Raw genomic sequence first — 55623 nt, forward strand, 5'->3', positions numbered from 1 at the left:
TCTCGGTCTCGGTCTCGGTCTCGGAAACTGCGAACTCCGTATCCTGAGAATCGTCAACCGTTTCGGCGGCGCTTTCGTCAATCACATCCTGTTGAAGCGCTTCAGCGGTGCCTTCAACCGGTTGGGATTCACCGGGGCCAGGCTCAATCACGTCTTCCGGATTTTTCTTGTCAGCCACGCCGGCCTCCCCCTCGATTCCTAAAATACATTCCTGCGAACACGCCGGACACTACTCTGCGCGCCCCTTGCCCTCAAGCCGGGACAGCTGGGCTGCGGCATCAAAGACAGCCTCTGCCATGGCTTGGGCATCAGGTTCCTTACTTACGCGCAACACCTTGCAATTCAAGCTTTTCAATGGTTCTGCAACAGCCTGGCTCAGCGCAATCAGGTGCAAATGCGCAGCATCCCCGCATTGACTGGCAAAATGACTCGCCGTTCTGGGAGAGAAAAGCGGCACGATCACATCCTTCTGCGCAGAAAGCACCGCCTGCGCCTCCTCTGACAAAGCTAGAAGAACCTGATCATACACGGTTTGCGCACGGCAGGGGATACCGCCATCAGTAAGCCGCCGCGCAATCCCGCCCCGCGCATGGGCGCCCCGGAGATGCAACAGCGGTGCTTCCGGCGGCTGTTGCAGCATTCTTTCGACCAATTCATCCGCGCATTGCCCCAGGCTCACCGCCTGCCAGCCGGCCTCTGCCGCAGCCTTGGCCGTGCGCTCACCGACACAAAAAGCCGGCAGGCGGACCGCAGTTTCACGTGAAGCGGCTTCCACCCCGTTAGCCGAAGTGAAGATCACGCCTTTCATACTGCCCAGGCTGATCTGCGCCTGTATTAGCCGGATCTGCATCAGCGGCGCATAGATCACTTGCAGCCCGGCACGGACCTCATGGGGCAGCCCGGCCACAAACCGCTCTGCCGCCGCCAGCGGGCGTGTCATCAGCAAAGGCACCATCGCGGGCTCCCGGGATTGTTTGCAATCCGCTTAGGTGGTAGCCCCGGCGGCAAAGCGATGCAACGGTAAGGCCATGACAAAGACCCTGACAATTCTGGGGCTGGAGAGCAGCTGTGACGATACCGCCGCCGCGGTGGTGCGGCAATCGGAGGGCGCCCAGCCCGAGGTTCTGTCTTCGGTCGTGTTCGGCCAGGCCGAGCTGCACAGTGCCTTTGGCGGCGTGGTGCCTGAGATTGCTGCCCGTGCCCACGCCGAGAAACTAGACATTTGCGTGCTGGATGCTCTGGCTGGCGCCGGGCTGACCTTGAAAGACATTGATGCGATCGCCGTGACGGCCGGCCCCGGGCTGATCGGCGGAGTGATGTCAGGCGTCATGTGCGCCAAGGGGATTGCTGCCGCCACCGGCCTGCCGCTGGTGGGCGTGAACCATCTGGCAGGCCATGCATTGACGCCGCGGCTGACAGACGGGATTGCCTACCCTTACCTGATGCTGCTGGTCTCTGGCGGGCACTGCCAATACTTGCTGGTGCGCGGGCCTGAGGATTTCACCCGCCTCGGTGGCACTATCGACGATGCCCCGGGCGAAGCATTTGACAAGACCGCCCGCCTGCTGGGCCTGCCGCAACCGGGCGGACCCGCCGTGCAGGCAGAGGCTGAAAACGGCGATCCCAAGCGCTACCGCTTTCCCCGCCCCTTGCTGGACCGGCCGGATTGCAACTTGTCCTTTTCAGGCCTGAAAACTGCATTGATGCGGATGCGTGACCAAATCGCGTCGGAAAAAGGCGGCCTTACCCGGCAGAACCGGGCCGATCTGTGCGCCGGTTTCCAGGCCGCTGTAGTCGACACATTGGCCGAAAAAACCCGCCGCGCTATCCGCCTGTATCTGGAAGAGCATCCTGCGCAACCAACCGTGGCCGTTGCCGGCGGCGTTGCAGCCAATACCGCCATTCGTGCCGCATTAGAGACTGTTTGCGCCGAGGCAGGCGCCGCCTTTACCGCACCGCCGCTGCAGCTGTGCACTGATAACGCCGCGATGATCGCCTATGCCGGGCTGGAACGGTTCAAGGCAGGCGCCCGCGACGGGCTGGACCTGACCGCCCGCCCCCGCTGGCCACTGGATCAAAGCAGCCCGGCACTGATCGGATCGGGCCGAAAGGGAGCCAAGGCATGAGCATTTCTGTACTGGGATCCGGCGCCTTCGGCACAGCTTTGGCAATCTCACTGGCAGGCAATGGCCCGGTAACCCTGTGGGCGCGCAACGCGATGAAAGCCCAGGCAATGCAGGACAGCCGCCGCAACGGCACCCGGCTGCCAGGCGTTGAACTGCCCAAGAACCTTTTGATCACATCCAACATCGGGAAAGCCTGCGAGTCCGGTGTCCTGCTGCTGGCGGTACCGATGCAAACGCTGCGCGGCGCCTTGGAACAGCACAAGGATCACTTGACTGGAAAGACACTTGTCGCTTGCTGCAAGGGGATCGAGCTGGACTCTGGCCTCGGCCCGGTGGCGGTCATCCAGGAAGTTCTCCCGAATTCCAGCGCCGCGCTGCTGACGGGGCCGAGCTTTGCCGCGGATATTGCGCGCGGGCTGCCAACCGCTCTAACCCTTGCCTGCAACGACCCAGCGCAGGGCAAGGCACTGCAGGAGCAACTGACTACGGCCAACTTGCGGCTCTACCGCACGACGGACACAATTGGCGCAGAAACCGGCGGCGCTTTGAAAAACGTGATGGCAATTGCCTGCGGAGCGGTCATCGGGGCCGGGCTGGGTGACAGTGCCCGCGCCGCACTGATGACGCGCGGGTATGCTGAAATGCAGCGTATGGCGCTGGCTTGCGGTGCAAAATCTGAAACTCTGGCCGGGCTTTCGGGCTTTGGCGATCTGACATTGACCTGCAGTTCCGACCTGTCCCGAAACTACCGCCTGGGGCTTTCCATTGGCCGGGAGGAGGATTTCGACTCCACCATCACGGTCGAAGGGGCAGCCACCGCGCGGGCGGTCGCGGAGCAGGCGCAGAGGATGAATTTGGACATGCCGGTCACGCTCACGGTAACCAATTTGCTCGATCAGCGCTTGACGATCAGCGAAGCAGCGGCACATTTGCTTAAAAGACCACTAAAAGAGGAATAAAATGCTCATCGCATTGATTGCCCGCGACAAGCCCGGCCACTTGCAGACCCGTCTCGACAACCGCGACGCCCATCTGGCCTATATCAACGACACCGGTGCCGTAGCGCAGGCAGGTCCGCTGTTGGATCAGGATGGCAATATGGCCGGTTCCCTGGTTATTCTGGACGTTGAAGACATGGCTGCAGGCGAGGCATGGGCGGCAAGCGACCCATACAACAAGGCCGGCCTGTTTGAAGCTGTGGAATTGATCACCTGGAAAAAGGTCATCGGCTGATGCGCTACTGGCTGTTCAAATCCGAACCCTCTACCTGGGGCTGGGACAACCAGGTCTCCAAAGGTGATGCGGGTGAAGAATGGGACGGCGTGCGCAACTACCAGGCGCGCAATTTCATGCGCGAAATGAAGATCGGCGACCGCGGTTTTTTCTATCATTCGCAGAAAGAAAAATCCGTGGTCGGCATTGTTGAGGTCTGCGCCGAGGCCCATCCTGACAGCACCACCGAAGACGACCGCTGGGAGTGCGTCGACATCAAAGCGGTGCGGCCTTTTGCTAAGCCGGTTTCATTGGACCAGATTAAGTCCGACCCGCAGCTGGAAGAAATGGTATTGGTCAAGAACTCCCGCCTGTCTGTGCAGCCGGTGAGCGGCGCGGAATGGGCCACCATCTGCGCGCTGGGGGAGACAGATCCCAGCTGATCTGCCAATCTGTTCCTAAATGGCTGAAACCATTGAGGAGAACAGCATGGAATTCATAAGTGTGATCGCGGCGGCTGCGGCAGCATTTGCGCTGGGGGCAGGATATTACGGCGCCCTCGCCAAACCATGGGTCGAGGCCGCTGGTGTTGAATGTGATGAAGACGGAAAACCGAAGGGCGGTCAGAGCCCGATGATTTTTGCGATGGCTTTTCTCTTGCAGCTGATCGTTGTTGGCATGATGCGCCATGTATTCACCCTGTCCGGCATCGAAACCCTGGGCGCGGGCCTGATTGGCGGTGCAGGTGTCGGACTGTTCTTCATCAGCCCCTGGATTGCCTTGAACAACATGTATGGGATGCGGCCGGTGAAGCTGACGCTGATTGATGGCGGCTATGCGACGCTGGCCTGCGCAATTGCTGGCTTGGTGCTGAGCCTGTTCTGAATTGAAAAAGGGAAGGACCTGAGGACAATCAGGACCTTCCCTTCCACCCCGCGTGCTCCACTATCCACCACACGCGTTTGAAAATCTGGTACCTGGCCGTCCTGGCCGGTGTCTTATGTGTAGCTCTTTGAAACACGATTCCGCAAATCAATTACCCTGACAATGCGAGCTAAATCAGCGACGCTGGCAGCCGGGAACAAAATACCGGGCCTCACTGCGGAAACTGTGAAGCCTCTTGACAGATCGCAATCTTATTTAACATTATAGTTAAACAATAGGATCACCAGTCAGGAAAGGCACGCAATGCCTGTAAGCATCCCCAACGAGAGCGCCGCCTACCGCACAGCCCGCAATGAACTGTTGCAAGCTGAGCTCGCTTTGCGCGCGCAAACCGAAAAAGTTGCCGCCCTGCGACGGGCTTTGCCTGCCGGCGGGCGGGTTGCAGAGACTTATGAATTCCGCAACACAAGCGGCGCTTCGGCATCCCTGCTGGACCTGTTCGGCCAGCACAGTGCCCTAGCCGTTTATTCCCTGATGTACGGGCCGGACAGCGAGGCCGCCTGCCCGATGTGTGCAGCGATTCTGGATGGCTGGCGCGGGCAAGTGTCCCATGTGCAAGCGCGCATGGGGTTCGCGGTTGTCGCGCAATCATCGCCGGAACGGCTTGCAGCACTGCGGATCGCAAAGGGCTGGCAGGATCTGCCGCTCTATTCTGCTGCGGGTAGCAGCTATCAGCAGGACTATTTGGGTGAAAGCAGCGAGGGCGCGCAGCTGCCGATGCTGAATGTCTTTACCCGATCAGACGGTGGCATCCGGCATTTCTGGGGATCGGAGATGCTCTTTGAGACCAGCCCCTGGCAGCCGCGCCATGTCGATGCGCTGTGGCCGATGTGGAACCTGTTCGACCTCACCCCTGAGGGGCGCGGCGACCATATGCCCAGCCAGCGCTGACCCGCGGTCCGGCAACAAAAAAAGCGCCGCCGGATTACTCCGGCGGCGCTGATTATTTTGCATTCACAGCCGCTTAGTAGCGGTAATGCTCAGGCTTGAACGGGCCTTCGGGCTTGACGCCGATATAGGCCGCCTGCTCAGAGCTCAGCTGGGTCAGCTTAACGCCGATGCGGCCCAGGTGCAGGCGGGCGACTTTCTCGTCCAGATGCTTGGGCAGAATGTAGACATCGTTGTTGTAATGGTCGCCGCGGGTCCACAGCTCCATCTGGGCCAGCACCTGGTTGGTGAACGAGGCCGACATCACGAAACTTGGATGGCCAGTGGCGTTGCCAAGGTTCAACAGGCGCCCTTCGGACAGCAGGATCATGCGGTTGCCCGAAGGCATCTCGATCATGTCGACCTGTTCTTTGATGTTGGTCCATTTGTGGTTCTTCAGCGCGGCAACCTGGATTTCGTTGTCGAAATGGCCGATGTTGCCGACAATCGCCATGTCCTTCATCTCGCGCATGTGCTCGATGCGGATCACGTCCTTGTTGCCAGTGGTGGTGATGAAGATATCGGCGGAACCGACTTCCTCTTCCAGCAGCACCACTTCAAAACCGTCCATCGCGGCCTGCAGGGCGCAGATCGGGTCCGCTTCGGTGACCTTAACCCGGGCGCCTGCACCGCGCAGGGAGGCGGCAGAGCCCTTGCCCACGTCGCCGTAACCGCAGACCACAGCGACCTTACCGGCCATCATGGTGTCAGTGGCCCGGCGGATGCCGTCAACCAGCGATTCCTTGCAGCCGTATTTGTTGTCGAACTTCGACTTGGTGACCGAGTCATTCACGTTGATCGCCGGGAACGGCAGCTGGCCGTTCTTCTGCAGATCATAGAGACGGTGCACGCCGGTGGTGGTTTCCTCGGACACGCCCAGGATCGCATCGCGGGTCTTGGTGAACCAGCCCGGGGATGCTTCCATGCGCTTCTGGATCTGCACCTTGATGACCGCTTCTTCTTCGGACTGCGGCACGGGAATAATATCCTCGCCCGCTTCGGCACGCGCGCCCAGCAGAACATAAAGGGTGGCATCGCCGCCATCGTCAAGGATCAGGTTGGGGCCTTCCTCGAACATGAAGGATTTATCCAAATAATCCCAATGCTCTTCCAGCGACTGGCCCTTGATCGCAAAGACCGGAATGCCTGCTTCGGCAATCGCCGCGGCAGCGTGGTCCTGGGTCGAGAAGATGTTGCACGACGCCCAGCGCACATCGGCGCCCAGCGCCACCAGCGTCTCAATAAGCACAGCCGTCTGGATGGTCATATGCAACGAGCCGACAATGCGCGCGCCTTTCAGCGGTTTGCTTTCGCCGTATTCCGCGCGCAGGGACATCAGTCCCGGCATTTCGGTTTCGGCGATGTCCAGCTCTTTGCGGCCGAACCCGGCCAGCGCGATGTCCTTGACGATATAATCCCCGGCCATTGCCAGCTCCAATCCAGTTGCAAGTACAGTTGCAGGAGGGCCTAGCACTGCAATTGTTGATATTCAACGAAGATACCCGCAGCCGGAGCTTATGGCCCTGGCTTTTTATGGTGGAGCAGGCTGTTGGGGGGAGCCTGTCAGGCGGCCAATGTCAGCTTGGCGTGCCTGGATCCGGCGTTTTTCCCGAAATGTGGAAGAATGAGGAACCGGTCGCAACAACGCAGCTGACCCCATTCGCATGTGTGACCAGAACCGTAAAAGTTCCGGTTTCATCCGATGACCAGACCTCGATCACAGTGGCCTCAGGACGGCTTTTCTGCAACCCGCCGGCGGTCAGCCGCTCGGAGTATCCGCTTTCCAGCTTTTGGGTCATGACCTCGCGGTCGCCGCAGCTGGCTGCCAAGGCTGGCGGCGCCGTCGCTGCCATACCGAACAACAGAGAAATACCAAGAAGACGCTTAAACATGACAAACTCCTTTCCATTGCGTGTCACGTCACGAAAAGGGGTTGCCGCAGAGAGGGGGCGGTGCCCCTTGTATACCTATAATATTGGGCCGCGCAGTGCCCGTTTCAAACTCACAAGCCATAAACACTCCGTTTTTGCCTGTGTTCAGGCATCCGGCAGCCAAGCCCGGCAAGCATTGCCCGGTTGCCGCGCAACGGTTAGTCAAAGGGGTAAGTGCAGCGACAGGAAACCCTCATGCCCGCAAAACCCGCCCGTGCATGGCAGCGCATGCTGTCCGGCCGCCGCCTGGATCTGCTGGACCCGACACCGGTGGATATCGAGATCGAGGATATAGCCCATGGGCTGGCATTTGTTGCCCGCTGGAATGGTCAAACAATGGGGGATTTTGCCTATTCCGTGGCTGAACATTCGCTGCTGGTTGAGGACCTTTTCACCCGGATGAATCCAAAGGCGCCGGTCAAGTGGCGGCTGGCAGCGCTGCTGCATGATGCGCCGGAATATGTGATCGGGGATATGATCTCTCCGGTCAAAGCTGCGGTGGGGCCGGGATATGGCGAGTTGGACTTGCGGCTGACGGCAGCCATTCACCTGAGGTTTGGTCTGCCCGCTGCCTTGCCCAAGACTGTGAAGGCGCAAATCAAGCGGGCCGACAAGATCAGCGCCTGGATGGAAGCGGTGCAGATCGCCGGTTTTTCAGAGAAAGAGGCCAGCCGCTATTTCGGACGTCCAAAGCCGGAAACCGTCGAGGGTTTCAATATCGTTCTGCGCCCGCCACTGGAAACCCGGGTGGCTTTTTTAGGCCGCCACTCGGAATTGATGAAGCAGCACTGAGCTTTAGCGCGGGCTGCGTTTGGCCAGGATACGCTGCAGGGTGCGGCGGTGCATGTTCAGCCGCCGTGCGGTTTCCGATACATTTCGGTCACACAGCTCATAGATCCGCTGGATATGTTCCCAGCGCACCCGATCAGCGCTCATCGGGTTTTCCGGCGGCGGCGGCAGCACATCCTCGTTGGCCAGCAAAGCGTTCATGATGTCGGTGGCATCGGCCGGCTTGGACAGGTAATCTGTCGCACCGATCTTGACCGCTGCGACAGCCGTGGCGATGGCGCCATAGCCGGTCAGCACCACAACGCGGCTATCCGGGCGTTTTTCCCGCAGCACTTCGACCACATCCAGACCATTGCCGTCTTCCAGCCGCAGATCCACCACCGCAAAGGCCGGCGGGCGGGCCGTTGCAATGGCACTGCCTGCGGCAACCGACCCCGCGGTCTCCACTGAGAAGCCGCGCTTTTCCATTGCCTTGGCCAGACGCCGCAGAAACGGCTCGTCATCATCAACCAGCAGCAGTGTCTTGTCGGGTCCAATATCCTGCAGAGCAGTTTCGGCCATGCCCGGTCCTCCGCGAAGTTTTTGTCTGTTAACGCAAGAATATGTCCGGGCAGGGGGAAAGGTCAAACAGCTATCCTGCCTCAGATTTTTTCGATGAAGCAGGCAGTCTTGTCGGCCATCTGCTCCGCCGTTTCATCGCGGCGGAAGAATTCCACAAAGCCGTCCTCGGGCAGCACCAGATAGGAAAAGGTCGAATGGTCGACGAGGTAGTAATCCTCGTCACCTTCGTTCTTCTTAAAGTAGGTCTTGTACGCCTTGCTGGCGGCCTTCACCTGGTCCAGAGACCCGGTCAGCCCGATCATCTTTTCATGCAGGTTTTCGGCGAAATCGCCAACAGCTTCAGGGGTGTCGCGGTCCGGGTCGATGGAAATGAACACCGGCGTCACGCTGATGCCGCGCTCTGCCAGCACATCGACCGCATCCGCGTTGCGGGCTGAATCCATCGGGCAGACGTCAGGACAGAAGGTGTAGCCGAAGTAGACAATCGACGGCTCGGTGATCACATCCTTATCGGTGACAGTCTCGCCCTTGGCATTGACCAGCTCGAACGCCCCGCCGATGGTATCGGTGCCGCCGGCGATCTGGCTGCTGCGGCACTGTGCGAATTTGTCGCCTCCTGCCCCTCCGCGGGTCATAAACCAGGCACCACCCACAAGGGCAGCAACAAAAGCAACAGCAAGAAGAGCATAGACGCGGGTCATGAGATCACACTTTTCGTAAGGGAAGGGTTGTTGATCGTTTGCGGCGCCAGACCTATCAAGAAATACAGCCGATGCAACTGGCGCACGGCGTCACATCTGCGGGAGCAACGAACCATATGAGCGATCGCATCTTCAGGCTGACAAGCGGCCAGGAACACAGCCACTGGATCCGGCTGCGGACCCTGATCCTGCTGCGATGGGTGGCCATTGCCGGACAGATCACCGCCATTGCGGTGGCGCAGTACCGCTTTAACCTGCAGTTGGAGCTGGGCCTGTGCTATCTGGCAATTGGCATTTCAGCCGCAGGCAATCTTATCGCCATCTTCGCTTTTCCGGAAAACAAACGCCTGACCGAGTTCGAGAACTTCCTGATGGTGCTGTTCGATCTTCTGCAGCTGGCCTTCCTGGTGTATCTGACCGGCGGGCTGAACAACCCCTTTGCCTTGCTGGTGCTGGGGCCGGTGACGATTTCCGCCGCCGTCATGGGGCTGCGCTCCACCCTGATCATCGGTGCCACCGCTGTCATTCTTGTCACCCTGATGGCAGAGTTCCACCTGCCGCTGCGCACCGAACAAGGTTTCATTCTGCGCATTCCCGATGTGTTCATCTTCGGCAACTGGATCGCCATTGTTATCGCCATTCTGTTCATCGGCGCCTATTCCTTCCGGGTCAGCAACGAAATGCGCTCTATGTCGGATGCGCTCAGCGCCACCCAGCTGGCGCTGTCGCGCGAGCAAAAGCTGACCGACCTGGGCGGCGTGGTGGCGGCAGCGGCGCATGAGCTGGGCACACCGCTGGCCACCATAAAACTCGCCAGTGCCGAGCTGATCGAAGAGCTGGACGACCGCCCTGACCTGCGTGAAGATGCCGCGCTGATCCGTGAACAGGCCGACCGTTGCCGCGACATCCTGCGCGGCATGGGCCGGGTCGGCAATGACGATTTGCATTTGCGACAGGCGCCGTTTTCAACCCTGGTGACCGAAGCGGCAGAGCCGCACATGAACCGCGGCAAATCCGTTATCTACCATGAGGAGCCGCTGGAGGGAGGTGACTTCCAGCAGCCAACGGTGATGCGCAAGCCCGAGATCATTCACGGGTTGCGCAACCTGGTACAGAATGCAGTGGATTTCTCCCACTCCACCGTCTGGATAGATGCTGCCTGGAACAACGACCGGATCATTTTGCGGATCTGCGACGACGGCCAGGGATTTCCGCCGCATCTGCTGGGCCGAATTGGCGATCCGTTTGTGCGCCGCCGCCGAGGCGAAAACGAACTGAAGCAGCGGCCCGAGTACGAGGGCATGGGCCTGGGCCTGTTCATCGCCAAAACGCTGCTGCAGCGTACCGGTGCACAGTTGAGATTCGCCAATGGCGCAGACCCTTTCCAAACCCTCAGCCCCTACCGTGAACGGCGCGGCGCCATTGTCGAGGTTGCTTGGCCACGCAAAAAAATCGACGCCATGGCAGACGGCGGCCCTGTCATTGGGAAAAATATACCTTTAGAAATTTAACTATTCACTTTTGGGCAACCAATTAAACTTGATTTAACCATTATTAGGGAACCATGCGGGTAAACGAGAGCTGAACTGGGCAGGACGACATGCAGGACTTCGCTTCGATCGAATGGTTTGTACTGGCAGCGCTTTGTGCTGCAACCGCGGCGGCGGCGGTCTGGTGGCTGTCACCTGATCCGCGCCGCAATGGCATGGAACATGATCTGCTGGCCGGCGACGGCCGCACTGATGCGGTGTTCCTGTTTGACGAAAACAGCTTGATCGGCTGGTCTTCGGGCGCGCGAAAATTCATTGGCGACCAGGCAGAGAACTTTGACTGGGGCATGCTGCGCGACCAACTGGCCCGCAGCTACCCAGGGCTGCCGCAGTCACCGGGCTTCCTCAAGGATGTTGGCCCGCTCGTGCTTTCCGGCACCGCCTCCGCCGAAAGCCGTGAAGCGCATTGCGAATGGATCGACGGGGTCACCCGCGTACAGCTGCGCCGCAGTACCTTGGAAGAACAGAACAAATCCCTGGATCAGGAACTGACCACCCTGCGCGCTGCCGTGCATCAGGCGCCCTACCCGGTCTGGCTCCAGTCGGAGGAGGGCAACGTTACTTGGTCCAACCTCGCGTATGACGACCTCAGCCAGAAGATCCGCGGCCGCAATGCCGACTTTGCCGAGCCGCTGTTCACCGATCTGCACGACCCGATGAACAGCGGCAAACCGGAGCGGATCTACATCCCGCTGCCGGAAAGCAACAAGAAACTGTGGTATAACGTTTCCACCACAGAAACCGAAGCCGGCTGGCTGTGTCACGCGGTGGATGTGAATGCCGTGGTCGACGCCGAGGTTGCCCAGCGCAATTTCGTGCAGACTCTGGCCAAGACGTTTGCCCAGCTGTCGATCGGCCTTGCGATTTTTGACCGCAACCGCCAGCTGGTGCTGTTCAACCCGGTGCTGATCGACCTCACTGCCCTGCCCGCCAATTTCCTCAGCTCGCGGCCCAATCTTCTGACCTTCTTCGACCGCCTGCGCGACCAGCGGATGATGCCGGAACCCAAAAGCTACTCCAGCTGGCGCCACCAGATGGCCGACCTCTTGGAGGCCGCCGCTGAAGGCCGCTATCAGGAAACCTGGTCACTGCCATCGGGATCCGTTTACAAGGTTTCGGGCCGGCCGCACCCGGACGGCGCCATTGCCTTCCTGTTCGAAGACATCACCGCCGAGGTCACACTCACCCGCCAGTTCCGCTCAGAGCTTGAGATGGGCCAGTCAATCATGGACCAGATGGATGAGGCGATTACGGTCTTTGCCAGCGATGGCAGCATGACTTTCTCTAACAGTGCCTATGGCAGCCTCTGGTCAATGGACCCTGAGGCCAGTTTTGCCAAAGTCTCGATCATGGATGCCAGCCGGATCTGGCAGGACACCTGTGCGCCGACCCCTGTCTGGGGTGAAATCCGCGATTTTGTTGCCGGCGGAGACGGCCGCGAAGCCTGGTGGTCCCATGTCCAATTGCGCGACGGCACGCGCATGATCTGCAAGGTCTCCGCAATTCAGAACGGTGCTACAATGGTCAGCTTCCGGGCACCGGAAACTGTGGCCTTGCCGGCAGGCCAGCAGCGCTTCCCCGCTATCAGCAAGGGCTAGGCCCGGAAACCGGCTTGCAGCAGACCGGCGGCGGCGCCATTCTAGCGCCATGACAACAGAAACTGCGTTCTGCACGCTAAACTCACCGGACGATACGGCCCGATTGGCCGCACAGATCGCCGGGGCCCTGCGCCCCGGCGATTGCCTGTTGCTGGACGGGGTGATCGGTGCCGGTAAAACCCATTTCGCCCGCCATTTGATCCAATCGCTTATGGATGTGCCGGAGGACGTCCCTTCACCTACGTTTACTCTGGTGCAAACCTATGACGTGCCCGCCGGTGAGCTGTGGCACACCGACCTTTACCGGCTGTCGTCTCTGGATGAGCTGGAAGAACTGGGTCTGATCGAAGCGTTCGACAGCGCCATCTGCCTGGTCGAATGGCCCGACCGGCTGGCCGAACTGACCCCCGCCCACGCCATTCGCCTGAAACTGGCGCTGGATCCGGAACATGAAGACCGCCGCCGTCTGACGCTTAGCTGGAGCGACATGAAATGGCGGCCCCTGATGGAGCGCATCTGCGCATGACTGACCGCAACACCCTGTGCGAAAGATTTCTCTCAGCTACGTCTTATGGCGGCTGGCAACGCGGTCCGCTGGCCGGCGATGCCTCCAACCGGCGCTATGAACGGCTGACGGCTGACAATGGTAAGACCGTTGTGCTGATGGACGCGCCGCCGGAAAAGGGCGAAGATGTCCGCCCTTTCATCCGCATTGCCGAATACCTGCGGGCCCAAAGTCTCAGCGCCCCGGAGATCCTGGCACAGGACGTTGAGAATGGCTTTTTGCTGCTGGAAGACCTGGGTGATGACCTTTTCGCACGCGTCGTTCTTCAGAAACCGGCGCTGGAAATGGAACTCTATAAGGCGGCCACCGATGCGCTGGTTTCCTTGCATCACGCAGCGACGCCGGATCTGGAACCATATGGCCCGCGAATGATGGCAGAAATGGCCGGTCTGGCGCTGCTGAAATACCGCGACGGCATCCTCGGCGGCCATGATCCTGACTTGCAATCCAGGTTCGAGGATCAATTCGAAGACATCCTGCGTGAAACTGTCAAAGGCGATCCTGTTCTGGTTCAGCGTGACTACCACGCCGAAAACCTGCTGTGGCTGCCGGACCGCAACGGGGTGGCGCGCGTCGGTTTGCTGGACTTTCAGGACGCCCGCGCCGGCCATTGCGCATATGATCTGGTGTCGCTGCTGCAGGATGCCCGCCGCGACGTGCCGGCCGCCATCGAGATGCAGATGATTGATCGCTATATCTCTGCCACCGGAGTGGATGAGTCTGGTTTCCGCACCGCCTATACCGTTCTGGGCGTGCAGCGGAATCTTCGTATCCTCGGTGTCTTTGCCAGGCTCAGCCTGGAGTACGGCAAACCTCATTATGTGGACTTGATCCCGCGGGTGTGGGACCATTTCATTCGCGGGCTGGAGCATCCTGCGCTGGCTCCGGTTGCGGATCTGTTGCGTGAAGGCCTGCCGCCCCCAACCCCGGGCAATCTGGATAGGCTGAGGCCCTGATGCAGCGCGTTCCTGATGCCGTCATGCTGTTTGCCGCTGGATTTGGAACCCGGATGCGGGAGCTGACCCGCGACAAGCCGAAACCGATGATCAAAGTCTCAGGACGGCCACTGATCGCCCATGCGCTGGAGCTTGCCCAAGCCATCCGGCCAGCCCGGATAGTAGCAAACCTGCATTACAAGCCTGAGCCGTTAAGGACCTTTTTAGAGCCAAAAGATGTACGCATCAGTCTCGAATCCCCCGAGATTCTCGATACTGGCGGCGGTCTGCGCCAGGCTTTGCCGCTGTTGGGAGACGGGCCGGTTTTCACCATGAATACCGACGCCATATGGAAGGGCCCGAACCCATTGAGTTTGGCCCTGCAGGCATGGGACCCGGACCGCATGGACGCACTGCTGGTCTGTGTGCCGCTGGAACGTGCAGCGGGCCGCACCGGTGGCGGGGATTTCTCGGCGGATGCCGACGGCCGCATCAGCCGTGGCGGAAAGTTAGTCTATGGCGGGGTTCAGATCCTGAAGACCGGCGGCTTGGATCAGGTAAAGGAACAAGCGTTTTCACTGAATCTCCTTTGGAACCAGATGGCCGCTCAAGGCCGGTTGTTTGCTCTGGAATATCCTGGCCGCTGGTGCGATGTGGGCCATCCAGAGGGGATCACACTGGCCGAGGATCTGGTAGCCGCAGATGATGTTTGAACCTTCCGCAAAACCGCGCGTCTTCGCCCTGCCCTGCGGTGTCGACTTCCCGCATGCACTGACCGACGGGCTGCGCATCCGCGGCCAGGACCAGCCGCCCGAGGCATTGGCGAAGGTTGAACTGATCATCAACACCTCCCGCATGGCGCGGCGTGTCCGCAGCTTGTTCGACAATGGCCCCGCCCTGCTGCTGCCGCGCATGCTGCTGCTGACTGATCTGGCAAAACGCGCCACACTGGACGGGCTGCCGCCCGCTTTGCCACCGCTGCGGCGGCGGCTGGAACTGTCTCAATTGATCGCAAAACTATTGGATGCGCAGCCCGACCTGGCCTCCAGGGCGTCGCTCTATGACTTGTCCGACAGTCTTGCCGCGCTGATCGACGAGATGCAGGGCGAAGGCGTCAGTACCGATGCGATCCGCGATCTGGATGTTGCGGACATGTCCGGTCACTGGGCGCGGGCGCAGGCTTTTATCGGAATCGCCGATGAGTTCACTGGGCTGCATGAAGGTGCGATGGATGCCCAGGCGCGGCAGCGGCAGGTGGTGCTGAACCTGATCGGGCAATGGCAGGAGAACCCGCCACCGCATCCAGTGATCCTGGCCGGCTCCACCGGCTCGCGCGGGACGACACTGATGCTGATGCAGGCCATCGCCCGGCTGCCGCAAGGCGCGGTGGTGCTTCCCGGCTTTGACTTTGACCAGCCGGATCATGTTTGGGACAGGCTGGATGATCCGATGATCTCGGAGGATCATCCACAGTACCGGTTCCACAAATTGTTGAAAGACTTGGAACTTTCACCTGGCGACGTGCAGCGCTGGACTGATGCACCGCCAGTCTCTTGTGAACGCAACCAGCTGGTTTCTCTTGCCTTGCGTCCAGCCCCGGTGACCGATGCCTGGATGAGCGAAGGACCAAATCTGTCTGGTCTGAAACCGGCCACAGATAACGTTACCCTGATCGAGGCCCCCTCCCCCCGCGCCGAAGCGCTCGCCATTGCTCTTCGACTGCGCCAAGCGGCGGAAGAAGGCCAAACCGCCGCGCTTATTACTCCGGACCGGATGCTGACCCGCCAGGTCTCGGCAGCGCTGGACCGCTGGGATATCCTTCCTGACGATTCTGCCGGCCAGCCCCTGCAGCTGTCGCCGCCGGGCCGTTTCCTGCGCCATGTGGCAGGTCTGTTCTGCAAACCGCTGGCATGCGACAGCCTGCTGACACTGCTGAAACACCCGCTGACCCACGATGGCGCGGACCGTGGCAATCACCTGCGCCAAACCCGCGAGCTTGAACTGTCCCTGCGCCGAAACGGTCCGCCTTTCCCCGATGCCGCAGCCTTTGCCGGATTTGAACAGGGACGCAATCTGACCCCAGGCTGGACGTCCTGGCTCAGCGCCTGTTTCGCAGATCAGCAGATCGCAGGCACCCTTCCCTTGACTGATTGGGTCCGGCGGCTGCGTGAGCAAGCTGAACATATCGCTGCCGGCAGCCGATCAGACGGCGGCAGTACGTTGTGGGACAAGAAGGCTGGTCAGGCCGCGCGCTCTTGCATTGAAAACCTGGAAGCCGAAGCCCCCTATGGCGGCGACATGTCCGCCCGCGATTTTGCCGATCTGCTGGGTGCGCTGCTAAGCCAGGGCGAGGTGCGCGACCGCGATGCGCCCTATGGTTCAATCATGATCTGGGGCACGCTGGAGGCCCGGGTGCAGGGCGCTGATCTGGTGATCCTTGGCGGCCTTAACGAGGGCAGCTGGCCAGAAGCTGCCAGCCCCGATCCCTGGCTGAACCGGCAACTGCGCAACCAGGCCCGCCTCTTGCTGCCCGAACGCCGCATCGGCCTGTCAGCGCATGACTTTCAACAGGCCATCGCTGCACCCGAAGTCTGGCTGACGCGCGCCGAACGCTCGGAAGAAGCAGATACCGTGCCTTCGCGCTGGCTGAACCGGCTGACCAACCTCTTGTCCGGGCTGCCGGATCAGGGCGGCCGGGATGCGCTGGAAGCTATGCGGACGAAGGGCCGACGGTGGCTCGGCCGGGCAGAGACTCTGGAGCAGCCGACACCGATCCCGCAAGTGCCGCGCCCCTCGCCGAGGCCACCGGTTACCGCCCGCCCGCGCCGGCTCACAATCACGGAAATCCCCCGCTTGATCCGCGACCCTTATGCGATTTATGCCAAGCACGTACTGCGGCTGAAGCCTCTGAATCCGCTGGTGCAAGAGCCGGACGCCTTGCTGCGCGGTATTGTGGTGCATGAGGTGTTTGAGCAGTTCATCAAGGAAGCCCAAACGGATCCTTCCTTGCTGACTGCCGGTCACCTGATCGACAAAACCCGCCGGCTGCTGGAAAGCCACGTCCCCTGGCCGGTTGCACGCATTCTGTGGCACAGCCGCATCCGCAAGATCGCCGGAGACTTTGTGCTGGCGGAGCGGGAACGCCAGGCCCGTGCCAAACCGGTCGCCTTTGAGGCCACAGGCAGCACCCGGCTGGACCCTCTGGATTTTACCATCGCCTGCCGCGCCGACCGGATCGACATGGACGACCGCGGGTTTCTGCATCTTTATGATTACAAAACCGGCGCGCCGCCCTCGGAATCGCAGCAAAAGAAGTTCGAAAAGCAACTGCTGATCGAAGCCGCCATGGCCGAGCAAGGCGCCTTTGATGGCCTTGGCCCGGCAGAAGTGGCCCGCGCCCTGTTCATCGGGCTTGGATCCAGCATGAAAGAAGTGCGTGCGCCGCTGGAAGAAGAACCGCCGGCCAAAGTGTGGGACGAGCTGCACACTCTGATCGGGGCCTATTTCGAGCCTGAACAAGGCTATTCGAGCCGCCGCATGGTGTATCGCGACGATATCGCCGGCGACTATGACCACCTGGCGCGTTACGGCGAATGGGATCGCAGCGCTACGCCGCAGCCGGAGAACTTGTCATGACCATCCGCGACGCCGCCTCCGAGGCGCAGTTCCGCGCCGCCCGTCCCGATGCCTCTACCTGGCTGGCGGCCAATGCAGGTTCTGGCAAGACCAAAGTTCTGACCGACCGGGTGGCGCGGCTCTTGCTGAAGGGCGTGCAGCCGCAGCACATCCTGTGTCTCACCTATACCAAGGCCGCCGCCAGCGAGATGCAGAACCGGCTGTTCAAACGGTTGGGCGAATGGGCGATGCTGAGGGATCCGGCGCTGATCGCCGCACTGACGGAGCTGGGCGAGGTCAACACCGGCGCCGGCGACCTGGCACAGGCCCGCACCCTGTTTGCCCGCGCGATTGAGACGCCAGGCGGGTTGAAAATCCAGACCATCCACTCCTTCTGCGCCTCGCTTCTGCGCCGTTTCCCGCTGGAGGCCGGCGTCAGCCCGCAATTTTCAGAGATGGACGACCGATCGGGCCAGCTGTTGCGTGCGGAAATCATGGAGGATTTTGCCCAAGGGTCCGAGGCACCTCTGGTCGGCTCACTGGCGCGCCATGTCAGCGACAGCGATTTCGAGACCCTGACATCCTCCATCTGCCAGCGCCGCGCCGATTTCGGCCAGCCGTTGGGTTGGGAAGGGCTGCTGGAGCTGTTTGAGCTGCCTGAAGGTTTTGACGAAGCCGCACTGGAAGCCTTGGTGTATTTAGGCGGCGAGGAAGAACTGCTGCAGCGTACCCGCCAGATGCTGGGGCAGGGCGGTGCGACCGATCAAAAGGCAGCTGCAAAGCTGACAGGCATAACCAAGCCGGCACTTGCCGACTTGAGCACGCTGGAAAGCATCTTCCTTACCGGCGCCAGCGCCAAAGAGCCGTTCACCGCCAAAATCGATAAATTCCCAACCAAAAAGCTACGCGAATCGCATCTTTCACTTATGGACCAGCTGGAACCGCTGATGCTGCGGGTCGAAGATGCCCGCACCAAACGCCTGGCCCTGGCTGCCGCACGTAAAAGCCATGATCTGCATCGCTTTGCCGCCGCCTTCCTGCCGGAGTATGAGCACCGCAAACAGCTGCGTGGCTGGCTCGACTTTGACGACCTGATCCTGAAGGCCCGGCAATTGCTGAACGATCCGGGCGTTGCAGCCTGGGTGCTGTACCGGCTGGATGGCGGCATCGACCACATTCTGGTGGACGAGGCACAGGATACCAGCCCGGTGCAATGGGACGTGATTGAGAAGCTGGCGCAGGAATTCACTGCCGGCGTTGGTGCGCGCTCGGATGTCGAACGCACGATCTTTGTGGTCGGCGACAAGAAACAGTCGATCTATTCCTTTCAGGGCGCCGATCCGGATGCCTTTGACCGGATGCAGCAGGAATTCGGGCACCGGCTGGCGGAAACCGGGGCAGGGCTGCAGGATGCCTCGCTCGATTTCTCTTTCCGCTCTTCTGCTGCGATCCTGAAACTGGTGGATCTCGTATTCCGGGACAGCCCGCGCGCAGGTTTTCGCCAGGACGCACTGCACCGGGCTTTCAAATCCGACCTGCCGGGCCGGGTGGATCTTTGGCCAGTGGTCGGGAAGGTCGAGGATGACGAGGATCCGGACTGGACCAGCCCCGTTGACCGGCCCAGCAGCCGCCATCACACAGTGATCCTGGCGGAACGCATCGCCCAGTCGATCAAACAAATGATCGGCACCGGCGTCACAATCCCTGAGGACGGCACCGAACGCGGCACCTTCCAGCGCAGGCCGGTTCAGGCAGGTGATTTCCTGATTCTGGTGCAGCGCCGGTCTGATCTGTTCTCTGAGATCATCCGTGCCTGCAAGAAGGCCGAACTGCCCATTGCCGGCGCCGACCGGTTGAAAGTAGGTGCCGAACTGGCGGTAAAGGACATCGCAGCGCTGTTGCGGTTCCTGGCCCTTCCCGAGGACTCTTTGTCGCTGGCGGAAGCACTGAAGTCGCCGCTGTTCGGCTGGAACGAACAAGCGCTGTTCGACCTCGCCCACCGGCGTGAGGCAATGTACCTATGGCCGGCGCTGCGCGAGCGGGCAGGGGCGTTCCCCGAAACCATGGCCGTGCTGGACGACCTGCGCGCCAATGCTGATTTCCTGCGCCCCTATGATCTGATCGAACGCATCCTGACACGCCACAGCGGCCGCCAGAAACTGCTGGGCCGGCTGGGGCCGGAAGCCGAGGACGGCATCAACGCGCTGCTGTCGCAGGCACTGGCTTATGAGCGCACCGATGTGCCGAGTCTTACCGGGTTCCTGGTCTGGATGCAGACCGACGATCTCGAAATCAAACGCCAGATGGGTGCCGCCGGCAATATGATCCGGGTGATGTCAGTGCATGGCTCCAAAGGCCTGGAAGCGCCTATTGTGATCCTGCCGGATACAGCCAAACGCCAAGCGCCGCGCGATGCTGAAATCATGCTGGCAAATGGCACCCCGGTCTGGAAGCTGCCCAAAGACCAGATGCCAGCCACTATGCTGGCTGCCCGTGAAGCCGCGCAGGACAAACTTCAAAATGAACGGTTACGCCTGTTGTATGTGGCTCTAACCCGGGCAGAAAAGTGGCTGATCGTCGCCGCAGCCGGCGACACCGGTGAGCAGAACGACAGTTGGTACCGTATGTCGGAACGTGCACTGCGGGACGGCGGAGCGGTGGAATTTAAAACCGAAGGCGGCACCGGGTTACGTCTGCAACACGGTGATTGGGACGGGCTGCCGCTGATTGAAACGGCTGCGCAAGCTGTTGAGAAACACATCTTGCCTGAAGTCTTTACCCGGCTGGCCAGACCTTACGCAGCACCGGCTCCCGCGCTCAGCCCTTCGGATTTGGGCGGGGCCAAGGCATTGCCGGGGGATCAGGGCTTGGACGAGGAGGCCGCTAAAGCCCGCGGCAGCAGGCTGCACCTGCTGTTGGAGCATCTGCCCGGCCGATCCGAAGGGGATTGGCCGGAGCTAGCAAAAAACCTTCTGCAAGATGCAGAAGACAGCGGCGAACTTCTGGCCGAAGCCTCAGCCGTTCTCAAAAACGCTGATTTGATTCATATTTTCAAGCCGGACACTCTGGCCGAGGTGCCTATTACCGCAGATTTGCATGGTTCGCGCCTGCATGGGGTGATCGACAGACTGATTGTAACCCCGGAAAAAGTCCTGGCAGTGGATTTCAAATCCAACGCAACTGTACCCGAAACGCCTGAAAAATGCCCCGAAGGCCTGCTGCGGCAGATGGGCGCTTATGCCCATGCGCTTGCACAGGTTTATCCGGATCGCGCCATTGAAACCGCGTTGCTTTGGACCAGCAATGCAACCCTGATGCCGCTGCCGCACGAGCTTGTGACAGGCGCGCTTCTGCGGCGGATGGAACCTTGACGATCAGTTAAGCCGTACCTAGGTTCCAACTCCAGTTGCCACACACTCATGGAGACATGCATATGTCCACCGTAGCCGTCACCGACGCCACTTTTGACGCCGAAGTCAAGAACTCCGACATCCCCGTTGTGGTGGATTTCTGGGCTGAGTGGTGCGGTCCCTGTAAGCAGATTGGCCCCGCTTTGGAAGAGCTTGCCGCAGAATTCGGCGGCAAGGTGAAAATTGCCAAGGTCGATGTCGACAACAACCCGAACTCCGCCGCCGCCATGGGTGTGCGCGGAATTCCGGCGCTGTTTATCTTCAAGGACGGCCAAGTGGTTTCGAACCGTGCCGGCGCCGCCCCCAAAGCTGCGCTGCAAAGCTGGATCGAAGACTCGATCTGAGCCTGATCCTTTTGCGGATTTCAGAGGGTTGTCCCCGCGGGGACAGCCCTTTTCTTTTGCACGCATACGCTGGTGTATCTGCGGACGGTAAACTGGCTCTTTCCATTGCCTCCATTGCCTGTAACGGTCCGGCCCGGAACAGATACAGGAGGCACTATGGCCAAGACCCGGGTATTGGTGGAATTCGGCATGGGCACATCGCTCAGGCGCGAAGATTACACCGAAGCTGCCCGCCGCGCGATCAAGGACGCGCTGTGGCACAACTCCGTCAGCATGGCGGAACTGTTTGATTTCCAGAAAGAAGACATGATCATCGACGCAGAGATCGGCGTTCAGAAACCCGAAGCCGTGGACAAGGATGCGCTGCTGGAGATTTTCCCCTATGGCCAGCCCAGCATCCGGGTTGTGAAGGGTGGTCTCAATATCGAAAAGCCCCACGGCGGCTGCACGGTAATCGCCAATGCGGCCGTGATTGTGTCCTTTGACATGGAGGCAGCGAAATGACCGAAAAACGCATCATCCTGGAAATGGGCACCGGGAATGACCTGTATGGCCAGGATTACACCAAGGCCGCCCGCCGTGCGGTGCAGGACGCGTTGCACCATTCGTCGATCACCCTGTTTGCTAAGCTCGGGATTGATCACGGCGAAATGCGGGTGGACGTGACAATCGGTGTGCAGCAGCCGGAAGCAGTAGATTGCGATCTGGTGGCCCAGGATTTGCCGCGGGGCCGCGCCAGTGTGCGCGCCGTGATGGGCGGGCTGGATGTAGAGGATGCAGAAGCCGGAACACGTCACGTGGTCGCCACGGCTGCGATCGAGGCCTGGCTGCCGGATCAGGCTGGCAAGTATAAAACCAGCATCCAAAAATGAACAAAGCCGCCCGATAACGGGCGGCTCATTCAAAACTGCTGATCATCTGATATCAGATATTGGCGATATCAGCACGGTTCATGCCGATGTCTTCCAGCTGAGCGTCCGACAACCGGGCCAAAGCCTTGCGGGTTTCACGGCTCTCGTTCCATTCCACGAGAGCAGTTTTCACGTTGATCAATGTGTCGACCACGCGGAGAACGGTGACTGCTCCGAGCGGCGCATAGATGTTTGCGGTAGTCATAGCGCTAATCCTTCTGAGAAACAGCCGACCCTGTGCCGGTTGTGAGCCCCATTTAGGATGTGCAGCTGAGTCTCACAATTGCCGGTTCATCAGCCCCGGAATGCAATTTCTGCATAGCAGTGAACAGCCCTGCAGCTGCTGCCTGGCAGTGGACTTTGCGCGTTCTCTTGTGCCGGCGCTGGGATGGTTCCATATAGAGGGCAATAAAGCGGAGGCACAAATGGCAGACGATCAATTCCCCGGCTGGCACGGCACCACCATCATCGGCGTGAAGAAGGATGGCCAGGTTGTCATCGCCGGCGACGGCCAGGTGTCGCTGGGACAGACGGTGATCAAAGGCACAGCCCGCAAGGTGCGCCGCCTGTCCCCGGGCGGGTTTGACGTGGTGGCGGGATTTGCCGGATCAACAGCCGATGCATTCACCCTGCTGGAGCGGCTGGAAGCCAAGCTCGAGGCCACTCCAGGCCAACTGGCGCGGGCAAGCGTGGAACTGGCCAAGGACTGGCGCACCGATAAATACCTGCAGAAACTGGAGGCCATGCTGATCGTCACCGATGGTGCCGACATGTTCGTGATCACCGGTGCCGGCGACGTGCTGGAGCCTGAGCACAACGTGGCTGCCATCGGCTCCGGCGGCAATTTTGCCCTGGCAGCAGCACGCGGCATGATGGACAGCGGCAAATCCGCCGAAGCTGTGGCCCGCGATGCCATGGCCATCGCTGCTGAAATCTGCGTTTACACCAATGGCAACCTCACAGTTGAGAGCATAGGCCAGGAAAGCTGATATGACCCAGATAGATCAAATTGATCTGCGGGCTGCTGTAGGGTCCGGCTTGCTGACCGAGGCCCAAGCTGCCTCGCTTCTGGCTTTGGCGCACAGCCGCAGAGGCGCACGGGAGAATCTGGCGCCTGGCGATGAACCCTTTGAACTGTTCAAGGGGTTCAATGAAATCTTCATTGTGATCGGGCTGTTAATCCTGGCTTCTGGCTGGATGGCCTTCACAGCGGTTGATCTGGCCGGGTCAATCGGCGGCTATCAGGACAAGGCCGTCTATTCGGCCATCGCCGGTGCAGCCGTGCTTTGGATGCTGTCTGAATACTTCATCCGCCGCCGCCGGATGGTGGCACCCGCGATCGCACTCTCGCTTCTGTGGGCCGGCAACGCCGGTACCGGTTTTTCTGCTGGCTACTCCCAGCCCTTCATGATCGCGCAAAACGATTTTTCGAGCCTGCCGTTGCCATTTGCGCTGGCAACCGTTGCCATTGCTGTTTTCTGGCTGCGCTTTCGCGTTCCTTTTGCCATGGCACTGATCGCCTTGGGTATCTTTGTTCTCGCCCTCTTATCAGGATCGATACAGGCAGGCACTCCTGCCGGCATCAGCGACCTTTTCCTGCTGTCGGCCAGCGGGCCGTTTGCCTGGATCACGCTGGCCGTCGGATTTGCTGTATTTACTGCAGCCATGGCCTTTGATCTCAGCGATCCGCACAGGGTAACCAGGCGCTCGGCCCAAGGTTTCTGGCTGCACGTCGTTGCGGCGCCGGCCCTGGTGAATACTATTGCGCTCAGCTTGCTGGACGCCGGCACCGCAGGTTCCAACATGCTGCTGCTCGGTGTGCTGCTGCTGTTTGCCATGATCGCAATCATCATTGACCGGCGTTCGTTCCTGATTGCCGCAATCGGCTATAGCGTTACCCTTGCAGGAACTGTTTTCAACGGTGAAGGCACCGCCATTACGATCCTGGCGCTCGGCGTGTTCCTGGTCGCTCTGGGGGCTTTCTGGAGCCATATCCGTGCTGCGCTGCTCTCCCTCTTGTCTAGCGTGCTGCCGCTTGACCGGCTGCCGCCATCCCACTGAAACGGAAGTACCAATGACTGATCTGACCCCACGCGAAATCGTTTCTGAGCTGGACCGTTTCATCATCGGCCAGAAAGAAGCCAAACGTGCCGTTGCCGTGGCCCTGCGCAGCCGCTGGCGGCGCAAGCAGCTGGCTGATGACCTGCGGGATGAGGTATACCCGAAGAACATCCTGATGATCGGCCCAACCGGTGTTGGCAAAACTGAAATTTCCCGTCGTCTCGCCAAGCTGGCACGCGCGCCCTTCATCAAGATTGAGGCGACCAAGTTCACTGAGGTCGGATATGTGGGCCGCGATGTGGAGCAGATCATCCGGGATCTGGCAGACAGCGCCATCGCCCAGACCCGCGAATTCATGCGCGAGGACGTGAAAGCCAACGCCCAGAAAGCCGCCGAGAACCGGGTGCTGGAAGCCATTGCCGGCTCAGACGCGCGCGAAGCCACCCGCGAAATGTTCCGCAAGAAGCTGAAATCCGGCGAACTCGACGACACCGTGATCGAACTGGATGTTGCAGACACCTCCAACCCGATGGGCAATATGTTCGAAATTCCCGGCCAGCCCGGCGGCAATATGGGTGCGCTGAACCTGGGTGACCTGTTCGGCAAGGCGATGGGCGGACGCACCACCCGCAAAAAGATGACCGTTTCCGAAAGTTATGAGGTGCTGATCAGCGAAGAGGCAGACAAGCTGCTGGACGATGAAACCGTCACCCGCATCGCGCTGGAGTCGGTGGAACAGAACGGCATCGTTTTTCTGGACGAAATCGACAAAGTCTGCGCCCGCCAGGAGACCCGCGGCGGCGACGTCAGCCGCGAAGGCGTGCAGCGCGATCTGCTGCCGCTGATCGAAGGCACCACCGTCAGCACCAAACACGGACCGGTCAAGACCGACCACATCCTGTTCATTGCCTCCGGCGCGTTCCATATTGCCAAGCCCTCGGACCTGCTGCCGGAGCTGCAGGGCCGTCTGCCGATCCGGGTAAGCCTGCGGGCGCTGACCGAAGCGGATTTCGTGCGTATCCTGACCGAGACCGACAACGCATTGACCCTCCAGTATACTGCATTGATGGGCACGGAAGAGGTTGAGGTGACCTTTACCGAAGACGGTATCGCCGCGTTGGCCAAGATTGCCGCCGAAGTAAACCAGACCGTGGAAAACATCGGCGCCCGGCGGCTGTACACGGTGATGGAGCGGGTCTTTGAGGAGCTGTCATTTACAGCGCCGGACCGCTCGGGCGAAGCGGTCACTGTGGACGCAAGTTTTGTGAAGAAAAATCTGGGCGAGCTTGGCCGCTCAGCTGATGTCAGCCGTTACGTACTCTAAATTGCCAAAGAACGTTGCGGCCACTGGACTTTGGCGGCAGGTGGAGTAGCCTGCCGCCAATTGATTGAGGTGAACATTATGCACGGGCTGCGCCTGATTTCCGGTGTGATCATGGTCCTTCTGGCGGCCTGTACTGACAGATCCTTTACACCAACAGTTCCTGAGGCGTTGGAACTGGGCAGTCCCAAGACCATTTTCGCAGCCACAAACCGCGAACCGCTGCCGGACGGCACCTTTGGGTCAGAGCGCACCGATGGAGTGAGCCTGCTTGAACTCACGGTTTCAATCCCGCCGGATCATAAGCCCGGTTCGCTGAAGTTCGGCTACGCAAACCCGGACCCCTCCACTGAATTCACCATGGCAGGACGAAAGACGTTTGCAACAGAGGCAGCCTTTTCCGCCCGATTGCAGCAAGAGCTGGCAAAGTTCCCCAAACATGAGCGCGAAGTCACGGTTTTTGTTCACGGCTTCAATTCCACCCAGGCCGAGACCGCTTTCCGTGCTGCCCAGCTGACTCACGATATCAACGTCCCCGGCGCAACGGTTATTTACTCCTGGCCAAGCAAGGGCCGTCCGCTGGGCTATGCCTATGATGGCGACAGCGTGCTGTTTGCCCGCGACGGGCTGGAGACACTCCTGCGCAATCTGCGCGCGTCCGCGGTCGAACGGATTGTGGTTGTTGCCCATTCCATGGGCGGGCTGCTCACGATGGAAACCCTGCGCCAGATGGAGATCAAAACGCCTGGCTGGACAGCGCAGAACTTGGGCGGTGTCATCCTGATGTCACCCGATCTGGACGTCGACGTGTTCAAATCCCAGATGCAGAGATTCACGCAGGTGCCGCAGCCGTTCCTTATTTTCGTTTCACGAAAAGATAACGTCCTGACACTGTCACAGCGCCTGCGCGGCCTGAATGGCCGTGAAAGACTGGGAAATCTGGACAGTATTGACGCTGTCAGCGGTCTGCCGGTGGAAGTGATCGACACCACAGCCTTTGCAGATGAAGCGGAATCGCAGCATTTTGTGGCAGCCTCGTCGCCGGCGCTGATTGCCCTGTTGAACGGTGCGCGGGAAACCGCAGACACATTCACGCACAACCAGGACCTGCTGCAAAAGATTCTGCCGGGTCAGATTGTTATCCAGGACAGCACCATCAAGGTTGCACTGGAAAGCACGCCCGCGGACAACAGATAAGCGGCGTCAGCGGCTGCGTCTGAGATAAACGTAATAGGCGCCTTCACCGCCATGGCTGATATGGGCAGGGGTGACCTGCATCACGGCTTGCGCCAGCGGCGGCAGTGACAGCCATTGCGGCACCTTGTGGCGCAGCACCCCGCGCGGGACCGGCATCGGGCCTGGCTCATCGCGGTCCTTGCCCTTGCCGGTGATCACCAGCACCAGCCGCTTTCCGGAGGCCTGGGCAGACAGGATAAACCGGGTGAGGGCAGGGTGCGCCGAGTCGATCCTCATGCCGTGCAGGTCCAGCTTGCCTTCCGGCCTAAGTTTGCCGCGCTTCATACGGCGGAAGGATTTCTCATCCATCTGCACCGGATTGCCGGCCAGGCTGCGGGCAATCGAAGGCTTCAGATCGTGTTTCAGCGGTTTGGGCTTGGCGCGGCTTCCAATCTCAAACGGATCCAATCTCGGCTCAGGGTGCTTAACCGGTTTGGGTTTCGGCATCGGCGGAGCAGGGGGCGTGGAATGCGCGCCCGGATGTATACGTTCTGCGTGTTTAACGACCTTGTGCCAGAGGTCGATCTCATCTCCTGTCAGTTTCCGCCGTGTCATTCAAAGGTCTTCCGGCAGCATCGCATAGGCCCGCTGGATCGGCAGCAGAACCACCATCCGCCCAGGGTCTTTCATGGTTCCGGCGGTCTCGCCGGCCTCATCACCTGTGCCGACAAAAATATCAGCCCGCTGTGCGCCCTTTATTGCGGATCCGGTATCCTGCGCCACCATCAGGCGGCGCAGCGGCATATGCCCGTCCTTTTCCACCCAGACCGGCGCACCCAGCGGGGTGTATGCGGGATCGGCGGCAATGGTGCGCATTGGCGTGACCGAGCGGTTCATAGCGCCAAGCGGCCCTTTGGAGGCAGCCACTTTGCGCACTTCGCGAAAGAACACATAAGACGGATTGTGGAACAGCAGCTCCTTGCCGTCCGACGGGTTGCGCCGGACCCAGGATTTGATCACCTGGGCGCTGACCTGATGGGCGTTGTAGACACCGCGGCGCACCAACTCCTTGCCGATAGATTTATAAGTGTGGCCATTGGCTCCGCCATAGCCCACCCGGATCATAGAGCCATCCGGCAAACGGATCCGGCCAGAACCCTGGATCTGCAGAAAGAACAGCTCCACCGGGTCATCCACCCAGGCAATCTCCAACCCGCGGGATTCCATGACACCACTGGTCAGAATGTCCCGCCGGGGCAGCCACGAACCGGTGCCGCGTGCCTCGGGCGGCATCTTGTAGACGGGATAGCGAAACCGGCCTGTCGGGTAGCGGGAACCGTTCAGTTCCGGCTCAAAATAGCCGGTGAACAGAGCCTGATTGCCATCCTCAATCAGAACCGGGCGGAAGAAAAGTTCGAAAAACGCTCTCGCCCCCTCGGGGGTCTGCGACTGGGCTGCCTTGCACAAGGCAATCCAGTCGGGATCCTTTAAGTCTTTGCAGGTTCCCAGAAAAACCTGAAGTGCCTGAGCATGATCGTCTTTTGCCCAGCCATCCAGCTGAGCAAAGTCCAGGATGCTGGACACGGCTTCTGATTGCGCCCCGGAGGCGGTCATCGCGGCACCTGCGATTGCAGCTGCCCCAAGTACCCCCCGAAGCGCCGCAATCATGCGTCCGTCGCTACCAGCTGCCAATTGGGGTCATCGACGCCCATGTTGCGGGCAAAGACCCAGGTGTCCTTCTGACGCTTCACTGCCTTGGGGTCGCCTTCGACAATATCACCGCCGCGGTCGCGGACAACAGAGGTCATCTCACCAACAAAACGCATGGTGATCTCAGCGCGGCCCGTTTGTGTGTCGAGCGAGGCATCCGCCACGGTGGTTTCGCGCACGCCGATAAACTCAGCCTCGATCTTGAACCCTTGATCCTCACGCTGCGCAACGGCGTCTACAAAGCTCTCGAACACATCCTCGGCCAGGAACGGCTGGATGTCGTCCAGATTGCCATGCTCAAACCCCATCAGGATCATTTCATATGCACCGCGTGCACCCTGAACGAATTCCTGGACCTGAAAGGATGGCTCAACCCGCTTCATCGCAGCCAGGGCCTGGGCTTGCGGGCTGTCTTCGGCCACATAATCGGTGATGTCGCGGTCCGGGCCGCCTTCGATCACTTCCAGATCGGGGCGGCGGCTCCGCGCTTCGGATTGCGGCAGCGGTGGCTTTTCGAAACCTTCGCGTGTCCCAAGTACGCTTTTCAAGCGCAAGATCAGAAACACGGCGATACCGGCCAGAACCAAAAGCTGAATCACAGGCGACTCCATGGATACCTCATGCTAGGCGTTCGTGCTTTGTTTGAAACCAAAGCGGTCAGACCTTATGTAGGTGACGGGCGGGGGCAAGTCTACCGCCCGGGTGTATGATCGCAAGGAAACCCGCATGTATCTCTTCCTGGCTTTTCTGATGGTTCCCATCATTGAAATCGCTTTGTTTATTCAAGTCGGGGGCGCCATCGGGCTGTGGCCGACTCTGGCTATCGTGGTTCTGACCGCCGTGATGGGCACCTGGCTGGTGAAAACCCAGGGCCGCATGGCGATGGGGCAGCTGCGGTCGTCGTTTCAGAAAATGTCCGATCCGGCTGAACCTTTGGCCCACGGGGCTATGATCCTGTTCGCCGGCGCGCTGCTGCTGACCCCTGGATTCTTTACCGACGCCTTTGGCTTTGCCCTGCTGATACCGCCGGTGCGGCTGGCAGTTTACCGCTACATTCGGGCCCGAGTAACAGTGGCGCAGTTCCAGATGGGGCCCGGCAGCATGCAGGGCCGCAACTACCCTGGAACCGCCGGCAAGCCGGATGATATCATTGACGGAGATTATGAAGATGTGACCCAAGGTGAACGTCCAAACACCCCGTCAGGCTGGGTTGACGGCCCCCGTTGAGCTACCCGGACCAAGCTGCTAAGCACGGTCAAAAGCAAATTTTCAGGAGTATCCCGATGGCCGAAAACGGCGAAGCCCAGCAGCAGCCGCAAGTCCAGATGAACGTTCTGGGCCAGTTCATCCGCGACATGTCGTTTGAAAACGTGATGGCGCAAAAAGGCACCGGCGGCGACGTGCAACCCGATGTAAGCGTTCAGGTGAACCTGGATGCGAAAAAACGTTCGGCCGAGAACCAGTATGAAGTTGTCACCAAACTGACTGTTGAATCCAAGAACAAGGAAGGCGGCGAAGTCCTGTTTGTTCTGGAACTGGAATATGTCGGCGTGTTCAACATCGCCGGCGTGCCGGAAGACCAGCTGCATCCGTTCCTGCTGATCGAATGCCCGCGCATGACCTTCCCGTTCCTGCGCCGCATCGTGTCGGACGTCACCCGCGACGGCGGCTTCCCGCCGCTGAACCTGGACAACATTGATTTTGTGGCGATCTATCGCAACGAACTGGCCCGCCGTCAGACCGAAGCGGCAGCAGCGGCCCCTACCCAATAAAGTTTCTGATATTCGGAATAGAAAACGCCGCTGGGTTTCAGCGGCGTTTTTCATTTGCGGATCTGGCCCCGATCAGGAGACGTTCCACAAAGCCTCTTCACCCAGCTTTGCCACGAACTCCTCATGCGCTGCCAGCTCCTCTGCGGTGATCCGCTGGGGCAATGCCGAGGGGCGAGGGGCAGGGCGCCAGTCATCTTCCACCTTTGCAGTGCCGGAAGCCGACTGTGCAGACAGGCCAAAATCCGGCTGGCGGCCGCCGATCAGCTCCAGATAAACATCGGCGAGGATTTCAGAGTCGAGCAGTGCCCCGTGCAGGGTGCGGTTGGCATTGTCGATATTGAAGCGCCGGCACAGCGCGTCCAGCGTCGCCGGCGAGCCGGGAAACCGCTTGCGCGCTATCGCCAGCGTGTCGAGCGCCTGATCCATCGGCAGTGTTGGCAGGCCCATCCAGCCCAACTCGGCGTTCAGAAACTTCATGTCAAAGCTGGCGTTATGAATGACCAGTTTTGAGTCCTGCACGAAATCCAGGAAACTCTGCCCAACCTTGGCAAAAACCGGTTTGTCCCGCAGCGTCACCGCGCCGGGTTGAGGCTTTTGCGGCGGCTCCAGCAGGTCTGGACCGATGCCGTGAACCGAAAACGCCTCGGCCGGCATCATCCGTTCCGGATTGATATACTCATGGTACGTCTTGCCGGTGGGCATGTGGTTAAACAGCTCTACCGCACCGATTTCAACAATCCGGTCGCCGGAGAACGGGTCAAACCCGGTGGTTTCGGTATCAAGAACGATTTCACGCATTGACCTGTTTGCTCCTGATATCTGCGAGGATTGCTGCCACCTGCGCCTGGGCGTGTTCCAGCGTGTCCGTTTCGATCACGTAATCGGCGCGGGCGCGTTTTTCCTCAATCGGCATCTGCTTTTGCAGGATATGCTCGAATTGCTCAACCGTCATCGTTCCCCGGGCAAGAACCCGTTCTTTTTGTGTCTCTGCATCCACGAACACGCAGGCCACTGCGTCCATTTCTGCATCACCACCCGTTTCAAACAGCAGTGGAATGTCAAAGACCAGGATATCGTTTTGCGCTTCTTTGCGGAACTCTGCCCGGTCCTGTGCGACAAGCGGATGCACAATAGCTTCGATATGCTTCAGTGCATCAGGGTTTTCCCCGATGATACGTTTCAACACAGCACGGTTTACCGCGTCATCCCCGATCGCATCAGGAAAAGCTGTCTTCATTGCCTGAACCGCTGCGCCTCCGGCGCTGTAAAGCCGATGCACGGCTGCATCTGCATCCCAAACCGCACAATCCCCGGCGGCGAACAGCTTGGCAGTTGTACTTTTGCCCATTCCGATAGAGCCGGTAAGGCCGAGGCTGAAGCTCATCTTAAAGCCGCCGCCCGCGTTGCGGCATCCACATCGGGGCGGTGTCCGAACCAGCGTTCGAACCCTGGCACCGCCTGATGCAACAGCATGCCCAGCCCATCAACCACAGTGCAGCCAGCATCTTCAGCCGTCTGCAGCAAGTTGGTTTTCAACGGCGCATAGATCAGATCAGTCACAACCGCATTCGACTGCAATCCATCCATTGGAACACGCAGACGCGGTTTACCGACCATTCCCAAAGAGGTGGTGTTCACAATCAGCGCACCCTCCTCGATGACATTGCCGGCCTGTACCCATTCGACCACCCGTACACGGTTGCCGAATTCCGAATGCAACTGGTCAGCCCGGCCGCGGGTGCGGTTGGTCAGCAGGATCTCCGGCACTCCGGCTTCCAGCAGTGAGGCAACAACCGCGCGGCAGGCGCCGCCAGCACCCAACAGAACTGCTGGGCCGGATTGCGGATCCCAATCCGGCGCTCCCTGATGCAGATTGGTGATGAAGCCGTAGCCGTCAGTATTGTCAGCCAGGATTGTTCCATCCCTGCGAAAGATCAGCGTGTTAGCAGCGCCGATCAATTTAGCCCGGTCTGTGACCTTGTCCGCAATCTCCATCACCGCTTCTTTGTGCGGAATGGTGACATTTGCACCAACAAACCCCATTTTAGGCATCAGCCGGACGGTCTCGGCCAGATCATCAGGTTCCACATGCATCGGCACATAGTGGCCGGAAATACCATAGGTGTTCAGCCAGTGACGGTGCAGCTGCGGGGACTTGGAGTGTCCAACCGGACAGCCGATCACGCCGGCGAGCGGGACTTTTGCTATTGTCATTGCTCGATTACCCCTTGCAAACCCAAGTAACTGATAAGCTCCATCAGCGGCAAGCCCAAGACATTAAAGTAGCTGCCGTCAATGCTGGCAAACAGCCGCACACCTTCTTCCTCCAGCTTGTATGCACCCACCGCATGGCGGATGCTTTGCCAGTTCCGGGCGACATAATCCTCGAGATATGCATCGGTGCATTTCCGCATGACCAGACGGACTTGTCCGACATGGCGCCAGATGGGCTCACCGTCGCGGTAAATCACGGCGGCAGACAACAGCATGTGCCGTTTGCCCCGCATCTCCTTCAACTGAGCCACCGCTTCATCGGCACTGACAGGTTTCGAAAGAAGCCTTCCTTCGAAATCAAGAACCTGATCACATCCCAACACAAGCTTTCCGGGACGCTTGCCGCTGATCTTGCGTGCCTTGGCTTCTGCCAGTGCATCGGCGACATCGCGCGGAAGTGCCTTTTCGGCCAAGAGCGCGGACTTGATCGCCTGCTCGTCCAGACGCGGGACATCGGTTTCAAATTCTATCCCGGCCTGGCGCAGCAGTTGCGCCCGGATTTCGGAACCTGAAGCCAGCACTATGTGGGCAGTCATGTGGAAAACCCCGTGGGAAAGAAGCAGACGGTTTCAGGACGTTTTGTATGGTTTTCCGCGGTTAAGTAAAGACTCCAGGGCTTGACGCAAATTCCGGGATTCAATTCGCTGAGTCGTCCTTTGTGGGGCAGGATAACTTTATTTTCGTGGATATGCCGGCTCTCCCCGGATCATCCCGGCGTTATCCCCAAGCATCGAAGAGCGAACACAGCATGAATGCACCTTATTTCTAAGGTGTTAAAAAAACTTCATGCCTCCTGTCCCGTCCCATCTGGAATCTTATCCCTGCTGGGGATAAGCGGAGGAGGATTCACTTATCCACCGGAATCCATGCACACTACAAAAACATCATCCTTCTAATATATCTTTAATTATTAGGGTGATCAGATCTGACCGGGGAGAACTGCCCATGGACCTGAGCGACCTGATGTTCACGCTCTACCCGTATGCCAAATCACTGCACATCATGGCTGTGCTAAGCTGGATGGCAGGGCTATTCTATCTCCCCCGTTTGTTCGTGTATCATGTGGAGCAGGCAGAGAAGGTCCAGGACACAGTGCCGATCTTTCTGCAAATGGAAGAGAAGCTCCTCCGGATCATCATGCGCCCCGCAATGTACGTATCTTGGGCCGCAGGGCTGTTTATTGTGCTGACTCCAGGGATTGTTGACTGGACCTATGTTTGGCCGTGGAGCAAGGGCGTATCCGTGATCGCCATGACGTGGTTCCACCATTGGCTGCTGTTCCGCTATCGCGACTTTTCTGCAGGGAAGAACAGACTGTCGGGCCGGCAGTTCCGAATGATGAACGAAGTGCCAACCGTCCTGATGGTGGTGATTGTTGTCTCGGTGATCTTCAAATTCTAACGCAGAGGCGCGGCAAGGGGCCTGGCAACCCCGGAATGCCTGCAGCCGGCGTTTGACTCATCTGAAACGAGTCCCTATGTATGGCACTCAACGGGCCCGTCCGGGCCACCGTGTTTTCCAATCCTGTCGTGTGACCACCCCCTGAGTAAGCGGGGGAGTAGAGGCCGTATCTATATGACCGTGCAATCCCTGAATCTGTCTGATCTCAAGGCAAAAAGCCCCAAGTCTCTGCTGGCTATGGCCGAGGAGCTGGAGATCGAAAACGCCTCGACAATGCGCAAGGGCGAGATGATGTTCCAGATCCTGCGTGAACGCGCGGATGAGGGCTGGGATATCAGCGGTGACGGCGTGCTCGAAGTGTTGCAGGACGGTTTTGGTTTCCTGCGGTCGCCTGAGGCTAACTATTTGCCGGGACCGGACGACATTTACGTGTCACCCGACATGATCCGCCAATACTCTCTTCGTACCGGCGACACTGTTGACGGCCAAATCAAGGCACCGCTGGAGACAGAGCGCTACTTCGCGCTGACCAACGTTACCTCGATCAACTTTCAGGAGCCTGAGAAGGCACGCCACAAAATCGCCTTTGACAACCTCACGCCGCTGTATCCGGATGAACGGCTGAAGATGGAAGTCGAGGATCCCACCATCAAGGATCGCTCGGCGCGGGTGATCGACCTGGTGGCACCGATCGGCAAAGGCCAGCGGTCGCTGATCGTGGCGCCGCCGCGGACTGGTAAAACGGTGATCCTGCAGAACATCGCGCATTCGATCGAGAAGAACCATCCTGAGTGTTATCTGATCGTGCTGCTGATCGACGAGCGCCCGGAAGAGGTGACGGACATGCAGCGTTCGGTGAAAGGCGAAGTAGTATCTTCTACCTTTGATGAACCTGCCACACGCCATGTAGCGGTGTCCGAAATGGTCATCGAAAAAGCCAAACGTCTTGTAGAGCACAAACGAGATGTTGTTATCCTTCTGGACTCAATCACAAGACTTGGTAGAGCTTTTAACACTGTTGTGCCTTCGTCAGGCAAAGTTTTGACCGGTGGTGTTGATGCAAACGCGCTGCAGCGGCCCAAGCGGTTCTTTGGCGCTGCCCGGAACATCGAAGAGGGTGGCTCGCTGACCATCATCGCCACCGCGCTGATCGATACCGGCTCGCGTATGGACGAAGTGATTTTCGAAGAATTCAAAGGCACCGGTAACTCGGAAATCGTTCTGGACCGTAAGATTGCGGATAAACGGGTGTTCCCTGCCATCGACATCCTCAAGTCCGGTACCCGGAAAGAGGAGCTTTTGGTCGACAAGATCGATTTGGCCAAAACCTTTGTACTGCGCCGCATTCTGAATCCGATGGGAACCACAGATGCGATTGAGTTCCTGTTGTCCAAGCTGAAGCAGACAAAGTCGAACACCGAGTTCTTCGACTCGATGAACACCTGATCGGGGCGGGCGAGTAAAAAAGGGCCATCCCATGGACACGATCTTTGCGCTGGCCTCCGCACAAGGGAAGGCCGGAGTTGCGGTAATACGCATCTCAGGTCCTTTGGCGCATGAAGCCGGCGCGCAGCTTTGCGGAGGCGTTTTGCCGGCGCGGGACAAAAGCCTGCGTGTTTTACACGACGACTCAGGTGAGCGCCTGGATGAAGCTTTGGTGCTTAGCTTTACGGCTCCCAAGAGTTTCACTGGGGAAAATACTGTTGAATTTCAAGTGCATGGAAGTACAGCCGTTGTATCAGCGGTGCTGGAAAACCTAGGCCGCTTTACTGGGTTGCGGATGGCTGAACCGGGAGAATTCACCCGGCGCGCTTTGGAAAACGGTAACCTGGACTTGGCTCAGGTTGAGGGACTCGCGGATCTGATTGACGCGGAAACCGAGGCGCAGCGCAAGCAGGCACAGGTTGTTCTTGCCGGCGGGCTTGGAAAATTGGCTGAAACCTGGCGCAGCAGTCTGATTCGCGCGGCTTCCTTGATCGAAGTGACTATTGATTTCGCTGACGAAGAAGTGCCGGTTGATGTAACCCCGGAAGTCTCTGCGCTGCTGTCTAATGTTCAGGCCGGCCTCGAAAGAGAGACAGATGGGGTGAAAATTGCGGAGCGAATCCGCAGCGGGTTCGAAGTGGCCATAATCGGCGCACCCAATGTCGGAAAATCCACACTGTTGAATGCGCTGGCCGGCCGCGAGGCGGCGATCACGTCTGAGTTTGCCGGAACCACCCGCGATATTATCGAAGTGCGTATGGATCTGGCCGGCTTACCAGTCACTTTACTGGACACTGCAGGTTTGCGGGATACCGACGATCACGTTGAGGGTATTGGCATCGCATTAGCGCGGAAACGCGCGGAAGATGCGGATATGCGCGTATTTTTGGCGGAAGATGATGATATTTTAGACGTCGAGATGGAGAATGGTGATATCCGTCTTCTCCCAAAGGCTGACCTCCGCGAAAACGCGGCAGATGCGATCTCAGGCAGGTCTGGTCAGGGAATCGACAGGCTTGTCGAACACATTTCATCGATTCTTACAGAGCGCTCAACTCAGGCCGGAATTGCGACTCGCGCCCGACACCGGGATGCTATGCTTTCAGCGTTGGTTAGTTTGGCCGAAGCACAGGTTATCCTGTCGCGTGGTTCGGAATTCTATGATATTGCCGCCGAAGAAATGCGCTCGGCGATCCGAGCGCTGGAGACGCTAGTGGGCCGGATCGGAGTGGAAAATCTCCTGGATGAGATTTTCTCGAGCTTCTGCCTGGGAAAGTGAAGGAGTGTTTCACGTGAAACATTCGAAGTATGATGTGATTGTCGTTGGTGGTGGCCATGCCGGCACGGAAGCCGCTCACGCTGCCGCACGAATGGGTGCGAAAACGGTGCTGATCACACTGAGCCGCAGTGGGATCGGTGTGATGTCCTGCAATCCTGCTATTGGCGGATTGGGTAAGGGGCATCTTGTCCGGGAGATTGATGCCTTTGATGGCGTAATGGGCCGTGTTGCTGATCTAGCTGGGATACAATTCCGTCTCCTGAATCGACGAAAAGGACCAGCGGTTCAAGGGCCAAGAGCGCAATCCGACCGATCAATATACCGTCAAGAAATCCTGAGGCTAACCAAAGCGCAACCGAACCTGGATATTCTCGAAGGTGAAGTAACTGATTTTCTCATGTCGGGCAAAGCCGTGACCGGGGCTGTGCTGTCTGACGGAAGTGAAGTTCCAGCAAAGGCAGTTATTCTCACCTCCGGAACATTCCTGCGTGGCGTCATCCACATAGGAGAAATCTCCAAACCTGGAGGCCGGATTGGTGACAGGCCTTCCGTACGGCTAGCGGAACGCTTGGACAGCTTTGAACTGCCGCTAGGCCGGCTGAAAACGGGTACACCGCCCCGACTGGACGGACGTACAATCGACTGGGATAGTCTGGAAGCCCAGCCAGGGGACGATGACCCGGTCTTCTTCTCATTTATGACAAGAGGAATAAGCGCTAAGCAAGTTTCCTGCGGAATTACTCACACCAATACACAAACACATGACATCATCCGGAAAAACCTGGAGCGGTCAGCAATGTACGGCGGCCATATCGAAGGTGTGGGTCCACGATACTGTCCGTCGATAGAAGACAAGATTGTCCGTTTCTCTGACAAAGAATCGCATCAGATCTTTCTGGAACCGGAGGGTGTTTCGGATCACAAAGTCTACCCAAATGGCATTTCGACGAGTTTGCCGCAAGACGTTCAGGAGGCGTATGTCCGGTCTATCAAGGGGCTTGAGAGAGCTACTATCCTTCAGCCCGGGTATGCCATTGAGTATGACTATGTAGACCCACGCGTATTGAAGCTAGACCTTTCCCTGAAGGACATTCCAGGTTTGTACTTGGCCGGGCAGATAAATGGGACAACCGGGTACGAGGAAGCGGCAGCACAGGGATTGGTTGCCGGCTTGAACGCTGCGCGCATGACGCGGGAAGAAGAGCCTGTTACCTTTGGCCGGTCAAGCAGTTACATCGGCGTAATGATCGATGATCTCACCACAAACGGTGTCAGTGAACCCTACCGGATGTTCACATCCCGTGCTGAGTTTCGCCTGTCCTTACGCGCAGATAACGCGGACCAAAGGCTAACGCCCATGGCTATAGAACTGGGTTGTGTCAGCAATGGCCGGCGAGTTACGTTTCAGGAGAAAAATGACGGTCTAATCTCAGGGCGGAACATCTTGGAGGCACATAAATTCACACCCAAGGAGGTTTCCTCGGCTGGAATACGGGTTAACCAAGATGGAAACCGCCGTAGCGGAATGGACGTTCTTGCGTTTCCTGAAGTCTCCTTTGAAGACGTCATTCCGCTGATGCCGGATTTGGCAGGTGTAAAGATGGAAAATCGTCGGCAGTTGGAGCGTGATGCTCTCTACGCCAACTATATTGCACGCCAAGAACGGGAAGTCACTGCGATGAAGAAGGATGAGGGATATCGTTTCCCCGCCGAATTTTCATTTGAAGGAATTGACGGTCTTTCTAAGGAATTGCAAAGTAAGTTGTCTCAGTCCAGACCGGAAACCCTGGCGCAAGCCGCCCGCATTGACGGAATAACTCCGGCTGCGCTTGCGCTTTTGCTCGCACGTTTGCGTCGTGGCCTTCCAAGAGAGGGAGAATCCGTGTGAAAAATGGGAAACTTCCTCAAGGACTTGATGTTTCACGTGAAACATTCCAGAGGCTTGAAGCCTTTGAACAGGTCATACAAAAGTGGAATCCGAAAATAAATCTCGTTTCGAAATCGAGCTTGGAACATCTTTGGATGCGCCATATCGCCGATTCCATTCAAGTTTTTCGCTGTACAGATCCTGTTGGACATTGGGTCGATATAGGTAGCGGTGGCGGTTTCCCAGGGCTGATTGTTGCGATTTTGGCTGCAGATGAAGTACCGGACATGAAGGTAACATTGATCGAAAGTGATCAGAGGAAATCTGCGTTCCTTAGAACAGCCGCGCGAGAATGTGCTGTCAAGACGACTGTTTTAACCGAAAGAATTGAACAGGTTGAACCTCAAAGAGCGGATATCCTGTCTGCGCGCGCTTTGGCGGACTTGTCTACATTGCTTGAGTTTTCAGAACGCCATCTAGCATCCGAAGGGATGGCTCTGTTCCCTAAGGGGGAAAGCTGGAAAAAAGAAGTGGGTAACGCCAGGCAGCAATGGCAGTTCGTTGCGGAACAGGTTAAAAGCCTGACAGAACAAGAAGCAGTAATCCTGAAAATAAGGGAAGTGGCACGTGTCTGATTATTCCCGCCCTGACGGGCCTCGTATTATCGCGGTCGCAAATCAGAAAGGCGGGGTTGGGAAGACAACGACAGCCATAAATCTGGCGGCTGCTTTGGTGGAAACCGGGCTTCGTGTGTTGGTCGTCGACCTTGATCCGCAAGGGAATGCATCAACTGGCCTTGGGATTGAACCGTCGGATCGGGATCTTACAACATATGATCTTTTGGTTGAAGACTCATCTCTGAGTGAGGTCATTCAAACAACCGAGATTGAGGATCTGTGCATCATCCCAGCGACTGTTGATCTCAGCTCGGCGGATATCGAACTGTTTACCAATGAAAAACGCAGTTTCCTTCTGCATGATGCTCTACGCCAAACCGCGATGGACGAATATGATTGGGACTATGTTCTGATTGACTGTCCGCCTTCGCTGAATCTCTTGACAGTCAATGCAATGGTTGCAGCACATTCGGTTCTGGTTCCGTTGCAAAGTGAGTTTTTTGCCTTGGAAGGGGTGACCCAGCTCATGCTGACAATTAGAGAAGTTCGGCAGTCAGCGAATCCAAACCTTCGAATTGAAGGAATTGTCCTGACAATGTTTGATCGTCGCAACAACCTGTCGCAGCAGGTGGAACAGGACGCCCGGGATAATCTGGGTGATTTGGTGTTTCAAACAAAGATCCCCCGCAATGTCCGGGTGAGCGAAGCGCCTTCTTATGCGCAACCGGTTCTAAACTATGACACAAACTCTCTTGGCGCACAGGCATACCGGGCGTTGGCAGAGGAAATCCTCACAAAACATCACAAGATAGCGGCGTAAATGCAGAATACCTACCGGAGGCAATCATGGCAGACAAAAAAACAAAACCACGCGGACTGGGCCGGGGATTGTCAGCATTGATGGCAGATGTGAACCCTGCACCGGTGAGTACGCAGGCAGAGGCACCACGGAATGCAGAAATTCTGGTGCCGATCGAAAATGTCATTGCCAACCCAAATCAGCCGCGGCGGCAGTTCTTGCAAGAAGACTTGGATGATCTGACAGCCTCAATTAAGGAAAAGGGTGTTCTGCAGCCGCTGATCGTGCGGCCGCGGCCTGGCGGAAAATTCGAGATTGTGGCTGGTGAACGCCGCTGGCGCGCCTCGCAGGCCGCGCAGTTGCATGAAGTACCAGTACTGATCCGGGACTACTCGGATCTTGAGATGATGGAAGTGGCCATCATCGAAAACATCCAGCGCTCGGATCTTAATGCGCTGGAAGAGGCGCAGAGCTACAAGCAACTGATGGAAAAGTTCGGCCATACGCAAGAACGCATGGCCGAAGCACTTGGCAAAAGCCGGAGCCATATTGCTAATCTAGTGCGCTTGTTGCACCTGCCGGATGATGTTCAAATCCTGGTGCAGGAGCGCAAGCTGTCGGCTGGCCACGCCCGGGCACTGATCACTTCGGATAATGCTTCAGATCTTGCCGTGAAGATCGTCAAGGGTGGGCTGTCTGTCCGCGCGACCGAAGCATTGGTGAAGAAAGATGCCGCCGGAGTTCAGACATCTGCCGAAAAGAAACCGAGAAAGCCGCAGGAAAAGGATGCGGATACCCGTGCTCTTGAAGGAGATCTGTCGGCAGTTCTTAAAATGAAAGTGCTTATTGATCACAAGCCTGGTGGCGAGGCCGGCGCCGTAACAATCAGCTACGAAAACCTGGATCAACTGGATGAGCTGTGTAACTTGCTCAGCCGTTAGGCCGGGTCCAGATGAAGAAAAGAACAGAAGATAGAACAACCGCCTGGATCCCTATTATGTAGCCAGGGGCACCAAGCAGCAGAGATAGTCCGAAGACGGCGGCAATCGAAACGGTTGCCGCCTTTTTTGCGCCTGGCCGGATGGCGCCGTGGTCGCGCCAATCCAGGATCATGGGACCAAAAATGTTGTGATCAACGATCCAACTGTGCAGACGTTCAGATGAGTTGGCGAAGAAGAACGCGGCAAGGAGAAGGAAAGGCACGGTTGGAAGTAAAGGCAGAACAATACCTACGACGGCCAAGCCGACACAGAACAGTCCTAGGCCGGCATAGATAAAACGCATTGATTCAATCCATCAACAGTTCGCGGAGCACTGCATTCAATAGCGCGCGTCCTTGATCAGTCGCGCGGAGCCTCTTCTCTGAGATAGTGACCATGCCTATCTGTACAAGATCCTCAAGTCGACTCTCGGGGAGATTAACGCCTGATAGCTGAGTGTACCGTGCTAAATCCAGACCTTCGGATAGGCGCATCCCCATCATCGTGTATTCAGCCGCAGCATCTTCCTGCGAAAGAGGTTCGCGCAGGGATTCCCCATTTCCCTTGCTGACGGCTTCCAGCCAGGCACCTGGAGCCAGATGGGTTTCCGTGGCGTACCGGGTTCCATCAATACTCAAACGGCCATGAGCGCCGGGGCCGATCCCGGCGTAGTCGCCATATCGCCAATAGATCAGATTATGACGGGATTCCGAACCCGGCTTGGCGTGGTTGGAGATTTCATAGCCGGCCATGCCAAAAGACGCGCAGATGTCCTGGGTGGCCTGATACATATCCGCGGCGGTGTCGTCGGCTGGCAGACCGCGCAGTTTACCCCGGGCGTAGCGATCACCAAAAGCGGTGCCGTCCTCAATTGTCAGCTGGTAGAGCGACAGGTGGTCAATAGCCATGGAAAGTGCTTCGCGAAGTTCCGCTTCCCAGGTTTTCAGTGTTTGGCCCTGACGGGCATAAATCAAATCAAAGCTGACCCTGTCAAAGCATTTGCGGGCGATATCAAAGGCTGCTTTGGCTTCGGAGACACTGTGAATACGTCCCAGCCGACGCAAGTCCTCGTCGTTCAGGGCCTGAATACCCATGGAGATCCTGTTGACTCCGGCGTCGCGGTAGCCGGCAAAGCGACCTGCCTCGACCGAGCCGGGATTTGCTTCAAGAGAGATCTCTATGTCATTGGCAAAGGGCCAAATTTCACGTGCCCGATCGATAACAGCGGCGACAGTTTCCGGTTGCATCAGAGAGGGGGTGCCGCCGCCGAAGAATATTGAGTTCAGGACACGGCCTGAAAGCTGTTCCGAGAGTCTGTCGAGCTCGGCTAGATAGGCTCTAACCCAAAGTTTTTGGTCTATATTTGCGGAGACATGGCTGTTGAAGTCGCAATAGGGGCATTTGGCTTGGCAAAAGGGCCAATGCACGTAGAGGCCGAAACCCCCATTGCGCCAGTCATCCACCGAAACAGCCCCGGATGAACTGGGCAACTGCTTTGCCGCGATGGCTGATCTTGTTCTTTTCCGTTGGGTCCATTTCGGCGCAAGTGATGCTATAACCCTCCGGCTGGAACATCGGATCGTATCCAAAGCCATGCTCGCCGCGGATCGGCCAAATCAGCTGGCCGGGCATCACGCCTTCGAACACCTCGTCGTGGCCGTCTGGCCAGGCAATGACCAGGGTACAGCGGAACTGGGCGGTGCGGGGGGCCTCGGGGCCGGCCGCGTTCAGCTCGTCATTGGCGCGGGTCATCGCCATTTGGAAGTCACGGCCATTAGGGGTTTCTGCCCAATCGGCGGTGTAGACCCCCGGGGCACCGTTCAGAGCGTCGATAGTGATCCCGGAATCATCGGACAAGGCCGGCAGGCCGGTTGCCTTGGCCGCTGCATGGGCCTTGATGCGGGCATTGCCGACAAAGGTGTCTTCGGTTTCTTCCGGCTCCGGCAGGTTCATTTCGCCGGCGCCGGCAACGCTGACGCCAAACGGGGCGAGTATCTCGGTGATCTCGTTCAGCTTGCCCTTGTTGTGGGTGGCGACAAGGAGCTTGCCGCCTTCCAGTTTGCGGATCATGTGCAGGCGGCCTTTTGCATCTCTGCCAGCTCTGTGGTGCCTTTGGCGGCCAGATCCATCAGCTGGTTCATCTGGTCGCGGGAGAACAGGGAGCCTTCGGCGGACATTTGCACTTCGATCAGCTTGCCGGAGCCGGTCATGATGAAGTTGCCGTCGACGCCGGCCTCGGAATCCTCCGGGTAGTCGAGATCCAGCACCGGCTGGCCGGCATAGATGCCGCAGGACACAGCAGAAACAGGATCCATCAGCGGGTCGATGTGGACGTCGCCGGCTTTCATCAGCTTGTTAACCGCCAGGCGCAGGGCGACCCAGCCGCCGGTGATCGAGGCGCAACGGGTGCCGCCATCGGCCTGCAGAACGTCACAGTCGACGGTGATCTGACGCTCGCCCAAAGCCACGCGGTCGACGCCGGCCCGCAATGCACGGCCGATCAGACGCTGGATTTCAACCGTGCGGCCGCCTTGCTTGCCCGACGCAGCCTCGCGGCGCATCCGGGTGTTCGTGGCGCGGGGAAGCATACCGTATTCAGCAGTGACCCAGCCAAGGCCGGTTCCCTTGATAAAGGGCGGCACCCGGTCTTCGATGGTGGCGGTGCACAGGACGTGGGTATCGCCAATCTTAATCAGGCAGGAGCCCTCAGCGTGTTTGGTGAAGCCGGTCTCAATCGACACGGCGCGCATTTCATTCAGTTCTCGTCCTGAGGGTCGCATGGCACATCCTTTATTTGCTGGCTTGGGGATATCCCCCGGACGCCAAGCTATGCAAGCCCGATTGACCTTTTCCCATGCTGCTCTTTAATGACAACCTAGCTTTGGGTTCTTATGTTGAATCCGCAAGAAACGCTGGAACATCGATGAGCGACGCGAACAATATTCTGCAAGATCTGAATGACCGTTCGCGGGAAGTCTTCCGGACGGTGGTTGAAAGCTATTTGGAAAGCGGCGATCCGGTTGGCAGCCGCACGCTGACACGTTCGCTGAGCGAAAAGGTAAGTGCGGCCACGGTTCGCAACGTTATGCAGGACCTGGAATACCTTGGCCTTCTGGATAGCCCGCATATTAGCGCTGGCAGGGTGCCCACCCAGATGGGCTTGCGGATGTTTGTCGATGGGTTGCTGGAGGTTGGCGATCTGAACGCAAACGACCGCCAGAAAATTGACGCGACGCTGGGCAAAAATGCCGGCGATGTGGGGGGCATGCTGGACCGGGTCGGCGCGGCGCTGTCCGGTGTGACGCAAGGTGCTTCGTTGGTGCTGACGCCCAAACATGAGGCGGAGATCCGGCATATTGAATTTGTCTCATTGGCACACGACCGGGCGCTGGTGGTGCTGGTGTTCTCGGATGGCCATGTAGAAAACCGCCTGTTTAAGCCGCCGCCGGGACAGACGCCCAGTTCGATGCGGGAGGCTGCGAATTTCCTTAATGCGCTGATTGAAGGACGCACGCTGAGCGAGGTGCAGCGGGAGATCCAAAAAGAGATCTCGGCACGGCGGCAGGAAATCGATAGTCTGGCACATGCGATGATCGAAAGCGGGTTGGCCGTCTGGGAGGATGACGACAGTGATCAGGCCCGGCTGATTGTACGCGGACGGGCGAATCTTTTGGCCGAAACCGGTGCGGCGGAGGAGCTGGAGCGGATACGGACCTTGTTTGACGATTTAGAGCGCAAGCGTGATATCGCCGAATTTCTGGAACTGACCGAAGACGGCGATGGCGTGCGCATTTTTATCGGTTCGGAGAACAAACTTTTCTCACTTTCGGGTTCCTCTTTGGTGGTGTCTCCCTATATGAACGCGGATCGAAAGATCATCGGTGCGGTGGGGGTGATTGGCCCGACGCGCCTGAATTACGGACGGATTGTGCCGATTGTAGACTATACGGCACAACTGGTCGGCAAACTGTTGTCGGACCGGAGTTAGAGGTGAAACATGGCAGAGCTCAAGGACGAAGACTTTCTGGATGATATCGCTGCCGCCGAGGCAGAAGAGCTGGCGGGGCAGACCGAGGAATTTGATGATGCCTCGTTGGAAATCGATGCACTCCGGGCGGAACGGGATGAGCTGAAGGACCGGTTCATGCGGGCGCTGGCGGATGCCGAGAACGCCCGCAAACGCGGTGACAAGGCACGCCGGGAAGCGGAGAATTACGGTGGCTCGAAACTGGCCCGTGACATGCTGCCGGTTTACGACAACATGAAGCGCGCGATCGAAGCGGCGACCGATGAGCAGCGCGAAGTTGCGGCGGCGCTGATCGAAGGTGTGGAACTGACCATGCGGTCGCTGCTGGGTGTGTTTGAAAAGCACGGCATCCGGGTTGTGTCGCCAGAAGTTGGCGACAAGTTTGATCCGCAGGTGCATGAGGCGATGTTCGAAGCGCCGGTGCCGGGCACCAAGGCAGGTGACATCATCCAGGTGTCCGCCGAAGGCTTTATGCTGCACGACCGCCTGCTGCGGGCCGCGCAGGTTGGTGTGTCGTCCGCGCCGGCCGGCTGATGTGAACAGACCCTGACGGGCCTGTGCCTTCGGCGAGAGTATTTTGGGAAAGATGAAAAGGCGGGTCCGTTTGGGTCCGCCTTTTCTTTTTAGATTGCAGCTTCTTTTAGTTTGTAAATCATTTCCAGTGCTTCTCGCGGGGAAAGGTCGTCCGGCTGTATACCGGCGAGGAGTTCTTCGGCCGGAGAGGGCCCCGCCGGCGCCGTGGGTTGCGGTGGCGGGGCTGCTGCGAAGAGGGGGAGGTCGTCGATTTGGACCTTCGTTCCGCCTTCGCGGCTGCTTTGCTCTAGCATGCCCAGTACATCCCGCGCACGCGCAACTACTGATGCGGGGAGGCCGGCCAGCTGCGCAACCTGGACACCATAGGACCGGTCAGCGGCGCCTTTGTGCACTTCATGCAGAAAGATCACTTCGCCTTCCCACTCTTTGACCGCTACTGTGGCGTTGTCGACGCCTTCCAATTTGGCGGCAAGCTGGGTCAGCTCGTGGTAATGGGTCGCAAAAAGCGCGCGAGAGCGGTTAACCTCATGCAGGTGTTCCAGCGTGGCCCAGGCGATGGAGAGGCCATCATAGGTGGCAGTGCCACGGCCGATCTCATCCAGGATCACCAGGGCACGGTCGTCGGCCTGATTTAGAATGGCTGCAGTTTCCACCATTTCCACCATGAAGGTGGAGCGGCCGCGCGCGAGGTCGTCAGAAGCACCGACCCGGCTGAAAAGCTGGCTAACGACGCCGATATGGGCATTTTCTGCGGGAACGTAACTGCCCATTTGGGCAAGCAAAGCTATCAGAGCGTTCTGGCGCAGGAAGGTCGACTTACCGGCCATGTTCGGACCGGTAAGCAGCCAAACCGCGGCACCATCCTGGGCTGACAGATCGCAGTCATTGGCCACAAAAGTTTCGCCGCCCTGCTGGCGCAGCGCTTGTTCCACCACAGGGTGGCGACCGCCCTCCACGTGGAACGCACGGCTTCCATCAACCTTCGGACGGGTCCAGTTTTCGCCGCGTGCCAGATCGGCCAACCCGGCCAGAAGATCCAGCTCGGCCAGCCCGCGGGCGGCGGTGTTAAGACGGGCGGCGGACTCCAGGATTGCCCCGGAAAGCCCCGCATAGAGCCTTTTTTCAATCTCCAGTGCCAGGTTTCCGGCATTCAGGATGCGGGTTTCGATCTCGCTTAGCTCCACCGTGGTGAAACGGACCTGATTTGCTGTTGTCTGGCGGTGAATGTAGGTCTCATTGAGAGGTGGCGACATCATCTTATCCGCGTGGGTTGCGGTGGTTTCGATGAAATAGCCCAGCACGTTGTTATGCTTGATCTTCAGTGAGGTGACGCCGGTGTGCTGGGCGTATTGCTGCTGCATCGAAGCAATCACCGAGCGGCCTTCGTCGCGCAGAATGCGGGCTTCGTCCAGTTCCGGATCGTAACCGGTTGCGATGTAACCGCCGTCCCGTGCCATAAGCGGCGGTTCGGCAACCAGCGCCGCATCGAGGAGAGACAGCAAATCGTCGAACCCTTGCAGATCCGACATGGCCCCGGCCATCAGCGCAGGCAGTTCCAGCCCGGCGCAGAACCCGGCAATTGCTTCGGCTTGCGACAGCCCGTTGCGGATGGCAGCCAGATCACGCGGGCCGCCGCGCTCCAGCGCCAGACGGGAGAGCGCCCGATCCAGGTCCGGTGTTTTGCGCAAAGCCGCGCGCAGGTCTTCGGCGGTCTGTGCTTGGTCAACAGTGAAGTCCAATGCAGCAAGGCGCTGGTGGATCACATCGAGATTACGGGAGGGGCTGGACAGCCGTTGTTCCAGCAAGCGGGCGCCGCCGGGTGTGACAGTGCGGTCAACAACTGCCAGCAGCGAGCCGGCGCGGCCGCCGGACAGCGACCGGGTCAACTCCAGGTTGCGACGGGTGGCGGCGTCGATCTGGACCACCCGATCCTGCGCTTCCTGCTGCGGCGGCTGCAGCAGCGGCAGTTTTCCTTTTTGGGTGATCTCCAAATAATCGATCAGCGCGCCCATGGCTGAGACCTCGGCCCGGGTGAAAGTACCGAATCCATCCAATGCGCTGACGTTGAACAGAGAGCAGATGCGCTTGTCTGCCGCGGTGCTGTCAAAGCTCGCCTTGCCCAGCGGAGTGAGCGGGATCTTGTATTCTTCAGCAAGAGGGAGGGCAGCGTCATAGGCCGGACCATCAGCAACGATCAGCTCTGATGGCGCCAGACGGGCGAGCTCGGGTGACAAGCGGACCCGCGCGACCGGCATCACGTGGAACGCTCCGGTGGAGATGTCCGCCCAAGCCAGCGCCGCCTCATCCCGCAGTTCAGAGTAAGAAACCAGAAAATTGTGGCGGCGCGCTTCTAGCAGAGACTCTTCGGTGAGAGTGCCCGGGGTCACAAGCCGCACCACATCCCGCTTCACCACCGATTTGGAACCGCGCTTTTTAGCCTCGGCCGGGCTTTCCAGCTGTTCGCCCACGGCAACGCGAAAGCCCTTGCGGATCAGCGTCAGCAGATAGCCCTCGGCGGCATGGACGGGTACGCCGCACATCGGAATGTCCTCGCCATTGTGCTTGCCGCGTTTGGTCAGCGCAATGTCCAGGGCTTCAGCGGCGTTGACTGCGTCCTCAAAGAACATCTCGTAAAAGTCGCCCATCCGGTAAAAAAGCAACGCATCCGCATGCGCTGCTTTGATCTCGAGATACTGCGCCATCATGGGCGTAACGGTCATGAAAATTCCCCCGGGTCGTCGTTGTAAAACGTGTACATTGGGGGCGGTCCGAGGAAAACCCGGATGTGACTGCCGCCAGGAACTCCGGCGGCAGTCTGCTGTCAGTAAAGGTTGCGCAGCGTGTCGGGCATCGTGTTGACGATGGAGAGCGACAGAGTGCTCAGCTGTTGCTGCGCTTGCAGCGCCAGAAGTTTTGTCGCCGCTTCCTCCATGCTGGTGTCGATCATCGAGCTGACCCCTTGGGTGATCGAATCCGACAGCTTGCCGACAAACTGGTTCTGTTCGGCAATGCCGCCGGCGCTGGCGCCTAGAGCAGCGGAACTGTCGATTGCGTAAGCCAGGAACCCTTCGATTTCTCCTAGGGCGGTCAGCGCGCTGGCGCTGTCGGTGATGGCAGTCCGGTTGCCAATGTCAAACTGCGGGCTGCCTTCGAAGTCGGCGCCATTTACGCTGATCGTGGTCACGCCTCCGGTTGCGGATAGTGCAGAGGGGACAGTCAGCGCTGTGCCGCCATTGCCGTCCACATCGGTTTTCAGCAGGTTCACGCCATTGAAACTGGAGGATGAGATAATCGAATTGATCTGCTCGGTCTTTTGCGACAGGGCAGCTTCGAATTTGCTGAAATCCCCCATCCCGCTTGCCGCCATAACAGCCAGTGACCGCATTTCTGTTAAAGTGTCAGTGATCTGTTCCGCTCCGGCGGAAGCAACTGCCACGGTGGCTTCACCCAGCGACAACGTGTCTGAGACAGAACGCAATCCTGAAATATCAGAATCCATCAGCTCGGAAATAGCCCAAAGGGCGGCGTTATCCTGTGCCGTGTTGACTTCTTTGCCGGTGGATATGCTGTCTTGCACGGTGTCGAGCTGGCTATTGACGCCGCCCAATGTCTGCAAGGCAACCATCGCGCCGGAATTGTTTTGGAAACTTATCATTCCTCATTATTCCTTTGATCCTAGGCCCGTGTTCCGGGCGGACAAATGTCATTCTGACACGTGCTTCTCAGGCTCATAAGTTCGAGCGCGCAGCGCCACCTGGCTTACAGATGCGTGTTAATACCTATTAATAAATTACAGCAGCCGGGCGTCTACTTTAAGGTGAAAACTTGGCGCTATGCATCTTCCTTTAGTCGCATTTATCTTAATTCTGGCTATACAGATTCTTGAAAGCCCGGATTGAGGGGCGCGGTTGACTGGGCTAAGACGGACCGCGACGAGGAGAGGACACGAGAAAAAATGCCCAAGACAAAGATCACCGACGAAGAAGCCCTAGCGTTTCACCTGGAGCCGTCTCCAGGCAAATGGGAGATCAATGCCACTGTCCCGATGACAACGCAGCGGGATTTGTCTTTGGCGTACTCTCCAGGTGTTGCGGTGCCTTGCGAGGCAATCGCGGAAAACCCTGAAACTGCTTATGATTACACCAACAAGGGCAACTTGGTTGCGGTGATTTCCAACGGCACGGCGGTGCTGGGTCTGGGCAATCTGGGGGCTTTGGGCTCTAAGCCGGTGATGGAGGGCAAATCTGTCCTGTTCAAACGCTTCGCTGACGTGAACTCGATCGACATCGAACTGGACACCGAGGATCCGGACAAGTTCATCGAAGCGGTTAAGCTGATGGGGCCGACCTTTGGCGGCATCAACCTGGAAGACATCAAGGCGCCGGAGTGTTTCATCATTGAGCAGAAACTCAAGGAAGAGATGGACATTCCCGTGTTCCACGACGATCAGCACGGCACTGCGGTGATCTGCGCGGCCGGCCTGATCAACGCGTTGCATCTGTCGGGCAAGAAGATTGAGGATGTGAAGATCGTCCTGAATGGCGCAGGGGCAGCCGGCATTGCCTGTATCGAGCTGCTGAAAGCCATGGGCGCGCGGCACGAGAACTGCATCGTCTGCGACACCAAAGGCGTGATCTATCAGGGCCGTACCGAGGGCATGAACCAGTGGAAATCTGCCCATGCGATCAGCACGGATCTGCGCACGCTCGAAGAAGCCATGCGCGGTGCCGACGTTTTCCTGGGCGTATCGGTCAAGGGCGCGGTAACCCAGGAAATGGTCGCCGCGATGGCCGACAATCCGGTGATTTTTGCGATGGCCAACCCGGATCCGGAAATCACTCCGGAAGAGGCGCATGAGGTGCGCGTCGATGCCATCGTCGCCACTGGCCGGTCCGATTACCCGAACCAGGTCAACAACGTGCTGGGCTTCCCCTACCTGTTCCGCGGCGCGCTGGATATCCACGCCCGCGCCATCAACGACGAGATGAAGATCGCTTGTGCCCACGCGCTTGCAGCACTCGCGCGTGAGGATGTGCCGGATGAAGTGGCGCTGGCCTATGGCAAGTCGCTGTCATTTGGCCGCGACTATATCATTCCGACGCCCTTTGATCCCCGGCTTATCCATCGGATCCCGCTGGCGGTGGCCAGGGCTGGCATGGACACCGGTGCCGCCCGCCGTCCGATCGTGGACATGGACGCCTATGAGGTGGGATTGAAATCCCGCATGGACCCGACCGCCTCTATCCTGCGCGGATTGAATGCCCGTGCCCGGTCCGCCCAGTCCCGGATGATCTTTGCCGAAGGAGATGACCCGCGTGCGCTGCGCGCTGCGGTGATGTACCAGCGTTCGGGCTTTGGCAAATCGCTGGTTGTGGGCCGACAGGAGGATGTGCGCACCAAACTGGAAAAAGCCGGCCTTGGCGATGCCGTGCGCGAGCTGGAAATTGTCAACGCTGCCAACACGCCGAATTTCGATTTGTACAAGGACTTTTTGTACAGCCGTTTGCAGCGTAAAGGCTTTGATCACAAGGATATTCACCGGCTGGTGGGACGTGACCGGCACGTGTTTGCCAGCCTGATGCTGGCGCATGGGCATGGTGACGGTCTGGTCACCGGCGCAACCCGTAAGTCGGCCCATGTGCTTGAGCGGATCAACCATGTGTTTGATGCCGATGCTGATCATGGTGCCGCTGGTGTGACCGCACTGTTGCACAAAGGCCGGATCGTGCTGATCGGAGACACGCTGGTGCATGAATGGCCGGATGAGAACCACCTGGCAAACATTGCTGAACGTGCCGTGGGTGTTGCCCGCCATATGGGACTTGAACCGCGGGTGGCCTTTGTCAGCTTCTCCACTTTCGGTTACCCAGTGTCAGAACGTGCGGAAAAGATGCATGTCGCACCCGCTGTATTGGATAAGCGCGGTGTTGATTTCGAATACGAAGGCGAGATGACCGTTGATGTGGCACTGAACGAGCGGGCGCAGCGGTACTACCCGTTCCAGCGTCTGACCGGCCCGGCCAACATCCTGATCGTGCCGGCCCGCCACTCAGCCTCGATTTCGGTCAAGCTGATGCAAGAGATGGGCGGCGCCACGGTGATCGGCCCGATCCTCTCTGGCATCGACAAGCCGATCCAGATCTGCTCGACCACCTCCACCACCAATGACATTCTGAACATGGCGGTACTGGCAGCCTGCAACATCGGGTGATCTGAATGGCGATCTGGAACCTGGGATCAATCAATGCGGACATGGTCTATGCCTTGCCGCATCTGCCGGCGGCGGGGGAAACCCTTGCCGCTAGGCGCCTTGACCGCTTTTTAGGCGGGAAAGGTGCGAACATGTCCGTTGCCGCCGTCCGCGCTGGCAGCGAGGTTAACCACATTGGCGCTGTTGGACCTGACGGGGCTTGGGCAATTGAGCGGTTGAAGGTTTATGGCGCCGGAATTCGCAATATTGCCCAGGTGGACATCCCAACTGGCCACGCCATCATTGCGGTGGAGCCGGAGGGGGAAAACCAGATTATCCTGTTTCCAGGCGCCAACCGTGCGCTGACCCAAGACCAATTGGAACAGGCGCTTTCGCGGGCAAATGCAGGCGACATTCTGGTGATGCAGAATGAAACCAATATGCAGGGCGAAGCTGCCCGTGCGGGCCGGGATCACGGGATGCGGGTCTGCTACGCCGCCGCCCCTTTTGACGCGGACGCCGTTCAAGCGGTTCTTCCGTTTCTCGACTTCTTGATCCTGAACGAGGTGGAAGCCGGACAGCTGAAAGAGGCCTCTGGCAAGTTGCCGGATGAGCTTGGCATTAAAGACGTGATTATCACTCTTGGTGCTAAAGGAGCCCGGCATATCAACGGCGAAACCGGTGCGATTCTGGATGTTCCCGCTCTTCCGGTAACGCCTGTGGATACCACGGGGGCAGGGGACACTTTCACCGGATATGTCCTCTCAGGTCTGGACCGGGGTTTGCCGTTGTCAGAGGCAATGTCGCAGGCCGCACAGGCTGCGGCACTGATGGTCACGCGGCATGGCACGGCAGATGTGATTCCTGAGTTGAAAGAAGTGCAGGCGGCCCGCTTTTGATCTGAGGCGGCCTGCTTCTTTCTGGTTCATAAATACTCCGGGGGAATTGGCCGTCAGGCCAAGGGGGCAGCGCCCCGTTTCAATGCCCGTTTGCAAAAGGCGCGGCATCGCCCCACAGCTGCGCCACCCGCTCATCGCGCCCGCAGGCCTGACGGTATCGCTTATAGGCCTCCGCCTGCCGTTTGGGGCCAAAGCGGGTGAACACCAAGTTGTTCCCCTTGTAGTAGTCCTGATGATAGTCTTCGGCTTCATAGAAGGTCTTTGCTGAAAGTACAGGTGTCACGATTGTTATTCCTAAGGCATCCTGAGCTTCGGATATAACCCGCCTGGCCAGGGCCTTTTCCACATTGTTAGAGACAAATACCGCCGTGCGGTAGCTCTCTCCGCGGTCGCAGAACTGGCCGCCTGCGTCTGTTGGATCAACCGAGCGGATGAACAATTCCAGCAATTGCCCGCGCGAGACTTTTGCCGGATCAAAAGTAATTCTTACCGCTTCGTAATGGCCGCTGCCGCCGCGGCTGACGTCTTTGTAAGTCGGGCTTTTGGTCTTGCCGCCGGTATAGCCCGACACGGCCTCGATCACGCCGGGCACGCTTTCAAAATCGCTTTCCACACACCAGAAGCATCCCCCTGCCACGGTCAGATCTTCAGTTGCTTGCGCCTGCACCGGATTGGCATGAGCTACCGTGCCGATCGCAATAAGCCCCATCAAAGTCAAAGGTCTCAGTTTTTCCAGAAAACGCATCTTGGGCCTCCAGTTAGCTTTGTTGCTACCCTGCCGGCGGATGCGCAGTCCCTCAACCCGGCAGCGACGGATTTCACGGACAGGTGACAGCAAGTTACTGCTTGGAAATTGGATCCAATATTACTAACGTGCCGGCAAAGGAGGATCCCATGACTGAAAAGATGAGCACTCACCAGGCTGAAGAAGATCAGCGCAACGAAGAAATCCTGATCTATCTGAACGGCAAAACTGTCCCCAAGGCTGAGGCCAAGGTGAGTGTTTATGACAGCGGTTTCATGCTGGGCGACGGCGTGTGGGAAGGGCTGCGGCTGTACAATGGAACCTGGGCCTTCTTTGACGAACATCTGGACCGGCTGTTTGAGGCTGCCAAGGCGATTGACTTGGACATCGGGTTGGACCGGGAGGGCGTGAAAACCGCTGTGTTAGAGACTCAGAAGGCCAATGGAATGACCACTGATGCCCATGCCCGGTTGATGGTCACACGCGGGGTAAAAACACGCCCTTTCCAGCACCCTTCGCTGTCGCAGCAAGGTCCGACGATTACCATTATCATGGAGCATTCCCGCCCCAATTTGCCGCGTCCGATAAAACTGGCCACAGTGCCGCATATCCGCGGGCTGCCGATGACGCAGGACCCCAAACTAAATTCCCACTCCAAGCTGAATTGTATCATCGCCTGTATCGCTGCCGAGAAGGCCGGCGCAGATGAGGCGCTGATGCTGGACGTGAATGGCTTTGTGAACACCACAAATGCTTGCAACTTCTTTATCGTGCGCAAGGGGGAGGTTTGGACTTCGACCGGAGATTATTGCATGAATGGCATTACCCGGCAGAAAGTGATCGACTTGTGCCGCGCCAACGATATTCCGGTTCACGAGCGGAACTATTCTCTGGTGGATGCATACGGTGCCGACGAAGCCTTTCTGACTGGCACTTTCGGGGCGCAAACACCGGTGGGCAGCATCGACGGGCGGCAGATCGGCAGCGGTCAGATGGGACCCATGACCGAAAATCTTCGTGGCCTCTATAAGGATCTCATCGAAAAGGAGTGCGCATGATGCGGATTGCCATGTGGTCCGGGCCGCGGAACCTGTCGACGGCGCTGATGTACGCCTTTGGCAACCGAGGTGATTGCGCAGTGGTGGATGAGCCGTTTTACGCCGCCTATCTGGCGATGACCGGCCTGAGCCACCCGATGCGGGCAGAAATTCTGGACAGCCAGCCGCAGGAACCGGATGCCGTGGCAGAAGCGCTGCTGGGGCAGGTTCCAGGCGCCAAGCCGCACTACTATCAAAAACATATGACGCAGCACATGATCCCCGGCGTTCCGCGGCAGTGGATGCAAGAGGTCGCAAATGTCTTTCTGATCCGTCATCCTGCCCGTGTGATCGCCTCATATGCCGTGAAGCGGGAAAATCCCACCTTGGAAGACATTGGATTCCGCCAGCAGGCGGAGCTGCTCGAACTGGTGCGCAGCTGGGGACAGGCACCGGTTGTTGTTGACAGTTATGACATTCGGAATGATCCGGCAGGCAAACTGGAACAATTGTGCGAGACGATTGGCATGCCGTTTTCCCCGAAGATGCTGACCTGGCCAAGGGGCGGGCATAAGGACGACGGCGTGTGGGCGGCGCATTGGTACGGTGCGGTCTGGAATTCAACCGGCTTTGCTGGCCCGGAAGGCCCGCTGCCGGAGGTGCCGGAGGAGCTGCAGCCCGTGCTGCAGGCGGCGCTGCCTATATATGAGCAAATGAAGGCAGCGAAAATCTGAGGGGAGAAGGGGGCGTTGCCACCTCGCGCCTGCGGCGCTCACCCCAGGATGTTTTCAGCCGGAAGAAGAGGCTCAGCCGATCAGTTTGCCCAGTTTCATGGCAACACCCATGTCGCCGGAGATCTTGATTTTGCCCATCATTACGGCCGTCATCGGGTTGAGCTTGCCGGTGAGCAGCTTTTTCAGGTTCTCTCTGGAAAGCCGCAGCGTGCAGTCGGTGTCACAGTCTTCGGTGCAGGCAGCGCCATTGGCGAGCACGATAACGCCATCGTTCCCGCAGTCGAATTTCAGCGTGCCGTCAAAGCTCTTTCCTGCCAGACCTGTGCGGATGTCCTCGGCGATGTTCTGAAGTGACATATATTCCTCCCTTGCTTGCGGTGAGGGTTAGGCATGCAAGGGTAGCCGGGCAATAGTGACCAAGGGGGAGGGCGCCGGGTTACGTTTCGGCAAGGGCTGCCTTGGTAAGCGGACAGGGCTGACCGCCATAGAAGGTATCAAGCACCTGCCGGAATTCCGCCGGCGCACCGGGGACAGCTGCAAACAACGTCATTGAAGAGCGTAGTTTCTTAGCGTCGGTATTGCCGAGGATCTGCGC

58 protein-coding genes (1 of these 58 only partly in view) are annotated in these 55623 nt (G+C 58.6%); 36 read left to right on the plus strand and 22 right to left on the minus strand.

The features are described 5' to 3' along the window. Window positions 1-229: 229 nt before the first annotated feature. Window positions 230-955 carry a uroporphyrinogen-III synthase gene (locus L1069_RS01390; RefSeq protein ID WP_237454539.1) on the minus strand — a complete coding sequence of 242 codons (726 nt, stop codon included), beginning with the start codon at window positions 953-955 and terminating at the stop codon, window positions 230-232. 73 nt (window positions 956-1028) lie between these two features. Between L1069_RS01390 and tsaD the strand changes: the two genes are divergently transcribed. The 6 genes from tsaD (at window position 1029) to L1069_RS01420 (ending at window position 5174) form a co-directional block, all read left to right on the plus strand. Then, window positions 1029-2126, plus strand: coding sequence for a tRNA (adenosine(37)-N6)-threonylcarbamoyltransferase complex transferase subunit TsaD (gene tsaD / locus L1069_RS01395; protein ID WP_237454540.1), 1098 nt, complete (start codon window positions 1029-1031; stop codon window positions 2124-2126). Next, window positions 2123-3085, plus strand: coding sequence for an NAD(P)H-dependent glycerol-3-phosphate dehydrogenase (locus L1069_RS01400; protein ID WP_237454541.1), 963 nt, complete (start codon window positions 2123-2125; stop codon window positions 3083-3085). Before tsaD ends, L1069_RS01400 begins: the two co-directional genes overlap by 4 nt. Before the next feature lies 1 nt (window position 3086). After that, entirely contained in the window at window positions 3087-3359 is a 273-nt protein-coding gene (locus tag L1069_RS01405; protein WP_027256944.1) for a YciI family protein, read from the plus strand. Continuing rightward, window positions 3359-3781: an EVE domain-containing protein gene (locus L1069_RS01410; protein ID WP_129372694.1), complete on the plus strand. Its 423-nt coding sequence runs from the start codon at window positions 3359-3361 to the stop codon at window positions 3779-3781. Before L1069_RS01405 ends, L1069_RS01410 begins: the two co-directional genes overlap by 1 nt. Window positions 3782-3827: 46 nt before the next feature. Next, window positions 3828-4223, plus strand: coding sequence for a DUF1761 domain-containing protein (locus L1069_RS01415; protein ID WP_129372693.1), 396 nt, complete (start codon window positions 3828-3830; stop codon window positions 4221-4223). Window positions 4224-4526: 303 nt separating this feature from the next. Then, window positions 4527-5174 (plus strand): DUF899 family protein, encoded by a 648-nt coding sequence (locus L1069_RS01420; protein WP_237454542.1) that lies wholly within the window; start codon window positions 4527-4529, stop codon window positions 5172-5174. A 73-nt stretch (window positions 5175-5247) separates the two neighbouring features. Here L1069_RS01420 and ahcY read toward each other — a convergent pair whose 3' ends face one another. Further along, a complete protein-coding gene (gene ahcY / locus L1069_RS01425) occupies window positions 5248-6636 on the minus strand; it encodes an adenosylhomocysteinase (RefSeq protein ID WP_129372691.1) in 1389 nt (462 codons plus the stop codon). A 151-nt stretch (window positions 6637-6787) separates the two neighbouring features. Beyond that, window positions 6788-7102, minus strand: a complete 315-nt coding sequence (locus tag L1069_RS01430; RefSeq protein ID WP_129372690.1) for a hypothetical protein — start codon at window positions 7100-7102, stop codon at window positions 6788-6790. 234 nt (window positions 7103-7336) lie between these two features. Between L1069_RS01430 and L1069_RS01435 the strand changes: the two genes are divergently transcribed. Continuing rightward, the gene (locus tag L1069_RS01435; RefSeq protein ID WP_129372689.1) at window positions 7337-7933 is read left to right on the plus strand and encodes an HD family hydrolase; all 597 of its coding nucleotides are present in this window, start codon (window positions 7337-7339) and stop codon (window positions 7931-7933) included. A 3-nt stretch (window positions 7934-7936) separates the two neighbouring features. Here the strand turns inward: L1069_RS01435 and L1069_RS01440 are convergent, their stop codons facing one another. Together L1069_RS01440 and L1069_RS01445 are read right to left on the minus strand one after the other, a co-directional pair. Further along, window positions 7937-8491, minus strand: coding sequence for an ActR/PrrA/RegA family redox response regulator transcription factor (locus L1069_RS01440; RefSeq protein ID WP_129372688.1), 555 nt, complete (start codon window positions 8489-8491; stop codon window positions 7937-7939). 80 nt (window positions 8492-8571) lie between these two features. Then, window positions 8572-9192, minus strand: a complete 621-nt coding sequence (locus L1069_RS01445) for an SCO family protein (protein WP_129372687.1) — start codon at window positions 9190-9192, stop codon at window positions 8572-8574. 116 nt (window positions 9193-9308) lie between these two features. On the opposite strand from L1069_RS01445, the gene L1069_RS01450 reads away from it, so the two are divergent. The 10 genes from L1069_RS01450 to L1069_RS01495 all read left to right on the plus strand — a co-directional run bounded on the left by L1069_RS01450 (window position 9309) and on the right by L1069_RS01495 (window position 22081). Then, window positions 9309-10703 (plus strand): ActS/PrrB/RegB family redox-sensitive histidine kinase, encoded by a 1395-nt coding sequence (locus L1069_RS01450; RefSeq protein ID WP_134831043.1) that lies wholly within the window; start codon window positions 9309-9311, stop codon window positions 10701-10703. An 89-nt stretch (window positions 10704-10792) separates the two neighbouring features. Beyond that, window positions 10793-12340: a PAS-domain containing protein gene (locus tag L1069_RS01455; RefSeq protein WP_134831044.1), complete on the plus strand. Its 1548-nt coding sequence runs from the start codon at window positions 10793-10795 to the stop codon at window positions 12338-12340. A gap of 49 nt (window positions 12341-12389) precedes the next feature. Then, a complete protein-coding gene (tsaE, locus tag L1069_RS01460; RefSeq protein WP_237454543.1) occupies window positions 12390-12866 on the plus strand; it encodes a tRNA (adenosine(37)-N6)-threonylcarbamoyltransferase complex ATPase subunit type 1 TsaE in 477 nt (158 codons plus the stop codon). Beyond that, on the plus strand, window positions 12863-13861 hold the full coding sequence (locus tag L1069_RS01465; protein WP_237454544.1) for a phosphotransferase: 999 nt from the start codon (window positions 12863-12865) through the stop codon (window positions 13859-13861). Before tsaE ends, L1069_RS01465 begins: the two co-directional genes overlap by 4 nt. Beyond that, window positions 13861-14553: a nucleotidyltransferase family protein gene (locus L1069_RS01470; protein WP_237454545.1), complete on the plus strand. Its 693-nt coding sequence runs from the start codon at window positions 13861-13863 to the stop codon at window positions 14551-14553. Before L1069_RS01465 ends, L1069_RS01470 begins: the two co-directional genes overlap by 1 nt. After that, window positions 14543-17476 carry a double-strand break repair protein AddB gene (addB, locus tag L1069_RS01475; protein WP_237454546.1) on the plus strand — a complete coding sequence of 978 codons (2934 nt, stop codon included), beginning with the start codon at window positions 14543-14545 and terminating at the stop codon, window positions 17474-17476. Before L1069_RS01470 ends, addB begins: the two co-directional genes overlap by 11 nt. Beyond that, window positions 17473-20826, plus strand: coding sequence for a double-strand break repair helicase AddA (addA, locus tag L1069_RS01480; protein WP_237454547.1), 3354 nt, complete (start codon window positions 17473-17475; stop codon window positions 20824-20826). The genes addB and addA overlap by 4 nt, the downstream gene beginning before the upstream one ends. A 62-nt stretch (window positions 20827-20888) precedes the next feature. Beyond that, entirely contained in the window at window positions 20889-21209 is a 321-nt protein-coding gene (gene trxA, locus L1069_RS01485) for a thioredoxin (RefSeq protein WP_027256960.1), read from the plus strand. Between the two features lie 156 nt (window positions 21210-21365). Beyond that, window positions 21366-21713 carry a Lin0512 family protein gene (locus L1069_RS01490; protein ID WP_237454548.1) on the plus strand — a complete coding sequence of 116 codons (348 nt, stop codon included), beginning with the start codon at window positions 21366-21368 and terminating at the stop codon, window positions 21711-21713. Then, window positions 21710-22081 carry a Lin0512 family protein gene (locus L1069_RS01495; RefSeq protein ID WP_237454549.1) on the plus strand — a complete coding sequence of 124 codons (372 nt, stop codon included), beginning with the start codon at window positions 21710-21712 and terminating at the stop codon, window positions 22079-22081. The genes L1069_RS01490 and L1069_RS01495 overlap by 4 nt, the downstream gene beginning before the upstream one ends. 52 nt (window positions 22082-22133) lie before the next feature. Here L1069_RS01495 and L1069_RS01500 read toward each other — a convergent pair whose 3' ends face one another. Next, entirely contained in the window at window positions 22134-22325 is a 192-nt protein-coding gene (locus tag L1069_RS01500) for a DUF1127 domain-containing protein (RefSeq protein ID WP_129372677.1), read from the minus strand. Window positions 22326-22545: 220 nt separating this feature from the next. Here L1069_RS01500 and hslV point away from each other — a divergent pair, with 220 nt between their 5' ends. The 4 genes from hslV (at window position 22546) to L1069_RS01520 (ending at window position 26699) form a co-directional block, all read left to right on the plus strand. Continuing rightward, a complete protein-coding gene (gene hslV / locus L1069_RS01505) occupies window positions 22546-23109 on the plus strand; it encodes an ATP-dependent protease subunit HslV (RefSeq protein ID WP_129372676.1) in 564 nt (187 codons plus the stop codon). Window position 23110: 1 nt separating this feature from the next. Continuing rightward, window positions 23111-24181 carry a hypothetical protein gene (locus L1069_RS01510; protein WP_237454550.1) on the plus strand — a complete coding sequence of 357 codons (1071 nt, stop codon included), beginning with the start codon at window positions 23111-23113 and terminating at the stop codon, window positions 24179-24181. A gap of 13 nt (window positions 24182-24194) precedes the next feature. Further along, a complete protein-coding gene (gene hslU, locus L1069_RS01515) occupies window positions 24195-25505 on the plus strand; it encodes an ATP-dependent protease ATPase subunit HslU (RefSeq protein WP_129372674.1) in 1311 nt (436 codons plus the stop codon). 78 nt (window positions 25506-25583) lie between these two features. Further along, window positions 25584-26699: an alpha/beta fold hydrolase gene (locus tag L1069_RS01520; protein WP_237454551.1), complete on the plus strand. Its 1116-nt coding sequence runs from the start codon at window positions 25584-25586 to the stop codon at window positions 26697-26699. Window positions 26700-26705: 6 nt separating this feature from the next. Here L1069_RS01520 and L1069_RS01525 read toward each other — a convergent pair whose 3' ends face one another. The 3 genes from L1069_RS01525 to L1069_RS01535 are packed head-to-tail and all read right to left on the minus strand — an operon-like array spanning window position 26706 to window position 28999. Further along, on the minus strand, window positions 26706-27293 hold the full coding sequence (locus L1069_RS01525) for a Smr/MutS family protein (protein ID WP_129372673.1): 588 nt from the start codon (window positions 27291-27293) through the stop codon (window positions 26706-26708). Then, window positions 27294-28346 (minus strand): murein transglycosylase A, encoded by a 1053-nt coding sequence (locus L1069_RS01530; protein WP_237454552.1) that lies wholly within the window; start codon window positions 28344-28346, stop codon window positions 27294-27296. Next, window positions 28343-28999, minus strand: a complete 657-nt coding sequence (locus tag L1069_RS01535; protein ID WP_134831055.1) for a Tim44/TimA family putative adaptor protein — start codon at window positions 28997-28999, stop codon at window positions 28343-28345. The genes L1069_RS01530 and L1069_RS01535 overlap by 4 nt, the downstream gene beginning before the upstream one ends. Before the next feature lie 115 nt (window positions 29000-29114). On the opposite strand from L1069_RS01535, the gene L1069_RS01540 reads away from it, so the two are divergent. Both L1069_RS01540 and secB read left to right on the plus strand, forming a co-directional pair. Continuing rightward, the gene (locus tag L1069_RS01540; protein ID WP_129372670.1) at window positions 29115-29615 is read left to right on the plus strand and encodes an FxsA family protein; all 501 of its coding nucleotides are present in this window, start codon (window positions 29115-29117) and stop codon (window positions 29613-29615) included. Between the two features lie 56 nt (window positions 29616-29671). Beyond that, entirely contained in the window at window positions 29672-30160 is a 489-nt protein-coding gene (gene secB / locus L1069_RS01545; protein ID WP_134831056.1) for a protein-export chaperone SecB, read from the plus strand. A gap of 72 nt (window positions 30161-30232) precedes the next feature. Here the strand turns inward: secB and dnaQ are convergent, their stop codons facing one another. Genes dnaQ through L1069_RS01565 form a run of 4 tightly spaced genes read right to left on the minus strand, consistent with a single transcriptional unit; the run spans window position 30233 to window position 32970 of the window. Next, the gene (dnaQ, locus tag L1069_RS01550) at window positions 30233-30958 is read right to left on the minus strand and encodes a DNA polymerase III subunit epsilon (protein ID WP_237454553.1); all 726 of its coding nucleotides are present in this window, start codon (window positions 30956-30958) and stop codon (window positions 30233-30235) included. Next, window positions 30951-31544, minus strand: coding sequence for a dephospho-CoA kinase (coaE, locus tag L1069_RS01555; protein WP_134831058.1), 594 nt, complete (start codon window positions 31542-31544; stop codon window positions 30951-30953). The genes dnaQ and coaE overlap by 8 nt, the downstream gene beginning before the upstream one ends. After that, window positions 31541-32374, minus strand: coding sequence for a shikimate dehydrogenase (locus tag L1069_RS01560; protein WP_237454554.1), 834 nt, complete (start codon window positions 32372-32374; stop codon window positions 31541-31543). Before L1069_RS01560 ends, coaE begins: the two co-directional genes overlap by 4 nt. Further along, a complete protein-coding gene (locus L1069_RS01565) occupies window positions 32371-32970 on the minus strand; it encodes a nucleoside triphosphate pyrophosphatase (protein ID WP_129372665.1) in 600 nt (199 codons plus the stop codon). The genes L1069_RS01560 and L1069_RS01565 overlap by 4 nt, the downstream gene beginning before the upstream one ends. A 409-nt stretch (window positions 32971-33379) precedes the next feature. On the opposite strand from L1069_RS01565, the gene L1069_RS01570 reads away from it, so the two are divergent. From L1069_RS01570 to L1069_RS01600, 7 genes are all read left to right on the plus strand, one after another. Next, window positions 33380-33835, plus strand: a complete 456-nt coding sequence (locus L1069_RS01570; RefSeq protein ID WP_134831061.1) for a CopD family protein — start codon at window positions 33380-33382, stop codon at window positions 33833-33835. A gap of 174 nt (window positions 33836-34009) precedes the next feature. Continuing rightward, window positions 34010-35281: a transcription termination factor Rho gene (gene rho, locus L1069_RS01575; protein ID WP_129372663.1), complete on the plus strand. Its 1272-nt coding sequence runs from the start codon at window positions 34010-34012 to the stop codon at window positions 35279-35281. A gap of 31 nt (window positions 35282-35312) precedes the next feature. Next, the gene (mnmE, locus tag L1069_RS01580; protein ID WP_237454555.1) at window positions 35313-36599 is read left to right on the plus strand and encodes a tRNA uridine-5-carboxymethylaminomethyl(34) synthesis GTPase MnmE; all 1287 of its coding nucleotides are present in this window, start codon (window positions 35313-35315) and stop codon (window positions 36597-36599) included. Between the two features lie 13 nt (window positions 36600-36612). Continuing rightward, window positions 36613-38487 carry a tRNA uridine-5-carboxymethylaminomethyl(34) synthesis enzyme MnmG gene (gene mnmG / locus L1069_RS01585; protein ID WP_237454556.1) on the plus strand — a complete coding sequence of 625 codons (1875 nt, stop codon included), beginning with the start codon at window positions 36613-36615 and terminating at the stop codon, window positions 38485-38487. Continuing rightward, window positions 38484-39101, plus strand: a complete 618-nt coding sequence (gene rsmG / locus L1069_RS01590) for a 16S rRNA (guanine(527)-N(7))-methyltransferase RsmG (protein WP_237454557.1) — start codon at window positions 38484-38486, stop codon at window positions 39099-39101. Before mnmG ends, rsmG begins: the two co-directional genes overlap by 4 nt. Beyond that, on the plus strand, window positions 39094-39903 hold the full coding sequence (locus L1069_RS01595; RefSeq protein WP_237454558.1) for an AAA family ATPase: 810 nt from the start codon (window positions 39094-39096) through the stop codon (window positions 39901-39903). Before rsmG ends, L1069_RS01595 begins: the two co-directional genes overlap by 8 nt. 26 nt (window positions 39904-39929) lie before the next feature. Next, a complete protein-coding gene (locus L1069_RS01600) occupies window positions 39930-40823 on the plus strand; it encodes a ParB/RepB/Spo0J family partition protein (RefSeq protein WP_134831065.1) in 894 nt (297 codons plus the stop codon). Here L1069_RS01600 and L1069_RS01605 read toward each other — a convergent pair. Genes L1069_RS01605 through rph form a run of 4 tightly spaced genes read right to left on the minus strand, consistent with a single transcriptional unit; the run spans window position 40813 to window position 43642 of the window. Then, window positions 40813-41166 (minus strand): YbaN family protein, encoded by a 354-nt coding sequence (locus L1069_RS01605; RefSeq protein WP_237454559.1) that lies wholly within the window; start codon window positions 41164-41166, stop codon window positions 40813-40815. The two genes, L1069_RS01600 and L1069_RS01605, sit on opposite strands and share 11 nt — an antisense overlap. Before the next feature lie 4 nt (window positions 41167-41170). After that, window positions 41171-42325 (minus strand): radical SAM family heme chaperone HemW, encoded by a 1155-nt coding sequence (gene hemW / locus L1069_RS01610; RefSeq protein WP_237454560.1) that lies wholly within the window; start codon window positions 42323-42325, stop codon window positions 41171-41173. Further along, window positions 42318-42932, minus strand: coding sequence for an RdgB/HAM1 family non-canonical purine NTP pyrophosphatase (gene rdgB, locus L1069_RS01615; RefSeq protein ID WP_134831067.1), 615 nt, complete (start codon window positions 42930-42932; stop codon window positions 42318-42320). Before rdgB ends, hemW begins: the two co-directional genes overlap by 8 nt. Then, window positions 42929-43642 carry a ribonuclease PH gene (gene rph, locus L1069_RS01620; RefSeq protein WP_134831068.1) on the minus strand — a complete coding sequence of 238 codons (714 nt, stop codon included), beginning with the start codon at window positions 43640-43642 and terminating at the stop codon, window positions 42929-42931. Before rph ends, rdgB begins: the two co-directional genes overlap by 4 nt. A 143-nt stretch (window positions 43643-43785) precedes the next feature. On the opposite strand from rph, the gene hrcA reads away from it, so the two are divergent. Further along, window positions 43786-44850: a heat-inducible transcriptional repressor HrcA gene (gene hrcA / locus L1069_RS01625; RefSeq protein ID WP_237454561.1), complete on the plus strand. Its 1065-nt coding sequence runs from the start codon at window positions 43786-43788 to the stop codon at window positions 44848-44850. A gap of 9 nt (window positions 44851-44859) precedes the next feature. Continuing rightward, on the plus strand, window positions 44860-45423 hold the full coding sequence (locus L1069_RS01630) for a nucleotide exchange factor GrpE (protein ID WP_237454562.1): 564 nt from the start codon (window positions 44860-44862) through the stop codon (window positions 45421-45423). Window positions 45424-45512: 89 nt separating this feature from the next. On the opposite strand, the gene mutS is transcribed toward L1069_RS01630, so the two are convergent. Then, on the minus strand, window positions 45513-48143 hold the full coding sequence (gene mutS / locus L1069_RS01635; protein ID WP_237454563.1) for a DNA mismatch repair protein MutS: 2631 nt from the start codon (window positions 48141-48143) through the stop codon (window positions 45513-45515). Between the two features lie 101 nt (window positions 48144-48244). Further along, window positions 48245-49078 (minus strand): flagellin, encoded by an 834-nt coding sequence (locus L1069_RS01640; protein WP_237454564.1) that lies wholly within the window; start codon window positions 49076-49078, stop codon window positions 48245-48247. Between the two features lie 300 nt (window positions 49079-49378). Between L1069_RS01640 and L1069_RS01645 the strand changes: the two genes are divergently transcribed. Then, window positions 49379-51634, plus strand: coding sequence for an NADP-dependent malic enzyme (locus L1069_RS01645; protein ID WP_129372650.1), 2256 nt, complete (start codon window positions 49379-49381; stop codon window positions 51632-51634). A 5-nt stretch (window positions 51635-51639) separates the two neighbouring features. Beyond that, window positions 51640-52512, plus strand: a complete 873-nt coding sequence (locus L1069_RS01650) for a ribokinase (RefSeq protein ID WP_237454565.1) — start codon at window positions 51640-51642, stop codon at window positions 52510-52512. Between the two features lie 79 nt (window positions 52513-52591). Here the strand turns inward: L1069_RS01650 and msrA are convergent, their stop codons facing one another. After that, a complete protein-coding gene (msrA, locus tag L1069_RS01655; protein WP_237454629.1) occupies window positions 52592-53221 on the minus strand; it encodes a peptide-methionine (S)-S-oxide reductase MsrA in 630 nt (209 codons plus the stop codon). Window positions 53222-53406: 185 nt separating this feature from the next. On the opposite strand from msrA, the gene L1069_RS01660 reads away from it, so the two are divergent. Together L1069_RS01660 and L1069_RS01665 are read left to right on the plus strand one after the other, a co-directional pair. Continuing rightward, window positions 53407-54315, plus strand: a complete 909-nt coding sequence (locus tag L1069_RS01660; RefSeq protein WP_237454566.1) for a D-amino acid aminotransferase — start codon at window positions 53407-53409, stop codon at window positions 54313-54315. Beyond that, the gene (locus L1069_RS01665; RefSeq protein ID WP_237454630.1) at window positions 54315-55028 is read left to right on the plus strand and encodes an HAD family hydrolase; all 714 of its coding nucleotides are present in this window, start codon (window positions 54315-54317) and stop codon (window positions 55026-55028) included. The genes L1069_RS01660 and L1069_RS01665 overlap by 1 nt, the downstream gene beginning before the upstream one ends. A 72-nt stretch (window positions 55029-55100) precedes the next feature. Here L1069_RS01665 and L1069_RS01670 read toward each other — a convergent pair whose 3' ends face one another. Together L1069_RS01670 and L1069_RS01675 are read right to left on the minus strand one after the other, a co-directional pair. Continuing rightward, a complete protein-coding gene (locus L1069_RS01670) occupies window positions 55101-55385 on the minus strand; it encodes an SCP2 sterol-binding domain-containing protein (RefSeq protein ID WP_237454567.1) in 285 nt (94 codons plus the stop codon). A 79-nt stretch (window positions 55386-55464) separates the two neighbouring features. Further along, a protein-coding gene (locus tag L1069_RS01675; RefSeq protein ID WP_237454568.1) for a DUF1810 family protein crosses the window boundary here: on the minus strand, window positions 55465-55623 show its final stretch. 306 nt of this gene lie beyond the right edge of the window; only the last 159 of its 465 coding nucleotides appear in the window; its start codon lies off the right edge, out of view; the stop codon is at window positions 55465-55467.

This window comes from Leisingera sp. MMG026 (assembly GCF_021654205.1).
Taxonomy (GTDB): domain Bacteria; phylum Pseudomonadota; class Alphaproteobacteria; order Rhodobacterales; family Rhodobacteraceae; genus Leisingera.

What these genes read in the sequence shown, in the direction of transcription:
- L1069_RS01390 (WP_237454539.1), bottom strand. Translation starts at nt 955, where the DNA reads ATGGTGCCTTTGCTGATGACACGCCCGCTGGCGGCGGCAGAGCGGTTT.
- tsaD (WP_237454540.1), top strand. Translation starts at nt 1,029, where the DNA reads ATGACAAAGACCCTGACAATTCTGGGGCTGGAGAGCAGCTGTGACGAT.
- L1069_RS01400 (WP_237454541.1), top strand. Translation starts at nt 2,123, where the DNA reads ATGAGCATTTCTGTACTGGGATCCGGCGCCTTCGGCACAGCTTTGGCA.
- L1069_RS01405 (WP_027256944.1), top strand. Translation starts at nt 3,087, where the DNA reads ATGCTCATCGCATTGATTGCCCGCGACAAGCCCGGCCACTTGCAGACC.
- L1069_RS01410 (WP_129372694.1), top strand. Translation starts at nt 3,359, where the DNA reads ATGCGCTACTGGCTGTTCAAATCCGAACCCTCTACCTGGGGCTGGGAC.
- L1069_RS01415 (WP_129372693.1), top strand. Translation starts at nt 3,828, where the DNA reads ATGGAATTCATAAGTGTGATCGCGGCGGCTGCGGCAGCATTTGCGCTG.
- L1069_RS01420 (WP_237454542.1), top strand. Translation starts at nt 4,527, where the DNA reads ATGCCTGTAAGCATCCCCAACGAGAGCGCCGCCTACCGCACAGCCCGC.
- ahcY (WP_129372691.1), bottom strand. Translation starts at nt 6,636, where the DNA reads ATGGCCGGGGATTATATCGTCAAGGACATCGCGCTGGCCGGGTTCGGC.
- L1069_RS01430 (WP_129372690.1), bottom strand. Translation starts at nt 7,102, where the DNA reads ATGTTTAAGCGTCTTCTTGGTATTTCTCTGTTGTTCGGTATGGCAGCG.
- L1069_RS01435 (WP_129372689.1), top strand. Translation starts at nt 7,337, where the DNA reads ATGCCCGCAAAACCCGCCCGTGCATGGCAGCGCATGCTGTCCGGCCGC.
- L1069_RS01440 (WP_129372688.1), bottom strand. Translation starts at nt 8,491, where the DNA reads ATGGCCGAAACTGCTCTGCAGGATATTGGACCCGACAAGACACTGCTG.
- L1069_RS01445 (WP_129372687.1), bottom strand. Translation starts at nt 9,192, where the DNA reads ATGACCCGCGTCTATGCTCTTCTTGCTGTTGCTTTTGTTGCTGCCCTT.
- L1069_RS01450 (WP_134831043.1), top strand. Translation starts at nt 9,309, where the DNA reads ATGAGCGATCGCATCTTCAGGCTGACAAGCGGCCAGGAACACAGCCAC.
- L1069_RS01455 (WP_134831044.1), top strand. Translation starts at nt 10,793, where the DNA reads ATGCAGGACTTCGCTTCGATCGAATGGTTTGTACTGGCAGCGCTTTGT.
- tsaE (WP_237454543.1), top strand. Translation starts at nt 12,390, where the DNA reads ATGACAACAGAAACTGCGTTCTGCACGCTAAACTCACCGGACGATACG.
- L1069_RS01465 (WP_237454544.1), top strand. Translation starts at nt 12,863, where the DNA reads ATGACTGACCGCAACACCCTGTGCGAAAGATTTCTCTCAGCTACGTCT.
- L1069_RS01470 (WP_237454545.1), top strand. Translation starts at nt 13,861, where the DNA reads ATGCAGCGCGTTCCTGATGCCGTCATGCTGTTTGCCGCTGGATTTGGA.
- addB (WP_237454546.1), top strand. Translation starts at nt 14,543, where the DNA reads ATGATGTTTGAACCTTCCGCAAAACCGCGCGTCTTCGCCCTGCCCTGC.
- addA (WP_237454547.1), top strand. Translation starts at nt 17,473, where the DNA reads ATGACCATCCGCGACGCCGCCTCCGAGGCGCAGTTCCGCGCCGCCCGT.
- trxA (WP_027256960.1), top strand. Translation starts at nt 20,889, where the DNA reads ATGTCCACCGTAGCCGTCACCGACGCCACTTTTGACGCCGAAGTCAAG.
- L1069_RS01490 (WP_237454548.1), top strand. Translation starts at nt 21,366, where the DNA reads ATGGCCAAGACCCGGGTATTGGTGGAATTCGGCATGGGCACATCGCTC.
- L1069_RS01495 (WP_237454549.1), top strand. Translation starts at nt 21,710, where the DNA reads ATGACCGAAAAACGCATCATCCTGGAAATGGGCACCGGGAATGACCTG.
- L1069_RS01500 (WP_129372677.1), bottom strand. Translation starts at nt 22,325, where the DNA reads ATGACTACCGCAAACATCTATGCGCCGCTCGGAGCAGTCACCGTTCTC.
- hslV (WP_129372676.1), top strand. Translation starts at nt 22,546, where the DNA reads ATGGCAGACGATCAATTCCCCGGCTGGCACGGCACCACCATCATCGGC.
- L1069_RS01510 (WP_237454550.1), top strand. Translation starts at nt 23,111, where the DNA reads ATGACCCAGATAGATCAAATTGATCTGCGGGCTGCTGTAGGGTCCGGC.
- hslU (WP_129372674.1), top strand. Translation starts at nt 24,195, where the DNA reads ATGACTGATCTGACCCCACGCGAAATCGTTTCTGAGCTGGACCGTTTC.
- L1069_RS01520 (WP_237454551.1), top strand. Translation starts at nt 25,584, where the DNA reads ATGCACGGGCTGCGCCTGATTTCCGGTGTGATCATGGTCCTTCTGGCG.
- L1069_RS01525 (WP_129372673.1), bottom strand. Translation starts at nt 27,293, where the DNA reads ATGACACGGCGGAAACTGACAGGAGATGAGATCGACCTCTGGCACAAG.
- L1069_RS01530 (WP_237454552.1), bottom strand. Translation starts at nt 28,346, where the DNA reads ATGATTGCGGCGCTTCGGGGGGTACTTGGGGCAGCTGCAATCGCAGGT.
- L1069_RS01535 (WP_134831055.1), bottom strand. Translation starts at nt 28,999, where the DNA reads ATGGAGTCGCCTGTGATTCAGCTTTTGGTTCTGGCCGGTATCGCCGTG.
- L1069_RS01540 (WP_129372670.1), top strand. Translation starts at nt 29,115, where the DNA reads ATGTATCTCTTCCTGGCTTTTCTGATGGTTCCCATCATTGAAATCGCT.
- secB (WP_134831056.1), top strand. Translation starts at nt 29,672, where the DNA reads ATGGCCGAAAACGGCGAAGCCCAGCAGCAGCCGCAAGTCCAGATGAAC.
- dnaQ (WP_237454553.1), bottom strand. Translation starts at nt 30,958, where the DNA reads ATGCGTGAAATCGTTCTTGATACCGAAACCACCGGGTTTGACCCGTTC.
- coaE (WP_134831058.1), bottom strand. Translation starts at nt 31,544, where the DNA reads ATGAGCTTCAGCCTCGGCCTTACCGGCTCTATCGGAATGGGCAAAAGT.
- L1069_RS01560 (WP_237454554.1), bottom strand. Translation starts at nt 32,374, where the DNA reads ATGACAATAGCAAAAGTCCCGCTCGCCGGCGTGATCGGCTGTCCGGTT.
- L1069_RS01565 (WP_129372665.1), bottom strand. Translation starts at nt 32,970, where the DNA reads ATGACTGCCCACATAGTGCTGGCTTCAGGTTCCGAAATCCGGGCGCAA.
- L1069_RS01570 (WP_134831061.1), top strand. Translation starts at nt 33,380, where the DNA reads ATGGACCTGAGCGACCTGATGTTCACGCTCTACCCGTATGCCAAATCA.
- rho (WP_129372663.1), top strand. Translation starts at nt 34,010, where the DNA reads ATGACCGTGCAATCCCTGAATCTGTCTGATCTCAAGGCAAAAAGCCCC.
- mnmE (WP_237454555.1), top strand. Translation starts at nt 35,313, where the DNA reads ATGGACACGATCTTTGCGCTGGCCTCCGCACAAGGGAAGGCCGGAGTT.
- L1069_RS01600 (WP_134831065.1), top strand. Translation starts at nt 39,930, where the DNA reads ATGGCAGACAAAAAAACAAAACCACGCGGACTGGGCCGGGGATTGTCA.
- L1069_RS01605 (WP_237454559.1), bottom strand. Translation starts at nt 41,166, where the DNA reads ATGCGTTTTATCTATGCCGGCCTAGGACTGTTCTGTGTCGGCTTGGCC.
- rdgB (WP_134831067.1), bottom strand. Translation starts at nt 42,932, where the DNA reads ATGATCCGCAAACTGGAAGGCGGCAAGCTCCTTGTCGCCACCCACAAC.
- rph (WP_134831068.1), bottom strand. Translation starts at nt 43,642, where the DNA reads ATGCGACCCTCAGGACGAGAACTGAATGAAATGCGCGCCGTGTCGATT.
- hrcA (WP_237454561.1), top strand. Translation starts at nt 43,786, where the DNA reads ATGAGCGACGCGAACAATATTCTGCAAGATCTGAATGACCGTTCGCGG.
- L1069_RS01630 (WP_237454562.1), top strand. Translation starts at nt 44,860, where the DNA reads ATGGCAGAGCTCAAGGACGAAGACTTTCTGGATGATATCGCTGCCGCC.
- mutS (WP_237454563.1), bottom strand. Translation starts at nt 48,143, where the DNA reads ATGACCGTTACGCCCATGATGGCGCAGTATCTCGAGATCAAAGCAGCG.
- L1069_RS01640 (WP_237454564.1), bottom strand. Translation starts at nt 49,078, where the DNA reads ATGATAAGTTTCCAAAACAATTCCGGCGCGATGGTTGCCTTGCAGACA.
- L1069_RS01645 (WP_129372650.1), top strand. Translation starts at nt 49,379, where the DNA reads ATGCCCAAGACAAAGATCACCGACGAAGAAGCCCTAGCGTTTCACCTG.
- L1069_RS01650 (WP_237454565.1), top strand. Translation starts at nt 51,640, where the DNA reads ATGGCGATCTGGAACCTGGGATCAATCAATGCGGACATGGTCTATGCC.
- msrA (WP_237454629.1), bottom strand. Translation starts at nt 53,221, where the DNA reads ATGGGGCTTATTGCGATCGGCACGGTAGCTCATGCCAATCCGGTGCAG.
- L1069_RS01660 (WP_237454566.1), top strand. Translation starts at nt 53,407, where the DNA reads ATGACTGAAAAGATGAGCACTCACCAGGCTGAAGAAGATCAGCGCAAC.
- L1069_RS01665 (WP_237454630.1), top strand. Translation starts at nt 54,315, where the DNA reads ATGCGGATTGCCATGTGGTCCGGGCCGCGGAACCTGTCGACGGCGCTG.
- L1069_RS01670 (WP_237454567.1), bottom strand. Translation starts at nt 55,385, where the DNA reads ATGTCACTTCAGAACATCGCCGAGGACATCCGCACAGGTCTGGCAGGA.